The organism is Aeromicrobium sp. UBA7512 (assembly GCF_002476985.1).
GTDB lineage: Bacteria > Actinomycetota > Actinomycetes > Propionibacteriales > Nocardioidaceae > Aeromicrobium > Aeromicrobium phoceense.
Genome location: NZ_DLNK01000003.1, coordinates 62416 through 117680 on the forward strand (window position 1 = coordinate 62416; position 55265 = coordinate 117680).

The 55265-nt window shown below is 71.3% G+C and carries 58 protein-coding genes and 1 riboswitch (2 of these 59 only partly in view); of the genes, 35 read left to right on the forward strand and 23 right to left on the reverse strand.

The genetic code is table 11. The features are described 5' to 3' along the window. Positions 1-88, reverse strand: the beginning of a protein-coding gene (sucB, locus tag B2363_RS02150) for a 2-oxoglutarate dehydrogenase, E2 component, dihydrolipoamide succinyltransferase (RefSeq protein ID WP_286928128.1). The gene continues 1739 nt to the left of window position 1, outside the view; only the first 88 of its 1827 coding nucleotides appear in the window; it begins with the start codon at positions 86-88; its stop codon lies off the left edge, out of view. 19 nt (positions 89-107) lie between these two features. After that, a complete protein-coding gene (gene lpdA / locus B2363_RS02155; RefSeq protein ID WP_286928129.1) occupies positions 108-1484 on the reverse strand; it encodes a dihydrolipoyl dehydrogenase in 1377 nt (458 codons plus the stop codon). A gap of 144 nt (positions 1485-1628) precedes the next feature. Here lpdA and B2363_RS02160 point away from each other — a divergent pair, with 144 nt between their 5' ends. Next, positions 1629-2177: a hypothetical protein gene (locus B2363_RS02160; protein WP_286928130.1), complete on the forward strand. Its 549-nt coding sequence runs from the start codon at positions 1629-1631 to the stop codon at positions 2175-2177. A gap of 118 nt (positions 2178-2295) precedes the next feature. On the opposite strand, the gene B2363_RS02165 is transcribed toward B2363_RS02160, so the two are convergent. Both B2363_RS02165 and B2363_RS02170 read right to left on the reverse strand, forming a co-directional pair. Next, positions 2296-3606, reverse strand: a complete 1311-nt coding sequence (locus B2363_RS02165; RefSeq protein ID WP_286928131.1) for a serine hydrolase domain-containing protein — start codon at positions 3604-3606, stop codon at positions 2296-2298. Positions 3607-3611: 5 nt separating this feature from the next. Then, the gene (locus B2363_RS02170; protein ID WP_181756731.1) at positions 3612-5027 is read right to left on the reverse strand and encodes a leucyl aminopeptidase; all 1416 of its coding nucleotides are present in this window, start codon (positions 5025-5027) and stop codon (positions 3612-3614) included. 33 nt (positions 5028-5060) lie between these two features. Here B2363_RS02170 and gcvT point away from each other — a divergent pair, with 33 nt between their 5' ends. Together gcvT and B2363_RS02180 are read left to right on the forward strand one after the other, a co-directional pair. After that, a complete protein-coding gene (gene gcvT, locus B2363_RS02175) occupies positions 5061-6161 on the forward strand; it encodes a glycine cleavage system aminomethyltransferase GcvT (RefSeq protein ID WP_181756732.1) in 1101 nt (366 codons plus the stop codon). Between the two features lies 1 nt (position 6162). Continuing rightward, positions 6163-6357, forward strand: a complete 195-nt coding sequence (locus B2363_RS02180; protein WP_286928132.1) for a hypothetical protein — start codon at positions 6163-6165, stop codon at positions 6355-6357. A 16-nt stretch (positions 6358-6373) separates the two neighbouring features. On the opposite strand, the gene B2363_RS02185 is transcribed toward B2363_RS02180, so the two are convergent. Next, a complete protein-coding gene (locus tag B2363_RS02185) occupies positions 6374-6922 on the reverse strand; it encodes a DUF3043 domain-containing protein (protein ID WP_181756734.1) in 549 nt (182 codons plus the stop codon). A 56-nt stretch (positions 6923-6978) separates the two neighbouring features. Here B2363_RS02185 and B2363_RS02190 point away from each other — a divergent pair, with 56 nt between their 5' ends. From B2363_RS02190 to B2363_RS02205, 4 genes are read left to right on the forward strand one after another with little or no spacing between them, the layout of a single operon-like run. Then, on the forward strand, positions 6979-7704 hold the full coding sequence (locus B2363_RS02190) for a PspA/IM30 family protein (RefSeq protein WP_181756735.1): 726 nt from the start codon (positions 6979-6981) through the stop codon (positions 7702-7704). Then, a complete protein-coding gene (htpX, locus tag B2363_RS02195) occupies positions 7679-8572 on the forward strand; it encodes a zinc metalloprotease HtpX (RefSeq protein WP_181756736.1) in 894 nt (297 codons plus the stop codon). Before B2363_RS02190 ends, htpX begins: the two co-directional genes overlap by 26 nt. 2 nt (positions 8573-8574) lie before the next feature. Continuing rightward, complete coding sequence (gene pspAB, locus B2363_RS02200) at positions 8575-9144, forward strand: PspA-associated protein PspAB (protein WP_286928133.1); 570 nt, start codon at positions 8575-8577, stop codon at positions 9142-9144. Between the two features lie 25 nt (positions 9145-9169). Next, positions 9170-10471 carry a hypothetical protein gene (locus tag B2363_RS02205; RefSeq protein ID WP_286928134.1) on the forward strand — a complete coding sequence of 434 codons (1302 nt, stop codon included), beginning with the start codon at positions 9170-9172 and terminating at the stop codon, positions 10469-10471. On the opposite strand, the gene B2363_RS02210 is transcribed toward B2363_RS02205, so the two are convergent. From B2363_RS02210 to B2363_RS02220, 3 genes are read right to left on the reverse strand one after another with little or no spacing between them, the layout of a single operon-like run. Then, entirely contained in the window at positions 10435-11079 is a 645-nt protein-coding gene (locus B2363_RS02210; RefSeq protein WP_286928135.1) for a hypothetical protein, read from the reverse strand. The genes B2363_RS02205 and B2363_RS02210 overlap by 37 nt on opposite strands. Further along, on the reverse strand, positions 11076-11684 hold the full coding sequence (locus B2363_RS02215) for a hypothetical protein (protein ID WP_286928137.1): 609 nt from the start codon (positions 11682-11684) through the stop codon (positions 11076-11078). The genes B2363_RS02210 and B2363_RS02215 overlap by 4 nt, the downstream gene beginning before the upstream one ends. Further along, on the reverse strand, positions 11681-12325 hold the full coding sequence (locus tag B2363_RS02220) for a hypothetical protein (protein ID WP_286928138.1): 645 nt from the start codon (positions 12323-12325) through the stop codon (positions 11681-11683). Before B2363_RS02220 ends, B2363_RS02215 begins: the two co-directional genes overlap by 4 nt. 76 nt (positions 12326-12401) lie before the next feature. On the opposite strand from B2363_RS02220, the gene B2363_RS02225 reads away from it, so the two are divergent. The 8 genes from B2363_RS02225 to B2363_RS02260 all read left to right on the forward strand — a co-directional run bounded on the left by B2363_RS02225 (position 12402) and on the right by B2363_RS02260 (position 20730). Further along, positions 12402-13664 (forward strand): aminotransferase class I/II-fold pyridoxal phosphate-dependent enzyme, encoded by a 1263-nt coding sequence (locus B2363_RS02225; RefSeq protein WP_286928140.1) that lies wholly within the window; start codon positions 12402-12404, stop codon positions 13662-13664. A gap of 1 nt (position 13665) precedes the next feature. Then, the gene (locus tag B2363_RS02230; RefSeq protein ID WP_181756743.1) at positions 13666-14775 is read left to right on the forward strand and encodes a glycerate kinase; all 1110 of its coding nucleotides are present in this window, start codon (positions 13666-13668) and stop codon (positions 14773-14775) included. Between the two features lie 123 nt (positions 14776-14898). Next, the gene (locus tag B2363_RS02235) at positions 14899-15264 is read left to right on the forward strand and encodes a HesB/IscA family protein (RefSeq protein WP_181756744.1); all 366 of its coding nucleotides are present in this window, start codon (positions 14899-14901) and stop codon (positions 15262-15264) included. 92 nt (positions 15265-15356) lie between these two features. Then, a complete protein-coding gene (locus B2363_RS02240) occupies positions 15357-16361 on the forward strand; it encodes a carbohydrate kinase family protein (RefSeq protein ID WP_286928142.1) in 1005 nt (334 codons plus the stop codon). Positions 16362-16572: 211 nt separating this feature from the next. Beyond that, positions 16573-17301 (forward strand): cytochrome c oxidase subunit II, encoded by a 729-nt coding sequence (gene coxB / locus B2363_RS02245; protein WP_241733215.1) that lies wholly within the window; start codon positions 16573-16575, stop codon positions 17299-17301. Further along, complete coding sequence (gene ctaD / locus B2363_RS02250; protein WP_286928144.1) at positions 17301-19052, forward strand: cytochrome c oxidase subunit I; 1752 nt, start codon at positions 17301-17303, stop codon at positions 19050-19052. The genes coxB and ctaD overlap by 1 nt, the downstream gene beginning before the upstream one ends. A gap of 3 nt (positions 19053-19055) precedes the next feature. After that, positions 19056-19451, forward strand: coding sequence for a cytochrome c oxidase subunit 4 (locus B2363_RS02255; RefSeq protein ID WP_181756747.1), 396 nt, complete (start codon positions 19056-19058; stop codon positions 19449-19451). A gap of 91 nt (positions 19452-19542) precedes the next feature. Further along, positions 19543-20730: a L,D-transpeptidase gene (locus tag B2363_RS02260; protein ID WP_286928146.1), complete on the forward strand. Its 1188-nt coding sequence runs from the start codon at positions 19543-19545 to the stop codon at positions 20728-20730. A 4-nt stretch (positions 20731-20734) separates the two neighbouring features. On the opposite strand, the gene B2363_RS02265 is transcribed toward B2363_RS02260, so the two are convergent. Together B2363_RS02265 and B2363_RS02270 are read right to left on the reverse strand one after the other, a co-directional pair. After that, entirely contained in the window at positions 20735-21310 is a 576-nt protein-coding gene (locus B2363_RS02265) for an HhH-GPD-type base excision DNA repair protein (RefSeq protein ID WP_286928147.1), read from the reverse strand. After that, positions 21307-22632, reverse strand: a complete 1326-nt coding sequence (locus B2363_RS02270) for a condensation domain-containing protein (protein ID WP_286928148.1) — start codon at positions 22630-22632, stop codon at positions 21307-21309. The genes B2363_RS02265 and B2363_RS02270 overlap by 4 nt, the downstream gene beginning before the upstream one ends. A gap of 47 nt (positions 22633-22679) precedes the next feature. Here B2363_RS02270 and B2363_RS02275 point away from each other — a divergent pair, with 47 nt between their 5' ends. Next, entirely contained in the window at positions 22680-23462 is a 783-nt protein-coding gene (locus tag B2363_RS02275) for an alpha/beta fold hydrolase (protein WP_286928149.1), read from the forward strand. Positions 23463-23548: 86 nt separating this feature from the next. Here the strand turns inward: B2363_RS02275 and B2363_RS02280 are convergent, their stop codons facing one another. From B2363_RS02280 to B2363_RS02295, 4 genes are all read right to left on the reverse strand, one after another. After that, complete coding sequence (locus B2363_RS02280) at positions 23549-25255, reverse strand: cytochrome b N-terminal domain-containing protein (protein ID WP_286928150.1); 1707 nt, start codon at positions 25253-25255, stop codon at positions 23549-23551. Next, positions 25252-26343, reverse strand: a complete 1092-nt coding sequence (locus B2363_RS02285) for a ubiquinol-cytochrome c reductase iron-sulfur subunit (RefSeq protein WP_286928151.1) — start codon at positions 26341-26343, stop codon at positions 25252-25254. Before B2363_RS02285 ends, B2363_RS02280 begins: the two co-directional genes overlap by 4 nt. Then, on the reverse strand, positions 26340-27146 hold the full coding sequence (locus tag B2363_RS02290; RefSeq protein WP_286928153.1) for a c-type cytochrome: 807 nt from the start codon (positions 27144-27146) through the stop codon (positions 26340-26342). The genes B2363_RS02285 and B2363_RS02290 overlap by 4 nt, the downstream gene beginning before the upstream one ends. A gap of 184 nt (positions 27147-27330) precedes the next feature. Continuing rightward, complete coding sequence (locus tag B2363_RS02295) at positions 27331-27873, reverse strand: cytochrome c oxidase subunit 3 (protein WP_286929006.1); 543 nt, start codon at positions 27871-27873, stop codon at positions 27331-27333. 87 nt (positions 27874-27960) lie between these two features. On the opposite strand from B2363_RS02295, the gene B2363_RS02300 reads away from it, so the two are divergent. The 3 genes from B2363_RS02300 to B2363_RS02310 are packed head-to-tail and all read left to right on the forward strand — an operon-like array spanning position 27961 to position 30137. Beyond that, positions 27961-28374, forward strand: a complete 414-nt coding sequence (locus B2363_RS02300) for a hypothetical protein (RefSeq protein ID WP_286928155.1) — start codon at positions 27961-27963, stop codon at positions 28372-28374. Positions 28375-28385: 11 nt separating this feature from the next. Continuing rightward, on the forward strand, positions 28386-29423 hold the full coding sequence (trpD, locus tag B2363_RS02305) for an anthranilate phosphoribosyltransferase (protein WP_286928157.1): 1038 nt from the start codon (positions 28386-28388) through the stop codon (positions 29421-29423). A 45-nt stretch (positions 29424-29468) separates the two neighbouring features. Further along, positions 29469-30137, forward strand: a complete 669-nt coding sequence (locus B2363_RS02310) for a GOLPH3/VPS74 family protein (protein ID WP_286928159.1) — start codon at positions 29469-29471, stop codon at positions 30135-30137. Position 30138: 1 nt separating this feature from the next. Here B2363_RS02310 and B2363_RS02315 read toward each other — a convergent pair whose 3' ends face one another. Together B2363_RS02315 and B2363_RS02320 are read right to left on the reverse strand one after the other, a co-directional pair. After that, positions 30139-30417 carry an Lrp/AsnC family transcriptional regulator gene (locus B2363_RS02315; RefSeq protein WP_286928160.1) on the reverse strand — a complete coding sequence of 93 codons (279 nt, stop codon included), beginning with the start codon at positions 30415-30417 and terminating at the stop codon, positions 30139-30141. A 21-nt stretch (positions 30418-30438) separates the two neighbouring features. Next, positions 30439-32157 carry a DEDD exonuclease domain-containing protein gene (locus B2363_RS02320; protein WP_286928162.1) on the reverse strand — a complete coding sequence of 573 codons (1719 nt, stop codon included), beginning with the start codon at positions 32155-32157 and terminating at the stop codon, positions 30439-30441. An 88-nt stretch (positions 32158-32245) separates the two neighbouring features. Between B2363_RS02320 and B2363_RS02325 the strand changes: the two genes are divergently transcribed. Continuing rightward, on the forward strand, positions 32246-32482 hold the full coding sequence (locus B2363_RS02325) for a hypothetical protein (RefSeq protein WP_313600921.1): 237 nt from the start codon (positions 32246-32248) through the stop codon (positions 32480-32482). Positions 32483-32525: 43 nt separating this feature from the next. After that, positions 32526-32675: riboswitch (cyclic di-AMP (ydaO/yuaA leader) on the forward strand. Positions 32676-32684: 9 nt separating this feature from the next. Beyond that, on the forward strand, positions 32685-33641 hold the full coding sequence (locus B2363_RS02330) for an NlpC/P60 family protein (protein WP_286928163.1): 957 nt from the start codon (positions 32685-32687) through the stop codon (positions 33639-33641). 76 nt (positions 33642-33717) lie between these two features. On the opposite strand, the gene B2363_RS02335 is transcribed toward B2363_RS02330, so the two are convergent. Continuing rightward, positions 33718-35463, reverse strand: a complete 1746-nt coding sequence (locus B2363_RS02335; protein ID WP_286928165.1) for an AMP-dependent synthetase/ligase — start codon at positions 35461-35463, stop codon at positions 33718-33720. A 71-nt stretch (positions 35464-35534) separates the two neighbouring features. Between B2363_RS02335 and B2363_RS02340 the strand changes: the two genes are divergently transcribed. Together B2363_RS02340 and B2363_RS02345 are read left to right on the forward strand one after the other, a co-directional pair. Beyond that, positions 35535-35984, forward strand: a complete 450-nt coding sequence (locus tag B2363_RS02340) for an SRPBCC family protein (RefSeq protein WP_286928168.1) — start codon at positions 35535-35537, stop codon at positions 35982-35984. Next, complete coding sequence (locus B2363_RS02345) at positions 35977-37014, forward strand: ROK family glucokinase (protein ID WP_286928170.1); 1038 nt, start codon at positions 35977-35979, stop codon at positions 37012-37014. Before B2363_RS02340 ends, B2363_RS02345 begins: the two co-directional genes overlap by 8 nt. Here B2363_RS02345 and B2363_RS02350 read toward each other — a convergent pair. Both B2363_RS02350 and B2363_RS02355 read right to left on the reverse strand, forming a co-directional pair. Continuing rightward, positions 36917-37339: a hypothetical protein gene (locus B2363_RS02350; protein WP_181756764.1), complete on the reverse strand. Its 423-nt coding sequence runs from the start codon at positions 37337-37339 to the stop codon at positions 36917-36919. The two genes, B2363_RS02345 and B2363_RS02350, sit on opposite strands and share 98 nt — an antisense overlap. Positions 37340-37373: 34 nt before the next feature. Continuing rightward, positions 37374-38153, reverse strand: coding sequence for an alpha/beta hydrolase (locus B2363_RS02355; RefSeq protein ID WP_286928172.1), 780 nt, complete (start codon positions 38151-38153; stop codon positions 37374-37376). A 58-nt stretch (positions 38154-38211) separates the two neighbouring features. On the opposite strand from B2363_RS02355, the gene B2363_RS02360 reads away from it, so the two are divergent. Then, positions 38212-38961, forward strand: a complete 750-nt coding sequence (locus B2363_RS02360) for a lysophospholipid acyltransferase family protein (protein WP_078700716.1) — start codon at positions 38212-38214, stop codon at positions 38959-38961. Positions 38962-39021: 60 nt separating this feature from the next. Further along, positions 39022-40359 carry a class II 3-deoxy-7-phosphoheptulonate synthase gene (locus B2363_RS02365; protein ID WP_286928175.1) on the forward strand — a complete coding sequence of 446 codons (1338 nt, stop codon included), beginning with the start codon at positions 39022-39024 and terminating at the stop codon, positions 40357-40359. Positions 40360-40376: 17 nt separating this feature from the next. Here the strand turns inward: B2363_RS02365 and pknB are convergent, their stop codons facing one another. Continuing rightward, positions 40377-42350: a Stk1 family PASTA domain-containing Ser/Thr kinase gene (gene pknB / locus B2363_RS02370; protein WP_286928176.1), complete on the reverse strand. Its 1974-nt coding sequence runs from the start codon at positions 42348-42350 to the stop codon at positions 40377-40379. A 64-nt stretch (positions 42351-42414) separates the two neighbouring features. After that, positions 42415-43443, reverse strand: coding sequence for a polyprenyl synthetase family protein (locus tag B2363_RS02375; protein ID WP_286928177.1), 1029 nt, complete (start codon positions 43441-43443; stop codon positions 42415-42417). A gap of 24 nt (positions 43444-43467) precedes the next feature. Between B2363_RS02375 and metF the strand changes: the two genes are divergently transcribed. Then, positions 43468-44376 carry a methylenetetrahydrofolate reductase [NAD(P)H] gene (gene metF, locus B2363_RS02380; protein ID WP_181756769.1) on the forward strand — a complete coding sequence of 303 codons (909 nt, stop codon included), beginning with the start codon at positions 43468-43470 and terminating at the stop codon, positions 44374-44376. A gap of 12 nt (positions 44377-44388) precedes the next feature. On the opposite strand, the gene B2363_RS02385 is transcribed toward metF, so the two are convergent. Beyond that, positions 44389-45564: an FAD-dependent oxidoreductase gene (locus B2363_RS02385; protein WP_286928179.1), complete on the reverse strand. Its 1176-nt coding sequence runs from the start codon at positions 45562-45564 to the stop codon at positions 44389-44391. Between the two features lie 2 nt (positions 45565-45566). Further along, complete coding sequence (locus B2363_RS02390) at positions 45567-46142, reverse strand: DUF4126 domain-containing protein (protein WP_286928180.1); 576 nt, start codon at positions 46140-46142, stop codon at positions 45567-45569. A gap of 68 nt (positions 46143-46210) precedes the next feature. Between B2363_RS02390 and B2363_RS02395 the strand changes: the two genes are divergently transcribed. From B2363_RS02395 to mraY, 9 genes are all read left to right on the forward strand, one after another. Next, positions 46211-46960, forward strand: a complete 750-nt coding sequence (locus B2363_RS02395) for a class I SAM-dependent methyltransferase (protein WP_286928182.1) — start codon at positions 46211-46213, stop codon at positions 46958-46960. Positions 46961-46973: 13 nt separating this feature from the next. Next, complete coding sequence (locus tag B2363_RS02400; RefSeq protein WP_181756773.1) at positions 46974-47354, forward strand: DUF3040 domain-containing protein; 381 nt, start codon at positions 46974-46976, stop codon at positions 47352-47354. A 282-nt stretch (positions 47355-47636) separates the two neighbouring features. Continuing rightward, entirely contained in the window at positions 47637-48089 is a 453-nt protein-coding gene (gene mraZ / locus B2363_RS02405) for a division/cell wall cluster transcriptional repressor MraZ (RefSeq protein ID WP_286928183.1), read from the forward strand. Positions 48090-48210: 121 nt separating this feature from the next. Beyond that, a complete protein-coding gene (gene rsmH, locus B2363_RS02410) occupies positions 48211-49161 on the forward strand; it encodes a 16S rRNA (cytosine(1402)-N(4))-methyltransferase RsmH (protein WP_286928186.1) in 951 nt (316 codons plus the stop codon). 76 nt (positions 49162-49237) lie between these two features. Further along, on the forward strand, positions 49238-49699 hold the full coding sequence (locus B2363_RS02415) for a hypothetical protein (RefSeq protein WP_286928188.1): 462 nt from the start codon (positions 49238-49240) through the stop codon (positions 49697-49699). Next, positions 49699-51441, forward strand: a complete 1743-nt coding sequence (locus tag B2363_RS02420) for a peptidoglycan D,D-transpeptidase FtsI family protein (protein WP_181756777.1) — start codon at positions 49699-49701, stop codon at positions 51439-51441. Before B2363_RS02415 ends, B2363_RS02420 begins: the two co-directional genes overlap by 1 nt. A 38-nt stretch (positions 51442-51479) precedes the next feature. Next, positions 51480-52964: a UDP-N-acetylmuramoyl-L-alanyl-D-glutamate--2,6-diaminopimelate ligase gene (locus B2363_RS02425; RefSeq protein WP_286929008.1), complete on the forward strand. Its 1485-nt coding sequence runs from the start codon at positions 51480-51482 to the stop codon at positions 52962-52964. Then, complete coding sequence (locus B2363_RS02430) at positions 52961-54319, forward strand: UDP-N-acetylmuramoyl-tripeptide--D-alanyl-D-alanine ligase (RefSeq protein WP_286928190.1); 1359 nt, start codon at positions 52961-52963, stop codon at positions 54317-54319. The genes B2363_RS02425 and B2363_RS02430 overlap by 4 nt, the downstream gene beginning before the upstream one ends. A gap of 27 nt (positions 54320-54346) precedes the next feature. Then, positions 54347-55265 carry the 5' portion of a phospho-N-acetylmuramoyl-pentapeptide-transferase gene (gene mraY / locus B2363_RS02435; protein WP_286928192.1) on the forward strand. 149 nt of this gene lie beyond the right edge of the window, so only the first 919 of its 1068 coding nucleotides appear in the window; it begins with the start codon at positions 54347-54349; its stop codon lies off the right edge, out of view.

Sequence of the window (55265 nt, forward strand, 5' to 3'; positions counted from 1 at the left end):
TCGTGTCGCCGACGGCCTTCAGCCACTGCGTGACGGTGCCTTCGGTGACCGACTCGCCGAGCGCGGGAAGGGTGACTTCGGTTGCCATGTGGTGTCCTGTTCGGTTCTCAGGCGTGCGAGTGCAGCGGCTTGCCGGCCAGGGCGAGGGTGGCCTCGCCGAGGGACTCGTTCTGGGTGGGGTGGGCGTGGATGAACTCGGCGACGTCGTCGGGGTAGGCCTCCCAGCCCACCCAGAGGGTCGCCTCGCCGATCTGCTCGCCCATGCGCGCGCCGAGCATGTGGACGCCCACGATCGGGCCGTCCTTCTCGCGCACCACCTTGACGACACCGGCGGTCTGCAGGATCTGGCTCTTGCCGTTGCCGCCGAGGTTGTACTCGACGGTCTCGACCTCGCCGTGCTTGTCCTTGGCCTGGGCCTCGGTGAGGCCGACCGACGCGAGCTCGGGCTCGCAGTACGTGACGCGGGGGATGTTCACGTCGACGATCGGGCGCGGGTTCAGGCCCGCGATCTCCTCGGCGACGAAGATGCCGTGGGCGAAGCCGCGGTGCGCCAGCTGCAGGCCGGGCACGAGGTCGCCGACCGCGTAGACGCCGTCGACGTTGGTGCGCAGGCGCTCGTCGGTGGGCACCCAGCCGCGCTCGACGGTGACACCGGCCTCCTCGAAGCCCATGCCGGCCGAGCGGGGGCCGCGGCCGACGGCCACGAGGACCAGGTCGGTCTCGATCGTGTCGCCGTTCTCCAGCGTGACGACGGCGCCGCTGTCGTTCTGCTCGACGCCGGTGAACTTCACACCGGTCTTGAAGGCGATCTTGCGCTTGCGGAACGCGCGCTCCAGGCCCTTGCTGAGGATCGGGTCCTCCAGCGGGACGAGCGTGGGCAGCGCCTCCACGATGGTGACCTCGGCGCCGAAGTGGTTCCAGACGGAGGCGAACTCGACGCCGATGACGCTGCCGCCGATGATGACGGCGCGCTTCGGGACCTCCTCGAGCTTGAGGGCCTGGTCGCTGGTCATCACGCGGCCGCCGATCTCGATCCCGAGCGTGCGGGGCTCCGAGCCGGTCGCGAGGACGACGTTGGTGCCGGTGTAGCGCTGGCCGTCGACCTCGACGGTCTTGGCGTCGACGAGCTTGCCCTCGCCCTCGACGACGGTGATGCCGCCGGACTTCACCAGGCCGGTGAGGCCCTTGTAGAGGCGGTCGATGACGCCCTGCTTGTAGGCGTTGACCTTGGTCATGTCGACGCCGTCGAACGACGTGTGCACGCCGATCGAGTCACCTTCGCTGGCGACGTGCGCGACCTCGGCCGCGTGCAGGAGCGCCTTGGTGGGGATGCAGCCTTCGTGGAGGCACGTGCCACCCACCTTGGCCTTCTCGATCATGGCAACGGTCTTGCCGAGCTGGACGGCGCGCAGGGCACAGGCGTAGCCCCCGCTTCCGGCTCCGAGAATGACGATGTCGAACGAATGGGGTGCGTCGTCGGGCACGATGTCCTCCGGGTAGGTGGTCTGCTGTCATCTTGTCACCTGTCCGGTGAGGGCTGCCACCGGGGAGGGCTCGCGGGATGTGACTTCGGGGTAGGTTCCGCGCGCTTCCTGATGGGGGTGGGTGCGGTCGGGCAGAATTGCGCCGTGGGCCTGTTCAAACGCCGTCGACGCACCTCAGCCGGTGCCGTCGTGTCCGATCGCGACGCCAGCCGAGCCGATCTGGCCGCGCTGAAGGAGTTCGCGACCTCTCGCTCCGGGGTCGAGGCCTTCGTCGAGCCCAAGACCACGGTCACCCAGACCACGGTGGTGTTCGTCGCCGCCGACGGGGAGTGGACCCGTCGCCGGGTGCCGAACGAGAAGGCCGCCACCGACCTCGCCCGCAGCCTCAAGATCCCGCTCTACGACGCGAACCGCGTGGGCTACCCCCAGCGGATGCGCGACTACAACGCCCGCGCCAGCGCGAAGAAGACCAGCGTCGAGGTGGAGCGCGGCGACTACAGCCCCGCGCAGTTCGCCGCGATCATGACGCTCGAGACGATCGCCGGCACCGAGCCGCTGCCGCGCAACCCCTCGAAGTCCGACCTCGAGCGCGTCCTGCGCGCCGCGCGCGGCAAGGCCCACCCGGACCGCACCGGCGGCGACCGCGCCCGCTGGGACCAGGTGGAGCAGGCCGCCCGCAAGCTCGGCCTCTAGTCGCGCCCCCTCGGGATCTCGATACAACGTCTCGCTGCGCTCGCCGTCACTCGATCAGCGAGGCCGCTGGTCGAGTAGCAGGGCGAGGAATGAGCCCGCGTATCGAGACCCTGGGACCTCAGTGCCAGCCGCGGGGGTCGAGGCCGCCCGGATGGTCCACGGTCGGGTCGTACGGCTCGCGGCTGAGGACGAAGGTGGCCAGGTCGAGGGCGCCGTCGTCGCGCACGACCAGGCGTTCCCCGGCGAAGTACGTGTCGAGCCCCCGCCAGCCTTCGCCGTCGCGCACGAACCGCGAGCGCCGGTTGCCGTTGACGTCGGAGAGGTGGAACCCGTCGGTCGTCGGCTCGAGCCGGTAGGGGACCGGTCCCCAGTACCAGTCGCCCACGAGCGCGGCCACGTTCTCCGCTGCCTCGACGGGTGCGGTCTCGGTGGGTCGCTGGTCGAGCGCGGTCGCCGCGTCGAGCAGGCGGGTGGCGAGGTCGCCCAGGTGCAGCGTGTCGTTGGCCAGCACGACCACGCCCCAGCCGCTCGCGGGCTGGGCGATCGCGGTCGCGAGGAAGCCGGGCATCGATCCGCCGTGGCCGACGAGGCGGCCGGCGCCGTTGCCGGGCCAGATGCGCCAGCCGAGTCCCTGAGCCGTCGCCCAGGGCACGCCCGGCCGGTCGTCGACCGCCAGCGGCACGACCATCTCGGCCCAGCTCGACTCGGCCAGCACGCCACCGGTGTCGCCCGCGGCGAACGCCGCCCAGCGGGAGAGGTCCTCCGCGCTCGACCACAGCTGGCCGGCCGGGGCCATCGCGCCGGCGTCGTGGTGCGGCTCGACCATGAGCCGGCCGTCGGACGGATGGTGCGAGAGACCGGTGGCAGCCCCGTCGCCCGGCTCCTGGGTGATGCCGTGCAGACCGAGGGGCTCGAGGATCCCGGTGCGGATCGCCTCGAACCAGGTGGTGCTGCGCAGCACCTCCACCAGCCGGCCGAGCACGGCGAAGCCGACGTTCGAGTAGTGGAAGCGCGTTCCGGGCGTGTGCACGAGCGCGGGCCCGGACGCGATCAGCTGGTCCCAGTCGCCGCCGGGAGTGCGCTCCCACCAGGGGCCGTTGGTCTCGGCCTGCAGCCCCGACGTGTGGGTGAGCAGCTGCGCGATGGTCACGTGGCCGAACGGCACGTCCGGCAGGTGGCGATCGATGCGGTCGGCGAGGTCGAGCCGCCCCTCGTCGCGCAGGCGCATCACCTCGACGGCGACGAACGTCTTCGTGATCGAGCCGATGCGGTACGCGGTCGCGGGCGTGGCCGCGGGGCCGTCACGCCCGTCGAGCGTGCCGACCGCGCCGGACCAGTGCAGGTTGCCGTGCCGCACGACCGCCGCCGAGACCGAGGCCGAGCCCGATCCCTCGCGCTCGGCGTGCAGCAGGTCGTCGAACGCCGACACCGAGGTCAGCCCAGTTCGCGGGCGAGGTGGACGAGCGTGCGGACGCCCGCGCCGGTGCCGCCGACGGGCGTGTAGTCGAAGGCCGCGCCGTCGTTGAACGCCGGTCCGGCGATGTCGAGGTGCGCCCACGAGGCATCGGCGACGAACTCGCGCAGGAAGGCCGCGGCGTACATCGTGCCGCCGTAGGGCTTCGGGTTGTGCTGGCGCAGGTCGGCGATCGACGAGGTCTTGACGGCCGCACCGATCTCCTCGGTGATGGGCAGGCGCCACATCGACTCACCGGCCACCTCGGCGGCGCCGAGCACGCGGTCCTGCAGCGCCTCGTCGTTGCCGAGCACCGCGGTCGTCCGGGTGCCGAGGGCGACCATGGCCGCGCCGGTCAGGGTGGCGACGTCGATGACGTGGTCGGGCTTGGCCTCCACCGCGAGGGCGAGGCCGTCGGCCAGCACGAGGCGACCCTCGGCATCGGTGTTGTGGACCTCGACCGTGGCGCCCGAGCGCATGCGCAGCACGTCGCCGGGACGCGTGGCGGTGCCGCTGGGCAGGTTCTCGGCGATGCAGGCGAAGGCCGTGACGCGGATCGGCAGGCCGAGCCGCGCGATGGCGGTGGTGGCGGCGACGATCGCGGCCGCGCCGCCCATGTCGCACTTCATCGTCATCATCGAGGCACCCGGCTTGAGCGAGAGTCCGCCCGAGTCGAAGGTGATGCCCTTGCCCACCAGGGCGAGGTGGGTCTTGGCGCCCTCGGGGTTGTACGTGAGCTTCACCAGACGCGGCGGGGCGTCCGAGCCGGCGCCGACGCCGAGGATGCCGCCGCAGTTCTCCTTGGTGAGTCGCTTCTCGTCCCACACCTGCACGCGGACGCCGGCGGGCGCGGCGGCCTTGATGGCGTCGGCGAAGGCGGGCGGGCGCAGGTCGCCGGGAGGCGTGTTCACCCAGTCGCGCGCCACGCACGTGGCCTCCGCGATCACGACGGCGTCGTCGACGAGGCGCTTGGCCGCGGCCTTGCGGGCGTCGGGGCTCAGGATCGTGACGGTGTCGACGGAGGTGGTCTTGCGGCGGGCCTCGTCGCCCTTGTAGTCGAGGTAGGAGTAGGTCGTCAGGACGGCGGCCTCGGCGATGGCGGCGAGGTCGGCCTCGGCCACGCGGCTCGGATCGATGCCCACGCGGGTGGCCTTCGGCACGGAGCGCAGGCCCTTGGCGACGGCGCGGCGCTGCTGCTCGGCGGTGGGCTGCTCGGCGGTGGCCACCCAGGCCGTCAGCTGGGTGTCGCCGCTCGGCACGACGGCGACGTCGCCGGCCTCACCGGTGAACCCGAAGGCGCTCCAGGGGACACCATCCGGAAGGCCCGATCCCGAAGGGATGAGGGCGACGACGGCATCGACGGTGGGCAGGGTGGCACGCAACTGGACCGTGGACATGCCGTCACTCTAGTCAGCGGTAGTTTGGCTCGCATGGTCCTGCTCCTGTCGCCCCTGCACCAACGGCACGAGGCCCTCGGCGCCAAGTTCTCCGAGTTCGGCGGCTGGTCGATGCCCCTCGAGTACGCCGGCGGCGGAGTTCTCGCCGAGCACAAGGCGGTGCGCGAGGCGGTCGGCCTGTTCGACGTGAGCCACCTGGGCAAGGCGCTCGTGCGCGGCACGGGCGCGGTCGACTTCGTCAACAAGTGCCTGACCAACGACCTGAGCCGGATCGCCCCGGGCAAGGCCCAGTACACGCTGTGCTGCTCCGAGGACGGCGGCACCGTCGACGACCTCATCGCCTACCTGCGCAGCGAGTTCGAGGTCTTCCTGATCCCCAACGCCGCGAACACCGCCGAGGTGGTGCGCCGTCTCCGCGCGGCGGCTCCCGAGGGCATCGAGGTCGAGAACCAGCACCGCGACTTCGCGGTCCTGGCCATCCAGGGTCCGCTGAGCGACGAGCTGCTCGACGCCCTGGGACTTCCGTCGGACCACGACTACATGTCCTTCACGAAGGGCACGATCGACGACGTCGAGCTCACGGTGTGCCGCACCGGCTACACCGGCGAGCGCGGCTACGAGCTCGTCGTCGCCGCCGAGGAGGTCGTTCCCGTCTGGGACGCCGTCATGGCGGCGGGGGAGTCGCTCGGGATCCGCGCCTGCGGCCTCGGCGCCCGCGACACGCTGCGCACCGAGATGGGCTATCCGCTGCACGGCCACGAGCTGTCGGCCGAGGTCTCGCCGGTCATGGCGCGGGCCGGCTGGGCCGTCGGCTGGTCCAAGCCGACGTTCTGGGGCAAAGAGGCGCTCGAGCGCCAGCGCGAGGAGAAGTCCGTGCGCACCCTGCGCGGGCTGCTGGCCCAGGGGCGCGGCATCCCGCGACCCGGCATGGCGGTGCACGCCGCGGACGGCGGCGTCCTCGGCGAGGTCACGTCAGGGACGTTCTCGCCCACGCTGCGCCAGGGGATCGGCCTGGCCCTGCTCGACCGCACGGTCGCCGACGGCGACACGGTCACCGTCGACGTGCGCGGACGTCAGCAGGAGTTCACCGTGACCAAGCCCCCGTTCGTCGAACCGTCCACCAAGGAGGACTGACATGAGCTTCACGTGGCAGTACGAGAACAGCGCCGGCGAGACCGTCGGCACGTCGGAGGAGTTCGACCAGCGCGGCGAGGCCGAGTCGTGGATCGGCACGTCCTTCGAGGACCTGCTCGAGGACGGGGTGGAGCAGGTGCGCCTGCTGGACGACGGGACCGAGGTCTACGGGCCGATGTCCCTGCGACCGGAGTGATCCGGCCGCTCGCGACTCAGTAGTGCTCGCGCAGCGGCTGGCCGACCGCGATGGCCGGCTTCGGCAGGCGCATGCGGCGGATCTGCGTGCTGCGCAGGACGGCGTAGAGCACCGCGCCGCGGCGCTCCGCCGGGGTGAAGCGCTTCTTCAGCTCGCGCTTGAGCACGGCGATCAGCCAGATCTCGTCGATGAGGGTGGCGAAGATCGTGACGGTCCAGAGCGAGAAGACCACTTCGGCCATCGCCGGGAAGAAGCTCAGGACCAGGATGACGACGAGCAGCGGGAGCATGAACTCGGCCACCGTGCGGCGACGGTCGACGGCGTCGCGGGCGAGCGCCTTGGCCGGACCGCGGTCGCGGGCGGGCAGGTCGGCGGCCGAGCCGCCACCCAGGAGCGCCTCGCGCTGCTTGTCGCGGGCAGCGGAGCGGCGGCGACGCTCGCGCTCCGCCTGCTCGCGGCGCGTCAGCGGACGCTTCATCTGCTGCTTGCGGGCGGCCTCGGCCTCCCGGCGGCTACGGGTCGGTCCACCCTTGCGCTGGGGGGTCTCGTCGGCTGCGTCGTTCACGCGGACGACCCTACAAGGCCGGGGCGAGTGCTGGAGCGCACGGTTAGGGTGGGGCCATGGCTGAGGGCGGGTTCTGGACACGTGTCACGCGCATCTTCAAGTCGCGGTCCGCGAGCAACGACGGACCCGACATCGAGGAGGTCGGCGCGCGGCTCGACGAGGCCTACCGCACCCAGTCCAAGCTGCTGGCCCAGGTGCGCCGCGGCGTCGCCGACGTGGCCACCAGCCGCAAGCGCGTCGAGATCCAGCTCGCGTCGCTGCGTCGCGAGATCGCGGCCGCCGACAGTGAGGCCAAGGCCTCGGTCACGCGCGGGGACGACGCCGGCGCCCGCCTGGCGCTCGAGCGCCAGGTCGCGCTCGAGAAGGCCGCAGGCGAGCTCGACGACCGTCACGCCCAGCTACGCTCCGAGGAGGAGCAGCTGATCCGGTCGGCCGCCTCCATCGAGCGCCAGATCGAGGACTTCCGGGTCCGCAAGGACACCCTGGCTGCGCGCTACTCGGCGGCCCAGGCGCGCAACGAGATCCACGGCGCCACCGCCGGGATCGGCGCCACGGCCGGCGAGGTGGGCCGTGTCATGGCCGACGCCGAGCGGCACACCCGCGAGCTGGAGGCGACGGCCGACGCCGTCGACGAGCTCATGAACGAAGGCATCCTGGCCCGGCCGGGAGAGTCGCAGGACGAGGCGCTGCTGCGGCGCTTCGACGAGGCCCTCGGCTCGGTCGATGCCGAGCCGCGCGCCGTGGAGGGAGACGGACATGGCCCGCACCAGATTTCGCAGTGACAAGGGGCTGACCCTGCGCATGGGCGGGGTCGGCCTGGGACTGGTCCTGCTCTACGTGCTCTTCGGCGCGATGCTCATCACGGTCGCCGGCAACCTCTGGATCGCGCTGATCATCACGGTCGGCATGGCCTGGGGACAGTGGTTCTTCTCCGACTCGCTCGCGCTGAAGTCGATGGGCGCCCACGTCGTGACGCCCGACCAGGCGCCCGAGCTGCACGCGATGATCGACCGCCTCGTGGCGCTCGCCGACATGCCGAAGCCCCGCGTCGCCGTGGCGGTCACGGACATGCCGAACGCGTTCGCCACCGGCCGCTCGCCGAAGCACTCCGCGGTCTGCGTGACCACCGGCATCATGCAGCGCCTCGACGCCGACGAGCTCGAGGGCGTCCTGGCCCACGAGCTCGCGCACGTCGCCAACCGCGACGTCTCGGTGATGACGGTCGCGTCCTCGCTCGGTCTGCTGGCGGGCTTCCTCACCCGCTGGGGCATGTGGTTCGGCGGCGGCAGCCGCGACAAGAACAGCGGTCCGGCGATGATCGTCGTGATCCTGGTCAGCCTCGTCGTCACCGCCGTCAGCTTCCTGCTCACGCGGGCCCTCTCGCGCTACCGCGAGCTCAGCGCCGACCGCTCCGGCTCCTACCTCACGGGTCGCCCTTCGAAGCTGGCCTCGGCACTGGTGAAGATCTCCGGCGACATGGGGCGGATCCCCACCTCCGACCTGCGCGAGGCGCAGTCGATGAACGCCTTCTTCATCGCGCCGGCGCTCAAGGGCGACACGGCTCAGGCGCTCATGTCCACGCACCCGCCGCTGCAGGCCCGCCTCGACCAGCTCGCGCGCATCGGCGCCGAGCTCACCGAGAGGCACTGAGCGTGGGATTCCTCGACGGGCTGCTCGGTCGCAGCAAGCCGCCGAAGGCCAACCTCGACGTGCTGTTCTCCGTGCCGCAGGCGGCGCTGACGCTCCAGGCCGAGGGCTTCGCGTTCAGCGGGCACGGCGCGGTCTGCTTCCGCGACGCCGAGGGCCGCGCCGACGACGAGGTGATCGCCTCGGCGCAGGAGATGATTCGCACCGACCCCACCGCCACGGTGGAGATGCACCACGACGAGTTCGGGTTCACCTGGCTCGAGGTGGTGCGCCCCTCGGGTGACGTGTCGGGCCTGGTCACCGACCTCCACGCCGTGAACTCCACGATGGCCGCACAGGGCTTCGACGCGTCGATGCTGTGCTCCACCGTGGTCTTCGAGCACGAGGGGCAGCGGTCGGCGCTGGTGTACCTGTTCAAGCGGGGCACCTTCTACCCGTTCGTCCCCGATCCGACGGCGACTCGCCGCCGCGACAACCCCACCGAGCTGCGGATGCGGGCGGTGATCGAGCAGGACGTGCCGATCGAGCCGGACCTGGAGCGGTGGCTCGCCATCTGGGGTGCCCCCGGACTCTGACGATCCCGGTCTAGACTCGGCGCCCATGGGGGAGCTGAGGAGCGTGCTGCGCGACGCGATCGCCGTGGTGTGGCAGGGATTCCGGCTCGTCGGAGCGCACTGGCCGGTGCTCGTCACGATCTACCTGCTCGGCGCCGCCGGCCGCTACGGCTTCCTGTGGCTCGCCGTCGAGCTGAGCAAGGAGCACTCCACGCTCGCCGGTCTCGTCGTCCCGCTCGCGCCGCTGTCGAGCCTCGTGGCGATCATCGCGATGCTGCTCGTCGTCTCCACCTCCGTCACCGTGCTGGTCGCCGACACGTCCGATCCGGCCGCGGGCACGCGGGGCGGCGGCTGGCTGGGAGTGCTGGCGGGAGCGCTGCTGCCGTTCCTGACGGTGTACGCCGCGCAGGGCCTGCTCAAGGCCGACGTGCGCGCCTACGTCAACGAGGCCACCTACGACGAGCTCTACGGCAACGCCGGCACCTTCTACGGCGAGGCGGCCAACATCGACCGCACCGCGATCGCCACCGGCTGGATGCTCGCAGCGATCGTGGCCATCGCGCTGGTCCTGCGCTTCGCGTTCGACCGCTTCAACCTCCCGGCACGCAGCCGTCCGCTCGCTTTCGCCGCGGCCTACGTGGAGACGCTGTGGATCGTCACGCTGGGCGTCTCGTTCTCGACCTTCCAGGACGAGATCTGGCAGTGGGTCACCGAGCGGCGGTTCGTCCACTGGGTGCAGGACACCTGGGCCGACGTCATCGAGTTCCTCGGCCCGATCGGCGACCCCATCGCCACGGCCGTCGGATGGATCGGGACCTTCATCGACAACGCCGACGACGTGGTGCTGGTGCCGCTCGCGTGGCTCACCGTGGCCGCCGTGGTCTTCGGCCGCAGCATCGCCCCGCCGCCGCCCAAGCAGCGCACGTCCCGCTTCGGCCGGGTGCGCCCCATCGCCGCCGTGGGCTCGCGCACCCCGGCCGTGGTCAAGCGCTGGGCCGGCGAGGCGACGTCGGACTTCCGCGGCCGCTTCAGCGGCCTGCGCGACGGCTTCCGCGTGCTGGCGCTCGGCGGGCTCGTGCCGATGGTGATGTTCTGCCTCGTGTTCGTCATCGCCGACCAGGCGAACGCCCTCGTCAACGAGCTCTGGCGCCTCGTGCTCGGTCCGCGCGACCGCGACACGGCCCTGGCGTTCTCGCCGTGGCTCGACATCACCGCGTCGGCGATCGAGTACGTCATCCTGGCCGGCCTGCTGGCCGCCGCCATCGGCCGGATCCTGGGCAACCAGCGCCGCAGGGAGCAGGAGGCCGCGGGTCAGGCGGCCGAGCCGTCGACCGGCAGCTCGACGTAGCGGGGCAGGAAGTACCAGAGCCGCACCGCGGCGGGCTCCGCCTCCTCCGGCAGGACGAAGACGGTGTCGGTCGTGAACTGCTCGGGGCGGGGGTCGTCACCCTCGCGGAGGCTGGGCGGCTCGGTGCTGCCGTACGTCGCCTGCGGCCCGGGGGTGTCCCGCGGCACGCACGACGAGAACTGCGGACCGTCGACCACCAGCGCCGAGTCGGACTCGCCGTGGAGGTTCCCCTCGGTGTCGACGACCGCGACCGTGCAGCCGGCGAGCGAGACGTCCGGATCGGCGGTCACGTCGAGGCGCAGTCGCCACGCCCGCACGCCGTCGGGGAGCGGGTCGCCACCGAGGAGGGTGAGGTCGTCGGCCGGCTCGAAGGCGTCCACCGCGTAGCGGGCCTCGATCGGGTAGCGCAGGTGGCCGTCGTCGTACTCGTCGACGAGATGGGCCTGGCCCGAGCTGACCGGCACGGGGGAGTGGAAGCCGCGGGTCCACCAGTAGTCGTGCAGGCGCGAGCTGCCCGCCGCCAGGGCCAGGGCGAGCGCGACGGGCAGGGCCACGAGGCCCCACCGGTTGCGCTGCCACCACGTGCCGCGGTGCTCGATCGTGCTCACGGCGCCTCCGTCCACGTCATGACGCCGGGCTCGGGGAGCTCGAGGGGCTCGCTGCGCGCCTTCCACGTCGTCACGTCGGCCTCGTCGACGTCGAGGTCGACGAGGGCCATGGAGTCCCACCGCTCGTCACCACCGTTCGAGGCGAGGGCGACGAGCGCACCCGGGAGCGTCGCGGGATCGGTCTCCACCACCGCGAGGCACCGCGTGGGCCGGTCGACGAGACGCCCCGTGCAGCTGATCGAGCTGCGGCCGCTGGTCCCGTAGATCGGGAGCAGGCGACCGTCGTTGTCCCGCAGCGCGGCGTAGGTGAGGTCGGACGACTCGTCGCGCGGCGTGAACGTGAACTCGACCGCGACGAAGACGCCGGGGGAGACCAGCACCGACCCGCCCTGCGGCACCACCGAGGACGCGCCGTCGACCGACAGCACCTCGAGGTCGCCGCTGCGCAGCTCGGCGGTCTCGCCGACACGCGCCTCGACCTCGAACGGACGCGACGACATGGCGCGCTCGGGCAGCTGCTGGTGGAGCCACTGGCCCATGACCAGGGCGAGCACGACCAGGACGCCGGCGGTGGCGGGGGGCCGGCGCAGTCCGAGCCGGCTCACGACTCGCGCCCCTGCTCGACGTCGAACGTGCCCTCGTGCGTCGGTGTCCGGTCGAACCACATGAACTGGTCGTCGAGGGTGCTGCGGCGCCAGGTCCACTGCGAGACCTCCACGGTGGCCTCGGTGGGCAGCGGCTCGGACTCCTCCTGCTCCCACACGAACGCGACCTCGTACTCCAGACCCGGTGCGGCGGCGCTGAGCGGCGAGCCATCGGCCAGCACGAGCACCTGCGGCGTCGCGTCCTCGCTGCGCTCGGTCTCGTCACCGGTCAGCCCGGCGTAGAAGCCCTCGAGCCCGCGCAGGCGCATCGTGTCGCGGAGCGTGCCGGTGTACACGGGGTGGTCGGAGGTGTTCTCGAGTGTCGCGACGACCGCGATGTACCGCCCGCGGACCTCCTCGTCGAGGCCGAGGTCGGTGGACCAGCGCACGCGGTCGACCGTGAGGTCGAACGGCTCGGCGTGGATCTTCTCGCCGGACTCCAGCGCGGCCGGCCCGGTGGTCTCCGCCGTGGCCAGCCCGCCGAACAGGCCCGAGGCCAGCACCACCACGGCGGCCAGTGCCGCGAGCACCTGGCGCAGCGTCATCGTCCGCGACACCTGGCGCAGCCATCGGCGCAGGCGGCCGCCCTCGTCCCCCGTCATGGGCCCGATGGTAGGGCAGCGCGTCCTCCCGCGATGCCGGGACTGACCGACCGCCCGTGCGCGATACCTTGGGACCGTGACCCTCGACTCCCTCTCCCGTGACCAGCTCGACGCCTTCCTGGCGGAGCAGCAGCAGGCGTACGCCGACCTCCAGCAGGCCGGTCTCAAGCTCGACATCACGCGCGGAAAGCCCTCGTCGGACCAGCTGGACCTCTCCGAGGGACTGCTCACCACGCCGGTCGAGGATCACGTGTCCGGCGGCGTCGACGTGCGCAACTACGGGGGCGGCACCGGCCTGGCCGAGCTCCGCGCGATCTTCGCGGAGCTGCTGGGCGTGCCGGTCGACCAGCTCGTCGCCGGCAACAACGCGAGCCTGTCGATGATGCACGACTCGATCGTCTTCGCGATGCTGCACGGCACGCCGGGCGGATCGCCGTGGAAGGACGGGCCGGTCAAGTTCCTGTGCCCGTCGCCGGGCTACGACCGCCACTTCGCCATCTGCGAGCACCTCGGCATCGAGATGATCCCGGTCGCGATGCTGGAGGACGGGCCCGACATGGCCGCGGTCCGCGAGCACGTCGCCGACCCGGCGGTCAAGGGCATCTGGATCGTGCCCACCTACTCCAACCCCACCGGCGCCGTCGTCAGCGAGCAGGTCGCGGCCGAGCTCGCCTCGCTGGACACCGCCGCCGGCGACTTCCGGATCTTCTGGGACAACGCCTACGCGGTGCACGACCTGACCGACCAGCACGTGAAGTCCGCCGACATCGTCGGGCTGTGCTCGGCCGCCGGTCACCCCGACCGCCCGCTGATGTTCGCGTCCACGTCGAAGATCACCCTCGCCGGCTCGGGCGTCAGCTTCCTCGCGGGCTCGCCCGACAACATCGCCTGGTACCTCTCGCACACGGCCGTGCGCACGATCGGCCCCGACAAGGTCAACCAGCTGCGCCACGCCCGGTTCCTCGGCAGCCCGCAGGGCGTGCTCGACCTGATGGCGCGTCACCGCGAGATCCTGGCCCCCAAGTTCGAGGCCGTCCTGCGGATCCTGTCCGAGCGCCTCGGCCCGCACGAGGTGGCCACGTGGACCACCCCGAAGGGCGGCTACTTCGTCAGCCTCGACGTCGTCGACGGCACGGCCTCGCGCGTCGTGCAGCTGGCGAAGGAGGCCGGCATCTCGCTGACCCCGGCGGGCGCCTCGTTCCCCTACGGCAAGGACCCGCGCGACCGGAACATCCGCATCGCGCCGTCGTTCCCGCCCATGGCGGAGCTGACGCAGGCGATGGAGGGCCTGGCCACCTGCGTGCTGCTCGCGGCGGCCGAGAAGGCCGTCTCGGCCTGACGTGCGCATCGTCATCGCGCCGGACAAGTTCGCGGGCACCCTGACCGCTCCCGAGGCGGCGCACGCCATCGCCGAGGGCTGGCGGCGCACGGCCCCGGACGACGACCTCGTCGAGGCGCCGATGGCCGACGGGGGACCGGGCTTCGTCGACGCCCTGCAGGACGCGTTCGGCGAGGAGGGGCGCCTCGAGGTCGTCAGCGTCCCCGGACCCCTGGGCGAGCCCACGCCGGTCGGGCTGCTCGTGGTGGGGGACACGGTCTACCTCGAGTCCGCCCAGGCGTGCGGCCTGCACCTCGTGCCCGAGCCGCGGCCGATGGACGCCACGACCGTGGGAGTCGGCCGGGCGATCGACGCGGCCGTCGACGGGGGAGCGCGGCGCATCGTCGTGGGCCTGGGCGGCAGCGCCACCAGTGACGGGGGCGCCGGACTGCTCGCCGCCCTCGGGGCCACGGCCGACGTCCCCCTGGACGCCGGGCCCGCCGGACTCGACGGGGTCACTCGCGTGGACCTCGGTCCGGTCCGGGAGCGGCTGGCCGACGTGGAGCTAGTGGTCGCCGCCGACGTCGAGACCACGCTGCTGGGCATGTTCGGCGCCGCCCGCACCTTCGGCCCGCAGAAGGGCCTCACCGACGAGCAGGTCCTCACGGTGGACCACCGGCTCGACCGCTTCGTCGAGGCCGCGTGCGGCAGCACGCCGGCGGAACGTCGCGTCGCCGACCAGAAGGGCGCCGGCGCGGCGGGCGGGCTGGGCTTCGCACTGCTCGTGCTGGGCGCCGAGGTGACGTCCGGGATCGCGCTGGTCGCCCACGAGGCCGGACTGGCCGAGCTCGTGGCGGGGGCCGATCTCGTGATCTCGGGGGAGGGCGCGTTCGACTACTCCTCCCGCGCGGGCAAGGTCGTCCACGGCGTCGCCTCGCTCGCGATGGCCGGGGCCACGCCGTGCGTCGTGCTGGCCGGCCGGGTCGACGTCGGCAGCCGCGAGATGCGCGCGCTGGGGGTCGAATCGGCGTACGGGCTGGTCGACCGGGTGGGCGAGGAGGCCGCCCTGCGCGAGCCCGCACGGCACCTGGCCGATCTCGCCGCACGCGTCGCGCGGTCCTGGTCGGCCTGAGGCGACGCGCGATAGGCCCCGGCCGGCTCCACGGGTTCGATCGGCCGCGTACCATGGGAATCGAACCGGATCGCGCCGTGTTGCACCCGGTAGCACGATCCATCCGTAGACCGAGGAGCCTCGATGACCGCCACGGACCAGACCAGCACCGAAACCACGCCCGCCGACGGGATCACGCTCAGCGACGGCGCGGCCGGCAAGGTCAAGAGCCTGCTGGAGCAGGAAGGCCGCGACGACCTCGCGCTGCGCATCGCCGTGCAGCCCGGTGGTTGCTCGGGCTTGCGCTACCAGCTCTTCTTCGACGAGCGCACGCTCGACGGTGACGAGATCCGCGAGTTCGACGGCGTCAACGTCGTCGTCGACCGCATGAGCCTGCCGTACCTCCACGGCGCCACGATCGACTTCGTCGACACCATCGAGAAGCAGGGCTTCACCATCGACAACCCGATGGCGACCGGCTCGTGCGCCTGCGGCGACTCCTTCCACTGAGCCGAGCAGACTGAGCCGTTCGGGCACGTACGTCGATCGGGGCACGCCACCGGGTTTCCGGAGGCGTGCCCCGATCGCCTATCGTGGCGGCCGTGCACCTTGCCATCGCCGGATCGGTAGCCACCGACCACCTGCAGACCTTCGCCGGTAAGTTCTCCGACTCGCTCGTGCCCGACCAGCTGGACAAGCTGGCGGTCTCGTTCCTGGTCGAGGACCTCGACGTCCGCCGCGGCGGATGCGCCGCCAACATCGCCTTCGGCCTGGGCAGCCTGGGCCTGCACCCCACCCTCGTGGCGGCCGTCGGGCGCGACTTCGACCTCGGCTACCGCGAGTGGCTGCAGGAGGCCGGCGTCGACACCTCGACCGTCCTGGTCCACCCCACGCTGCACACCGCCCTGTGCACCATCACGACCGACGAGGCACACGCCCAGATCGTGACGTTCTACCCCGGCGCGATGGCGCAGGCCCGCGAGATCGACATCGCCGCCCTGCACGCCCATCAGCCGATCGACCTGCTCCTGATCGGCCCCGACGATCCCGACGGCATGCTGCGCCACACGCGCACGGCCCGCGAGCTGGGCATCCCGTTCGCCGCCGACCCGTCGCAGCAGCTGGCCTGGGCCGGTGGCGAGCTGATCCGCGACCTCATCGACGGCGCGGCCTACCTCTTCAGCAACGACTACGAGGCGGCGCTGATCGCCAAGAAGACCGGCTGGAGCGACGCCGACATCGCCGAGCGGGTGGGTGTGCGCGTCGTGACGCACGGCAAGGACGGCTGCGTCGTCATCGAGTCCGACGGCACGCGCCACGAGATCGGCGCCATCGGCGGCGTCACCGCGGTGGACCCGACGGGCGTCGGCGACAGCTTCCGTGCGGGCTTCATGGCCGGCATCGCGGCCGGCCTGTCGCTCGACCGTGCGGCCCAGGTCGGCTGCACGATCGCAGCCAGTGTCGTCGAGACGATCGGCACCCAGGAGTACGCGCTGGAACGCTCGGCGTTCCTCGATCGGGTCCGCTCCACGTACGGCGTCGAGGCCTGCGACGAGATCGGCGAGGCCCTCTCGATCAGCCACGACGCGGTAGTCAAGTCAGGCTGACCTAACCCGCTGGGCGACCGGTCGTCTGCGTTACTGTTCTTCAAAACCCTGTGTGGTCAAGATCTTCTGAGAAAGGCGCCCCGTGGGTCGGATGAAACTGGCGGTGTTGACCGCCCTGGCCGCTGTCATGCTTGGCGGCTGCTCGCCCCTGGACGAGTCGGATCTGAACCGACTCGCCCTCCCTGTGGCCGGATCGGACCGATCCATCTACATGTGGAACCTGTGGTTGGGCACCTGGATCGCGGTCCTCGTGGTCTTCCTGCTCGTGTTCGGCATGATCGTCTACGCGCCGGTCCGCTACCGCCGCAAGAAGAGTGACGAACCGGCCCCCGTGCAGGTGCGCTACAACCTGCCGCTGGAGGCGCTCTACACGATCGCCCCGGTGATCATCGTCGCCGTGTTCTTCTTCCACACCGTGGAGTCGCAGAACGCCCAGCTCGAAGAGGTCGAGAACCCCGACCACACGATCGAGGTCGTCGGCAGCAAGTGGCAGTGGACCTTCAACTACCTCGAGGGCGCCCCCGGCGGTGAGCCGGTCTTCGACCAGGGCGACACCGCGAACCTGCCCGAGCTGTGGCTGCCCGTGAACGAGTCGGTGAAGTTCGAGTTGATCTCGCCGGACGTCATCCACTCCTTCTGGGTCCCCGAGTTCTACTTCAAGATGGACGTCGTCCCGGGCAACATCCCCGGCAAGGACGGCAACAACTCATTCACCATGACGCCGAACCGCGAGGGCACCTTCACCGGTCGCTGCGCTGAGCTGTGCGGCGTCTACCACACCCGCATGCTGTTCAAGGTCAAGGTCGTGTCCGCCGAGGAGTACGAGGCGCACCTGGCCGACCTCGAGGCGGCCGGACAGATTGGCACGCCGAAGGGTTCCACGACAGCTGACACCGTCGCCGGCATCACTGCCAGCGGCGAGAGCGAACCGGAGGACTGATGGCCACCGCAACCTTCGACGCGCCCGAGGCACGCAGCAGCACCGGCGTCCGGGAGCGCTCCTTCGGGACGAAGGCCTTCACGCTGCTGACGACCACCGACCACAAGGTCATCGGTCAGATGTACGCCGTGACGACGTTCTTCTTCTTCATCTTCGGCGGCATCCTGGCGCTCATCATCCGCGCCGAGCTGGCCCGCCCGGGTGGACAGTTCGTCGGCGACGAGACGTACAACCAGCTGTTCACGATGCACGGCACGATCATGCTGCTGATGTTCGCGACGCCGTTGTTCTTCGCGTTCGGCAACATGATCATGCCGCTGCAGATCGGCGCCCCCGACGTGGCGTTCCCGCGCCTGAACATGTTCAGCTACTGGCTGTACCTGTTCGGCTCGCTGATCGCCGTCTCGGGCTTCGTCGTCCCCGGTGGCGCCGCCAGCTTCGGCTGGTTCGCCTACATGCCGCTGTCGGACTCGATCAACAGCCCTGGTGTCGGTGGCGACCTGTGGGTCATGGGCCTCTACATGTCCGGCCTGGGCACGATCCTGGGCGCGGTCAACTTCATCACCACGATCTTCTGCATGCGCGCACCCGGCATGACGATGTTCCGGATGCCGATCTTCGTGTGGAACACGCTGGTCACCAGCATCCTGATCATCATCGTCTTCCCGGTGTTCGCCGCTGCGCTGCTCGCGCTGGGGGCCGACCGCATGCTCGGGGCGCACGTGTTCGACCCATCCACGGGCGGGCCGATCATGTACCAGCACCTGTTCTGGTTCTTCGGTCACCCCGAGGTCTACATCATCGCCCTGCCGTTCTTCGGCATCATCACCGAAGTCCTGCCGGTCTTCAGTCGCAAGCCGGTGTTCGGCTACGTCGGCCTGGTCGGCGCGACGCTGGCGATCGCCGTCCTCTCGGCGGCGGTGTGGGCGCACCACATGTTCGTCACCGGCGCGGTGAATCTGGCGTTCTTCAGCTTCATGACGTTGTTGATCGGCGTGCCGACCGGCGTGAAGTTCTTCAACTGGATCGGCACGATGTGGGGAGGCTCCGTCTCCTTCGACACACCGCTGCTGTTCGCGCTGGGCTTCCTGACGACCTTCCTCTTCGGTGGCCTGACCGGCATCGTCCTGGCCTCGCCTGCCCTGGACTTCCACCTGTCCGACACCTACTTCGTGGTGGCGCACTTCCACTACGTCGTGTTCGGCACGGTCGTGTTCGCGATGTTCGCCGGCTACTACTACTGGTGGCCGAAGATCACGGGCCGGATGCTCGACGAGAAGCTGGGCAAGATCCACTTCTGGCTGCTGTTCGTCGGCTTCCACCTGACCTTCCTGGTGCAGCACTGGCTGGGCGTCGAGGGCTTCCCGCGTCGCTACGCCGACTACCTGCCCGGCGACGGCTTCACCCGCCTGAACGAGATCTCCACGATCGGTGCGTTCCTGCTGGGCGCCTCCACGCTGCCATTCATCTACAACGTGTGGAAGTCTCGCAAGGCGCCCCTGGTCCGCCAGGACGACCCGTGGGGCTGGGGCCGCACGCTCGAGTGGGCCACTTCGAGCCCGCCGCCGCGTCACAACTTCGTGTCGCTGCCGCGGATCCGCTCGGAGAGCCCCGCGTTCGACCTGCACCACCCGGACGTGGTCGAGCTCGAGCTGGCGCAGAACCCCGACGAGGACAAGCCGCTGGCCGACGCCCCCGATGTCGAGGGTCGTCGCGAGGCGCTCGGCTACGACCCGAAGGCTGGTGAGTGAGCGATGCGCAAGGAATTCTGGCTGTTCTTCAGCTGCGCCATCTTCTTCGTCATCGTGACGCCGGTCTACTGGGCGGTCGCCCACGAGGTCACCGGCACGGTCGCGCTCGTCATGGCGATGCTGCTGTTCTTCATGATCAGCTTCTACCTGTGGTTCGTCGCCAAGGCGATCCCCGAGCGTCCCGAGGACCGTCAGGACGGCGAGATCGTGGAGGGTGCCGGCGAGCTCGGCTTCTTCCCGCCCTACAGCTGGTGGCCGCTGTTCGCGGCGATGGCGTTCGGCATGCTGGTGCTGGGCGTCGTCTTCGGCTGGTGGCTGTTCATCATGGCCCTGCCGTTCGGCGCGATCTGCGTAGTCGGCTGGCTGTTCGAGTACTACCGGGGCGCGCACGCTCACTGAGCCACGCCTCGCACGACGATGCCCTCGGAGTTTCGGCTCCGGGGGCGTTTCGTCGTCCGGGCGGTGGGTCGGCCTGCCTAGACTTTCAGGCGTGAGTACGTGGGGAACGCGGGCCGTGGGCCTGCTGACGGTGATGGTCCTGGCTGCGTCGTGCACCGGCGGCGGAGCGGCGAGCCCGAAGGACGAGGTCGAGGCGAAGGCGCCGCTGACCATCTCGGCGAGCGTCGACGACGGTGCCGCGGACGTCGCCGTCGACACCGTCGTCACCGTCGACGGCTTCGAGGGTCAGCTGGCGGAGGTCTCCCTGGCGTCCGATGACGGGAAGTCGACCGTGCCGGGCGAGATCCACGGCGTGCGGTGGACGGCGTCCGGGCTCCTCGAGCCGGCCACCTCCTACGTGCTGAAGGCCTCGGGCACCGGCGACGACGGCAAGCCCGTCACCCGGATCTCGCGGTTCACCACCCGTGCACTGACCCTCGACGAGCAGACGTACCCCGCGGTCGCGCCGCTCGAGGGGGAGACCGTCGGGATCGGGATGCCCGTGATCGTGAGCTTCGACGTCCCGGTCACCGACCGCGCCGCCTTCGAGAAGCGGATGAAGGTCACGGCGCAGCCGGCCACCGCCGGTGGCTGGTACTGGCTCAGCAACAACACCGCGCACTGGCGGCCGAAGCAGTACTGGAAGCCGGGGACCGAGGTGTCCGTCGACCTCGGGCTCAACAGCGTGCACGCGGGCAACGGGATCTACGGCCAGCAGGACCAGCACGTGAAGTTCCGCGTCGGCCGCTCCGTGATGACCGTCGTGGACACCCGGCGTCACCGAGCGACGGTGAAGATCAACGGCAAGAACGTCCGCACGATCCCTGTCTCCACGGGTGACGCCGACCACCGCAGCCGCAACGGCATCAAGGTCGTGATGGAGAAGCACCGGTCGATCGACATGGACGCCGCCACGACGGGCGTCGACTCCGACGACCCGGGCTACTACAACCTCAAGGGCGTGAAGTACGCGATGCGCGTGACGAACTCGGGGGAGTTCCTGCACGCGGCACCATGGTCGGCCTCGGCCCAGGGCAACGCCAACGTGAGCCACGGCTGCGTCGGAATGAGCACCAAGGACGCGGCCTGGGTGTTTGCGCAGAGCAAGCGCGGCGACGTGGTCAGCTACGTGGGCAGTCCGCGCCGGCTCGAGCCGGGCAACGGCTGGACCGACTGGAACCGCTCGTGGGACGAGTGGCTCGAGGGGTCCGCCGTCGGGCAGGACGCCGAGGGCGCCTGAGCCCTCAGCCGCCCTTGGCGGCCTTCGCGGCGGCCTTCTGCTCGCGTTTGAACTCGCGCACCTTCACCAGCGACTCGGGGCTCGTGATGTCGGCGACGCTCCGGTGGCCCGGCTGTCCGTAGTCGCCGGCAGCCTCACGCCAGCCGGCGCCGTCGTAGCCGTACTGCTTGCCCAGCAGGGCGAGGAAGATCTTGGCCTTCTGCTCGCCGAAGCCGGGCAGCGCCTTGAGCCGCTTGAGGACCTCGGGACCGTCGGGGGAGCCCTGGGTCCAGATCGCGGCGGCGTCGCCGCCCCACTCGTCGCGCACGGCGGCCGCGAGGGCCTGCACCCGTCCGGCCATGGAGCCGGGGTAGCGGTGCACGGCCGGGGTCTGGCGGAAGACCGCCTCGAACGCCTCGGGCTCCTGTCCGGCGATGTCCGCGGGGTCGAGCGTGCCCACGCGGTCGAGGATCTTCGCGGGCCCGGAGAACGCGGCCTCCATCGCGATCTGCTGGTCCAGGAGCATGCCCACGAGCAGCGCGAAGGGGTCGTCGGTCAGCAGCTGGTCGGCGGTGTCGTCGCCGGTGATCGAGAGGCTCATGGCACCATCCTCGCTCCTGCGGCGGGCGAGCTGCCACCCGCGGCCAGCTCGCGCATCCGCGCCACGAGGGTGTCGAGCCAGGCGCCGACGTTCCGCCGCGCCTCGTGGGTGTCGGGATAGCGGCAGCGCAGGTGCACGCCCGAGTCGTCGATGATGAACCACAGCATCACGCCGTGCGTGCGGATGGCCGCGCCCACGTACTGCGCGTCGAGTCCGGCCGTGTCGATCCGCACGGGGAGGCGGCGCAGGTCGAGCCACGAGACCGCGAACATGCCCGGCTGCTCGGGCATCCCGCCCCACGGCTTCATCAGGTCGGCCAGCGGCCAGGAGCCGAGCCGGATCGCCTCCTTCACCGCGGCGGAGCACGCCCGCGGGTCCTCGTCGGCGGACTCGAGCACGGAGTTCGTGATGAACCAGCCGACGGAGTCGTGCCAGCGGTCCTCGTGGCGACTGTGCACGGGGAAGACCGTCCGCAGCGGTGTGCCCGCGAGCTCGAGCGTCGTGGCCGTCATGGCCGAGACCGCGAGGGCGAGCGTGGAGACGCGCTGGCCGGCGGCGCGCGCGGAGAACGCGGCCAGCTCCCCTAGGTCGAGCACGTCGCGGATCACGACGCGCTCGGGCTGGGGCGTGGGGTCGCCGAGGGGGAGGGGGAATCGCGGCATCGCGCCGCCGCCCGCCTCGATCACCTCGTCCCAGCGCTGGCGGATCTCCTCCGGCGCGGGCGTGAGCCGCGCCAGCTCGATCGTGTGCTCGGCGAACGGGGGCACCGCGGGCAGCTCCGGCCTCCGGCCCTCACGGATCCGGCCGAGCGCCGACAGCAGGTCGCGCGCCATGACGAGCAGCGACCACATGTCCACGTGCGAGTGGTCGGCCGCGATGACGAGGCTCGGGCCGTCCGCCGTCTCGATGACGCAGAACCGGTGCGACGGGCGCTGGTAGGGGCGGCAGCTCTCGTCCAGCACGTCGCGCAGCGCGTCGTTCATGGACTGCCCCGGCAATACCTCGTGCTCGGTCCAGCGTCCGGCCTCCACCGTCACCTCGTGCAGGGCGGCGGAGCCGTCGGGCCCCGGCACGAACACCGAGCGCAGGGTCCCGTGCGCCTGCACCACGGCTCGCCACGCGGCCGCCAGGTCGTCGCGGGGCACGGGAGCGCCCAGCCGCATGGCCAGCGCCATCCACGAGCCCGTGCGGTCGCCCATGCCGACGTGACGCGCCTGGTCGAACGAGACGGGCAGCTCCGGACCGGGCTCGGACACCACGAGGTCGTGGCTGAGCAGCGGACCGAAGGGAAGGCGCAGGTGCGCGACGTGCGTGAGACGCATGCCAGTAACCTATTGCCCCGGTCACCCCCATCAGATCAGGAGCCGTCGTGCACAGGTTCTCCGTGCCGGATGCCGAGCTCGCCTGGGCGTTCAGTGACGAGTCCGGCCATGCCGTCGTCCAGCTCCACGGCCTGACGTCGAGCCGGTCCCGCGACCGCGTGCTCGACCTCGACCTCGGACGTGGTCTGTCCGACACGCGCCTGCTGCGCTACGACGCCCGCGGGCACGGGCACTCGTCCGGCAGGGGAGTGCCCGAGGACTACCGGTGGTCGACGCTCGCCGACGACCTGCTGCGGCTGCTGGACTTCTGGTTCCCCGACGAGCCGGTGCACGGCGTCGGGCCCTCCATGGGAGCCGGCACGCTGCTGCACGCGGCCGTGCGCGATCCCGGCCGCTTCGACGGCCTCACGCTGCTGCTGCCGCCGACGGCCTGGGAGACCAGGGCGGCGCGAGCCGACGACTACCGTGCCATGGCCGACGTCATCGAGGCGCAGGGCGTCGAGCCGTTCCTCGAGCTCGACGGCGGGGCGCCGAAGCCTCCGGCGACGGTCGGGCACCTGGACACCGTGCCCCACGTCCGTCCCGAGCTGTTGCCGTCGGTGCTGCGCGGCGCCGCGCTGAGCGACCTCCCGTCCCCGGAGGAGATCTCCCGCATCGACGTCACCACCACCGTGCTGGCGTGGGTGGAGGACCCCGCGCACCCGCTGTCCACCGCCGAGGCGCTCGTGGACCTCATGCCGCAGGCTCGGCTCCAGGTGGCGCACACGCCTGACGACGTGCAGCGCTGGCCCGGCGTCCTCGCCGACGACATCGCCCACCGCGCCCGCTGAGCGGACCGAGCGGCGCTTCCCCGAAAGTCCACCGACAACGAACGAGGGCCCCGACCGGAACGGTCGGGGCCCTCGTTCGAGGTGACTCAGTGGACGCGCGGGACGCCGGTCTCGGAGACGCCCTGGAAGTCGTCGCCGAGCTCCACCGGGTGCTCGCCGCCGCCGGCCAGGTGCTCGGCCGCGTGCTCCATGTCGTGGCGGGTCGGCTTGTCGACCGAACCGTCGTAGTAGAAGTTGCGCAGCTTCGCGCGCATCGACTGCTTGCGGTACTTCGGGTTGCGCACGCCGTAGGCGTCCTGCTTGTGCACTTCCTCCAGCTCGGGCAGCCGCTCGCGCGACGACGTGAGCGCGTACGCGGCGCTGTCGGGCAGCGGCGCGTGACGCTCGGCGTACCCACCGTCGGGGGAGCGGTCGATGACGCCCGTCTCCCAACCGTGGGTCAGCGTCTCGTTGTCCTTGCGCTGCAGCGAGATGCAGATGCGCTTGGTCACGATGAACGCGATGACCGGGAAGACGAAGATGCCGATACGCAGCACCCACGTGATCGCGAAGATGTCCAGGCCGAACTTCAGCGCGATGATGTCGTTGCCGCCGGCGATCCAGCCGCAGCCGTAGGCGGTCATCGCAGCGACACCGAGCGCGGTGCGGACCGGCGCGTTGCGCGGACGCTCGAGCAGGTGGTGCTCGCGCTGGTCACCGGTGATCCACCGCTCGATGAACGGCCACACGGCGAGGGACGTGAACAGGATCCCCAAGCCGCCGACCCCGGGCAGGAAGACGCTCCAGGTCCACGTGCGGTTGAACCACGTGGTCTCCAAGGGCGGCATGAGGCGCACGAGACCCTCGGACAGGCCCATGTACCAGTCGGGCTGCGAGCCGGCCGTGACCTCGGACGGGTTGTACGGACCGTAGGCCCACACCGGGTTGATCTGGATCAGGGCACCCATCAGCGCGGTGAAGCCGAAGACGACGAAGAAGAAGCCGCCGGCCTTGGCCATGTACACCGGGAGCATCGGGTAGCCCACGACGTTGTCGTTGGTGCGTCCGGCGCCGGGCCACTGCGTGTGCTTGTGGTAGACGAGCAGCAGCATGTGGGCACCGATCAGGCCGAGCAGCAGCGCCGGGATCAGCAGGATGTGCGCCATGTAGAGGCGGGGGATGATGATCTCGCCGGGGAACTCGCCGCCGAAGATGAAGAACTCCAGGTAGGAGCCGACCAGCGGGATCGAGCGGATCAGGCCGTCGACGAAGCGCAGGCCCGTGCCGGACAGCAGGTCGTCGGGCAGCGAGTAGCCCGCGAAGCCCTCGACCATGCCGAGGCTGAGCAGGCCGACGCCGATGAGCCAGTTGATCTCACGCGGCTTGCGGTACGCGCCCGTGAAGAACACGCGCAGCATGTGGGCCATCATCGACGCGATGAACAGGTTCGCCGACCAATGGTGGACCTGGCGCATGAGCAGGCCGCCACGGATGTCGAACGAGATGTCGAGGGTCGAAGCGTAGGCCTGCGACATCTCGATGCCGTACAGCGGCGCGTAGGAGCCGGTGTACTCGACCTCGCCCATGCTGGGGACGAACCACAAGGTCAGGAAGACGCCCGTCAGCAGCAGGACGACGAAGCTCCACAGGGCGATCTCGCCGAGCATGAAGGACCAGTGCTCGGGGAAGACCTTGCGCAGGTTCTTCTTGCCTGCCGCGGCCAGGCCGAGGCGGTCGTCGAACCAGCCGACCGGTCCTGACAGCTTCTTGCCGGACGGGGAATCCTCGATCCGGGTGAACGTGCTCTGGCTCATGCCTCACCACCGAACTTCTCGTTGAGCTGCTTCTGGTCGCGAGCGAGCTCGGGGTAGCTGGGCGCCACGATCTCGGGGAAGTCGCTGACGGCGACCAGGTAGCCCTCACCATCGACCGCGAGCGGCAGCTGCGGCAGCGGACGGTAGGCGGGACCGAAGATCACCTTGCCGTTGTCGGCCAGGTCGAACGTCGACTGGTGGCACGGGCAGAGCAGGTGGTGGGTCTGCTGTTCCCACAGGCTGATCGGGCAGCCGACATGGGTGCAGATCTTGGAGTAGCACAGAATGCCATCGACGCCCCAGTTCTCACGGCCCTTCTTCGGCGTGATGTCCTCGGGTCGCATGCGCACCACGATGACGGCGGCCTTGGCCTTGGCGGCCAGCAGATCGTGACCGTGGATGACGGCGTCACCCTCCTCGTCGGTCTCGAAGAAGATCGCGGGCTCGGCGTTGACGAGCTGCCCGACCTCGAGGTCGGCCGGCTTGATCGGCTCGCCCGAGACGTCGTTGACGACGCGCATGCCCTTCTTCCAGACCGTCTCGTCCTGGCTGTGGGGGAGCGGTCCGAGGTCGCGGAGCATCACGATGGCCGGCAGGCCCATGGCGCCGACGGCGCCGAGCAGGCTGTTGCGGATCAGGGGACGGCGGCCGATGCCGCTCTCCTGGGCGCCGGCGTTGATGTCGGCCATGACCGCGGCGCGGTCCTCGTCGCTCGAGCGGGCGGGGTGGCGCATCTCGACCATCTCGTGGTCGCCCATGAGCTTCTTGGCCCACTGGATGATGCCGACGCCGATCAGCAGCAGGGCGCCGCCCAGCGTGGTGCCGAAGGCGAAGTTCTGCGCCGACCAGCCACCGAAGGCGTTGCCGCTGTTCGGGTCGCCGAAGGCGAAGATGCGCACGTCGGAGTCGATCGTGAAGTAGGCGACGCAGAAGCCCAGGAGCAGCAGCGTGGCTACGCCGAACATGCCGGCGATCTGGCGCTCGGTGCGACGCTCCTGGCTGCCGTCGACGTCCTGCGGACGGTACTGGTGGGGCGCGAGCCCCGGGTCGGCGATCGGGTCGCCGGTGCGTTCGATTTCCGTCGTCATCGCTTCTTCGACCTCGTTCCGTGCATGCCGATCCACACCGCGAAGGCCGTCAGGCTGCCGATGCCGACGATCCACGCGAACATGCCGTCGACCACCGGGCCGAGTCCGCCGCCGCCGATGCCGCCAGCGTTGCCCTGCTGCTGGATGGTCTTCACGTAGGCGATGATGTTGCGCTTGTCCTCGGGGGTGAGCACGTCCTCGGAGAAGACGGGCATCTGCTGCGGGCCGGTCAGCATGGCCTCGTAGATGTGGACCGCGTCGACGCCCTGGAGCGTCGGGGCGTAGCGGCCGCTCGGCAGGGCGCCACCGGCGCCGACCGAGTTGTGGCACGCCGTGCAGTTGGTGCGGAAGAACTCGCCTCCCTCGGCGATGCCCTCCTTGTCGACGCTCTGCCAGTCGAGGTCCTCCTCGGAGGGACGTGCCGGCCCGGGGGCCAGCGACGCGACGTAGGCCGCGATCTGGTTGATCTCGTCCTGCGTGTACTCGATGTGCTTGCGCGGGGCCTGGGGCGCGGTCTGCGCCATCGGCATGCGCCCGGTCTCCATCTGGAAGCCGACGGCGGCGGCGCCGACGCCGATCAGCGAGGGGCCGTAGTTGCCCTTGGCGTCATCGGTGCCGGCGGTCGTGATGCCCTCGGCGTTGAGGCCGTGGCAGCTGGCGCAGCCCACGACGAAGAGCTGCCGGCCGGCCTCGACCTGCGAGACCGACGAGGCGGACTCGGCCGTGGCCGATTCCGGTGCGACCGTCGCGTACGCCGCGCCGGTCAGCAAGAGCGCCAGGGCCAGCAGCGCGAGTAGCGCCATGGGATGCCGGCGGCGTGTCGACAGTTTCCGCACCGAGAACCTCGTTCCTGAAGATCTGAAAATCGGACCAGAAGTGAGGACGGCGTTCCGCTTCGTCCCCATCCCTGTGGGCCCATGCGTTCGCCTCAGCGTAGCGAGGGCCGAGGTCAGACTGTGTAGTTAGGTCCGCCTATCCCCGAGGGGGTCAGCGGATGATGTAGATGGCCGCGAACAGGGCCACCCAGACGACGTCGACGAAGTGCCAGTAGTACGACACGACGATGGCCGAGACGGCCTGCTCGTGGGTGAACTTGCGGGCGGCGTAGGTGCGGCCGATCACCAGCAGGAAGGCCAGCAGGCCGCCGATGACGTGGAGGCCGTGGAAGCCGGTGGCGAGGTAGAAGAGGGAGCCGTAGGCGGAGCTCTGGATCGTCAGGCCCTCCTGGACCAGCTCGGCGTACTCGGTGGCCTGGCCGCCGATGAAGACCGCTCCCATGATGAAGCTGATGATGAACCACTTGCGCATGCCGGCCGCGTTGCCCTTGGCCGCGGCGTAGACGCCGAGCTGGCAGGTGACGGACGAGAGCACCAGGATCGTGGTGTTGACCGTGGCGAACGGGATGTTCAGCATCGCGGTCTCCTGTGCCCACAACTCGGGCGCGACGCTGCGCACCGTGAAGTAGGCCGCGAACAGCGTCGCGAAGAACATCAGCTCGCTCGACAGCCACACGATGGTGCCGACCGTCACGTAGGACGGGCGGCCCTCGACGCCATGGAGCCGGGACGCGGGGATCGCAGAAGTAGTTGCCACGTGTTCATTATGTACGATGCCATCGTGAGCGAGCACCAGCCCCTTCGAGTCCTGCTCTTCAGCGACGATCAGGAGGTCCGAACCGCCGTCGTCGCAGCGCTGGGCACCCGGCCGCACCCCGATCTGCCGCCCCTGGAGTTCGTCGAGTGCGCCACCGAGCCAGTGGTGTGGGAGCAGCTCGACGCCGGCGGGATCGCCCTGGCGATCCTCGACGGCGAGGCCGTCCCGGCCGGCGGCATGGGCATCGCCCGGCAGATGAAGGACGAGCTCTACCAGGCCCCGCCGAGCCTCGTCCTGACCGGTCGCCCGCAGGACGCGTGGCTCGCCACGTGGTCGCGCGCCGACGCGGTCGTGCCGCAGCCGCTCGACCCGTTCCGGCTCGCCGAGTCGGTCATCGCGCTGCTGCGCGGCGTCGCCGTGTCCGGCGCGCGTCCTTGAGCGGCCGCCCCGTGGCCCTCACCTGGCCCCATGTCCTGACCGAGCTGATCGCCGCGCGCGACCTCGACACGGCCACCACCGAGTGGGCGATGGGCGAGATCCTCTCCGGTGACGCCACCGGTGCCCAGATCGCGGGGTTCGCGGTCGCGCTGCGCGCCAAGGGCGAGACGGCGGCCGAGCTGCAGGGTCTCGTCGACGCGATGTACGCCAAGGCCACCACGCTCGACCTCGCCGACCGCGTGGTCGACATCGTCGGCACCGGCGGCGACATGGCCAAGACGGTCAACATCTCCTCCATGGCGGCCGTCACCACCGCGGGTGCGGGCATCGGCGTGGTCAAGCACGGCAACCGCGCGGCCTCCAGCCAGTCGGGGACGGCCGACGTCTTCGAGAAGCTCGGCGTACGCCTCGACGTCCCCGCCGAGCACGTCCTCGACGTCTACCGCGAGGCTGGCATCACCTTCTGCTTCGCGCCCGTCTTCCACGCCTCGATGCGCTTCGCCGGGCCCACGCGACGCGAGCTCGGCGTCCCCACGTTCTTCAACTTCCTCGGCCCGCTGACCAACCCGGCGCGCCCGGCGGCGTCGGCGATCGGCTGTGCCGATCCGCGGATGGCGCCGCTCATGGCCGACGTGCTGGCCCGTCGCGGCAGCAGCGCGATGGTGTTCCGCGGTGACGACGGCCTCGACGAGATCACGGTCACCACCACGACCCGGTTCTGGCTGCCGGGACCCGACGGCATCGAGGAGCAGGTGCTCGATCCCGCCGACCTCGGCTTCGACCACGCGCCCGCCGATGCGCTGCGCGGCGGCGAGCCGTCGTACAACGCCGACGTCTTCCGCCGCGTGCTCGACGGCGAGCCCGGCCCTGTGCGCGACGCCGTGGTGCTCAACGCCGGTGCGGCCATCGCCGCGCACGAGAACGCCGAGGGCACCCTGGTCGAGCGGCTGGGGGCGGGCGTCGTCCGCGCCACGGAGTCCATCGACTCCGGATCGGCCCGCGCGGCTCTCGGTCGCTGGGTCGAGGCGACCTCGCGCCACGTGGCCTGATCCTGCGGACTGGCCCGGCGCCGGGGCGCGCCCTAGCGTGACGGCATGACCATCGCCGGGGACCTGACGCTGATCGCGACCGACCCCGCGACCGGGAAGTTCCGGCTCAGTGCCGCGAACCCCGGCGCGGTGTACGGCGGTGCGCACCTCATCGACCTGCTCGAGGCCGGACGGCTCTCGACCCGGGGCGAGGGCCGGAGGCTGAGGGTGGTGGTCGACGACCGGAACCCGACGGGACGCCCGGACCTCGACCACGCGCTCTCGCGCCTGACCAAGGACAGGCCGCTCACGGTGTCCTCGGTCATCTCCCGGCTCGGCCACCAGGGGCGCCAGCGCGCCTACGCGGCGCTCGAGCAGGAGCACCGCGTGCGCTCGCGCACCGAGAAGGTGCTGCTGTTCGACGTCACCCGGTACGACGTGCTCGACACCGACGGCCGCGACGAGCTGGTCCGGGCGGTGCGAGCGGTCCTGCTGGAGGATGCGACACCCGACGGACGGACCGGGCCGGTGGTGTCGCTGCTGGCGGCCGTGAGCCAGCTCGGGCTGGTCGTCGACCGGCCCGACCGCAGGAGGGCGAAGGCACGCGCGAAGACGGTGTCCGCCGATGACTGGGCGAGCGAGGCGGTGCGTCGCGCCGTGGGGGGTGCGGAAGCGGCGGTGATGGCCGCGATCATGAGCGCGGCGGTCGCCGGGGCGGCCGGCGGGAGCAGCTGAGTCAGTCCAGCCCGATGCTGAACGCGTCCTCGAGGTCGTGACGGCTGAAGGTGCGGAAGGCGATCTGCGTCTGCGTGGACAGCACGCCGGGGACCTTGTTGAGCCGGTCGGCCACGACCGACGCGATCTCCTCGTGGCTGCGCACGCGCACCATGGCGATGAGGTCGTGGTCCCCGGTCACGGAGTAGACCTCGCTGATCCCGGGGATGTCGGCGATCGCTGCGCCGGTCTCGGGGATGGAGGAGACCTCGGCCTGGACGAAGACGATGGCGGTGATCACCGGGCCAGCCTAGCCGCGTCGTCAGGCCAGGCGCGCGACCTGGAGGTCGACGTCGAACCGGTCGAGGTGCCGTGCCGCGGCGGGCCACGGCGAGCGCCACGCGCCCCGGACCATGCGGACGCCCGGGGACTCCAGCCAGCGCAGCAGAGCCTCGGTCTCCTCGATGAGGGCCGCCGGCATCGGCCGGACCGCCGGCTCGACGGACTCGGCGGTGGTCAGCAGGGTGTCGACCCAGCCGGCCGTGGCGCCTCGGGTGGTGGCGACCTGGCGCGGCAGGATCGCCGCGGCCGCGAGACGGCCGTGGCGGATCACGTGCACCTGCCACCCGTCGGCGTGGGGTGCGGCGGCGATCACCTCGGGCTCGGCGGCGAGGGAGTCGAGCCGCTGCGTGCGGCGTACGGCGCGGATCAGGCTGGCGGCGCGGTCGCGCAGGACGGCGGCGTCCTCGAAGCGCTGGCTCTCGGCGAGGTGGGCCATGCGCTGCTCGAGGTGGGTGACGACCTCGACCGGGTCGGCGGTCATCGCCGTGCGCACCCGCGAGACCTCGAGGAGGTAGTCGACCGTCGTGACCGCGCCGTCGCAGGGGGAGAGGCACTGGCCGAGCTCGGCCAGCACGCACGCGGCGCGACTGGGCTTGATCGGCAGCCGCCCGGAGCACTGCCGGATCCGGAAGGCGTCGTGGAGGGTGGCCAGCGCCGCCTCGGCCTGGCGGCGGCTGCCGAAGGGACCGATGTGGGTGGCCGCGCCCTCGGTGACCGATCGGACGAGGGAGACGCGCGGCCACGGCTCGTCGGTGAGGCGCAGCCACGAGACCCGCTCGGGGAACTTGGAGCGGCGGTTGTAGGGCGGTCGGTGCCGGTCGATGAGCCGCAGCTCACGCACCCGCGCCTCGGTGTCGGTGGAGCACACCACGGTGTCGACCCGCTCGGCCAGCGCGATCATCTCGCCCATGCGCGAGCGGGTCTCGGCCTTGGTGAAGTACGACCGCACGCGGGTGCGCAGCGAGCGCGACGTGCCGACGTAGAGGACCTCGTCGCGCGCGTCGCGGAAGAGGTAGACGCCGGGTGCGTCGGGGACGCCGTCGGCGAGGTGGCGCTTGCGGCGCTGCTGGGGCGTGACCTTGGAGGGGAAGCTGGCGACGTCCTCCACGGTGGCCACGTTCCAGGTGCCGAGCCGCTCGAACAGGGCGTGCAGCACGTCGACCGTGGCGCGGGCGTCGGTAAGGGCCCGGTGGTCGGGCTGGACGGGGGAGAAGCGCGCCGCGAGCGTGGCGAGCTTGACGTTGGGGACCTCGTCGCGCAGCAGCACCCGGCGGGCCAGGGGGACGGTGTCGATGACGTCGAAGCCCGGCCAGGTGATGCCCAGCTCCTTCGACGCGTGCTTGAGGAAGCCGACGTCGAAGGGCGCGTTGTGGGCGACCAGGACGCTGCCGTGGGCGAACTCCAGGAAGCTCGGCAGCGCCTCGGCGATGCGGGGCGCCTCGATGAGCATCTGGTCGGTGATCCCGGTGAGCACGGTGATGAACGCGGGGATCAGCTGGTCGGGGTTCACCAGGGTCTGGAACTCGCCCAGGATCTCTCCGCCCCGCACCTTGACCGCACCGATCTCGGTGATCCGCGACCCCTTCGCGGGCGAGCCGCCCGTGGTCTCCAGGTCGACCACGCAGAACGTGGTGTCGTGGAGGGGGCGGCCACCCCAGTCGATGTCGGGGTCGTCGAAGGCGGGTTGGTGCGATGCCATGGGGTGACCGTAGGTCGCGGGTCCGACGAATCCGGTCAGGCGGCGCCGCGGAGGGAAACTGTCGGACGTCACACCTAGCGTCGCGGCCATGAACGAGATGGAACCCACGGCACCGGTCGTCGTCGATTGCGACAGCTGCCTCGTCCGCTGCCCGGCCGTGTGCGGCGACTGCGTCGTCTCGGTCCTGCTCGGACCGCCCAGCGACGTGGCCTTCGACGCCGACGAGCGCGCCGCCCTCGATGCCCTCGCCGCCACCGGCCTGGTCCCTCCGCTGCGCCTCGTCGTGGGCGTGTCCGACCCGCAGCGACACGTCGATGCGAGTTGATCGGGGTTGACCCGGCAACTACAGTTGCCTCTTGTGTCGCCGAACGGCGGCGCCGCCGAATCGTCGGACCGGAAACGGCCGGCGAGCCGGGGAACCAAAGGTACGTGGGGTGAATCGACCGGCTCGCCGGTCGTAGGGCAAGACCGAGGCCCGAATCCGTCAGCTCACCTGGTAGGCGTCGAGGTTTTCAGGAGTTCATTTCGTGCGCTTTCGCACCGCCGCGGCCACTGTGGCCGCCTCCGCCTTCGTGGCGGGATCATTCATCGTCGTCTCCCCGGCCAACGCCGAGCCCGAGGTGACCGAGGCCGACGTCGAGAAGGCCTTCGACCGGGCTGAGGCCGCCAACGAGACCCTCAACCAGTTGAACGAGGACGCCGACGACCTCGACGCGCGCATCGACGAGGTCGGTGCCGAGATCCGCAAGATCCGCAAGGTCTTCACGGTCCAGCGCGACGAGCTGGGCGCCGACATCGTCCAGCAGCAGCTGGAGCAGCCGCTCGGCCCCACGGTCGGCCTGCTCGGCAGCCAGGACCCCGACCTGTTCATCGAGGGCCTCAGCGCCATCGACGCGCTGAACACCACGCGCGCCGACGCGCTCGAGTCGTTCACCCGCACGCGGGTCGAGCTCGAGAAGCGCCAGGCCCAGCTCGCCGAGCACGAGCAGGAGCTCGACGCGAAGCTGACCAAGGCCGAGAAGACGAAGAAGAAGCTCGTCGACTCCTACCAGAAGGCCAAGTCCGACTTCGCCCTCCTGTCGGCCGCCCAGCAGTCGGAGATGAACGCCGGCGACGTCGACGCCGTGCAGAACGCGGGCGCGGGCGCCGCCAAGAAGGCCATCGCGTTCGCGATGAGCCAGCTCGGCGAGCCCTACGTCTACGGCGGCACGGGCCCCGACAGCTGGGACTGCTCCGGCCTGGTGATGAAGGCCTACGCCGCGGCGGGGGTCTCGCTGCCGCGCGTGGTGGGACCCCAGATCGCGGCGGGCCGCTCCGTCTCGGCCGGCGATTTGGCGCCCGGCGACCTCGTGGCCTACCCGAGCATGTCGCACAACGGCATCTACCTGGGCGGCGGCAAGGTCATCCACGCGCCGCGCCCCGGCAAGAGCGTCGAGATCACCAGCCTGTCCTCGGGCTTCGGCGTCTACGCGCGCGTCTCCTGACCGCGACGGCCTGACCCGGCCACGACGAGAACGGCCCCCGGCGATCGCCGGGGGCCGTTCTCGTGCGTCGGGGTGCTCAGCGCACGTACAGCGCCTCGATGGTGTCGTGCAGGTCGCGCACGACCATGTGGCGCTTCACCTTGAACGAGGGAGTCAGGTAGCCGTTCTCCTCGGTCCAGTCCTCCTCGACGATCGAGAACTTGCGGATCGCCTCGGCGCGCGAGACCTGGGAGTTGGCGTCGTCGACGGCCTTCTGGACCTCGGCGAGCAGCTCGGGGTCGTCCAGCTCGCCCTCCCACGCCTCGACGTCGATCGTGACGAGCGCCGCGACGAAGGGCTTGCCCTCGCCGACGACGAGGCACTGGCTGACCAGCGGGTGGGCACGCACGCGGTCCTCGAGGATCGCGGGGGAGACGTTCTTGCCGCCCGCGGTGACGATGAGCTCCTTCTTGCGGCCCGTGATCTTCACGAAGCCGTCCTCGGTGACCTCGCCGAGGTCGCCGGTGGAGAACCAGCCGTCCTCGCTGAGCACGTCGCGCGTGGCGGCCTCGGCGTTCCAGTAGGCCGTGAAGACCTGCGGCCCGCGGAACTGCAGCTCGCCGTCGTCGCCGATGCGGACCTCGACGCCGGGCAGCGGGGGACCGACCGTGCCGATGCGCTGCGCGCCCGGGTGGTTCACCGTGAGGGCGGCCGTGGTCTCGGTGAGGCCGTAGCCCTCGAAGACGTTCAGGCCGACGCCGCGGTAGAAGTGACCGAGACGGTCGCCCAGCGGGGCGCCGCCGGAGATGGCGTACTTCGCGCGACCGCCCAGGGCGGCACGGAGCTTGCCGTAGACGAGCTTGTCGTAGACGCCGTGCTTCGCCCGCAGCGGCAGCGAGGGCTTGCCCGACTCGGTGGCGCGGCTGTAGGCGATCGCGGTGCGCACGGCGGCGTCGAAGATCTTGCCCTTGCCCTCGGAGTACGCCTTGGTGCTGGCGCTGTTGAAGACCTTCTCGAAGACGCGCGGCACGGCCAGCACGAACGTGGGCTGGAACTCGCCCAGGTGGTCGACGAGGTTGGCGATGTCGGCGGTGTGGCCGAGCACGGAACCGAAGCGGATCGCGCCCACCTGCACGATGCGGGCGAACACGTGCGCGAGCGGCAGGAACAGCAGGGTGGCGGCGTCGTCGGGCGCGAACATCACCTCGAGACGCTCGTTGGCGCCCCACAGCTCGGCGCGGAAGTTCGCGTGCGTCAGCTCGCAGCCCTTGGGGCGGCCGGTGGTGCCCGACGTGTAGATCAAGGTGGCGATGTCGTCCTCGACGACGGCCGCACGACGCGCCTCCAGGGTCTCGTCGTCGATCGCGGCGCCCTCGGCGGCCAGGGAGGTGAGGACGTCCTCGATCGGACGGCTGGACGCCAGCTCGGGGGTCTCGGGGCGGGCCTCGTCGATGCGGGCCCGGTGCTCGTCGTTCTCGTAGAACACGTGCGTGGCGCCCGAGTCGGCCAGGATCCAGGCGATCTGCGGCGCCGACGAGGTCTCGTAGATCGGGACGGTCACGGCGCCGATCCACCAATTGGCGTAGTCCAGGACGGTCCACTCGTAGCGGGTCTTGGCCAGCAGGGCGACGCGGTCGCCGTGGGCGACTCCGCCGGCCAGCAGGCCCTTCGCGGCGGCCGTCACCTCGTCGTGGAACTGCCCGAGCGTGACGTCGATCCACTCGCCGCCGACGACGCGGCGCAGCGCGACACGGTCGCGATGGGCGTCGAGCCGGTCGAGGACGTCAAGGCTCAGGGTTCCCCACGCGCGCGGGGGGACGGCGTTCGAATTCTGCGAAGTCACAGACAGCACCGTACCGTCCCCGCCGTCACCGCCGGCGCGCCGATAGGCTGTCCGCAGTCGAGGAGGTGGACATGGCGCGCACGGTCAGCGACATCGTGATCGAGGCTCCGGCGGGAGCCGTGATGTCGGTCATCGCCGCGTTCGCCGACTACCCCGACTGGGCCACCGGGATGCGCCAGGTCACCGTCCTGGCCACCGATGCGCAGGGCCGCCCGCTCGACGTCCGCTTCGTCGTCGACTCCGCCCCGATCCGCGACACGTTCACGCTGCGCTACGACTGGCGCGACGAGCTGCTCGTCACGTGGAGCCTCGTGCCCGAGGACGCGACGATGCTCTCGGCGATGGACGGCTCCTACTCGCTGGACGCGGTGGACGCCGGACGCACCCGCGTGACGTACCAGCTGTCGGTCGAGCTGAAGCTCCCGTTGCTGGGGATGCTGAAGCGCAAGGCCGAGAAGGTCATCGTCGACACCGCGCTCAAGGGACTCAAGCGCCGGGTCGAGAGCCAGGTCGGTGCCTGAGCGGCTCGCCGTCGGGATCGACGTCGGCGGCACCAAGATCGCCGGGGGAGTCGTCGACGAGGACGGCCGGATCCTGGCCCGGACCCGGCGCGCCACGCCCAGCACGGATCCCGCGGCGGTGCTCGACGCGATCACCGGGATCGTCGAGGAGTTCCGCGACCGCTACCCCGTGCGTGCGGTCGGTGTCGGCGCGGCCGGCTACGTCGACGTCACCGGGTCCTCCGTGGTGTTCTCGCCCCACCTGGCGTGGCGGAACGAGCCGTTGCGCGACGCGGTCGTGCGGCGCACGCGGCTGCCCGTGCTCGTGGACAACGACGCGAACGCGGCCGGCTGGGCGGAGTGGCGCTTCGGCGCGGCCCAGAACCTTCCCGACGTCGTCCTGGTGAACCTCGGCACCGGCATCGGCGGCGCCATGGTCCTCGACGGGAAGCTGTACCGCGGCCACTCGGGCATGGCGGGCGAGTTCGGCCACCAGCGCGTGGTCGACGACGGACTGCCGTGCGAGTGCGGCAACCGGGGCTGCTGGGAGCAGTACGCGAGCGGGCGCGTCCTCGAGCGCCGCGCCCGGGCCGCCGTGGCGGAGGGCTCCGAGATCGGGCGGGCCCTCGTGCAGCTGGCGGGTGCTGCCGACCTCGTTGACGGCGCCACCGTGGGACTCCTCTCGGCCGAGGGCCACGAGGAGGCCCAGGCCTGGGTCGGCGACGTCGGCCGCTGGCTGGGCATCGGCCTGGCGAACCTCGCAGCGTCGCTGGACCCCGCGATCTTCGTCATCGGCGGGGGAGTGAGCCGCACGGGGGAGTTCCTGCTGCGACCCGCGCGCGCGGCGTTCGCCGAGCACCTCACCGGCCGCGGCTACCGCTCGGAGGCACGGATCGTGGCGGCGCACCTGGGCAACGACGCCGGCCTCGTGGGGGCTGCCGACCTCGCCCGGCTCAGAGCGCGGCGCCGTCGTCCGGCCAGTCCGGGTTACTCGGTCCGCGGTCCGGCAGTCGCGCGATCAGGTAGACGACGGCGACGACGACCGCGATGACGACGCACGCGACGACGAACGTCGGCGGCCGGATCGAGGCGAAGCGCGCCAGCAGCAGCAGGGCTGGCGCGCCGACCACGACGAACCAGGCGAGCTTCGTGCGGCGGTCCGACGGCAGGTCGGCCGGCCCGACCTCGCGGTAGAACTGGTCGTCGGCCTCGACGGGCTCGGCCGCGCGACGCTGCTCCTCCTCGAGCTCGGCCCGCTCCCGCTCGGCGGCGGCCTGCGCCGCGGACCGGTCGAAGTCCTCCAGTCCCGAGAGGTCCAGGTCGAGTCCCTCGACGATGCGGTCGAAGTCGTCACGGGGCGATGCGGGGTCGGTCATGGAGACCTCCTGGTGACGTCGGCGACGAAGCGGCTCACGCGACGGGCGCGTGGTCGGCGAGGAACTGTGCCGACCTCTCCATGATGAACTCCGCATCGTGATCCAGCGTGGCGACGTGGTAGCTGTCGTTGAGCTCGACCAGCTCGCGGACGGGGGAGGAGACCCCCTTCATCACCAGGCCGGCCGTGGTGGCGTCGACGACGTGGTCCTCGGTCGAGCGGAACATCAGCAGGGGAGCGGTGACGCTGTCGAGGTTCTCGCGGACGTCGCGCCACAGCTGGAGCTGCGACGCCATCGCCTTGAGCGGCACGCGGTCGTAGGCGACCTCGTCCTGCCCGGCGAGCTTGATGTCGTTGCCGACGCCCGGCATGGACGGCAGCACGCGGCTGAGCAACGGCACGAGCGTGAGGTCGCGGCGCTTGAGCGCGATCGCCGGGTTGACCAGCACGAGCGCGTCGACGTCGTCGGGGCGCTGCTCGGCCAGTCGCAGCGCGAGCGCCCCGCCCATCGACAGCCCGCACACGGCGACGAAGTCGCACTGCGAGCGCAGGTCGGTGAGGGCGGTGTCCAGCTCGCCGTACCAGTCACGCCACGTGGTGGTGTTCATCTCCTGCCACGTGGTGCCGTGACCGGGGAGGCGGGGGACGGAGACGGTGTGACCGGTCTCGGCCAGTCGGCGACCCCAGGGAGCCATCGAGGCGGGGGACCCGGTGAAGCCGTGGCTCAGCAGGACGCCGACGCGGCCGCCGGGGGCGAAGAACGGTTCGGCGCCCGGTCGGACGGGGGAGGCGCCGCGCGCGCTGGAGTCGGACATGACGCCATGGTGCCCCATGTCACGTCGACTGGTGCACGGGCGCGGTAATGTCTCGTGCGTGTTCTATTGGTTCCTGAAGTTCCTGGCGCTGGGTCCGGTGCTCAAGCTGATCTTCAGGCCATGGGCCGAGGGCACCGAGAACGTCCCCCGTGAGGGCGCCGTGATCCTGGCCAGCAACCATCTCTCCTACAGCGACTGGCTGTTCATGCCGCTCGTCATCCCGCGGCGCGTCACGTTCGTCGCCAAGGCCGAGTACTTCGAGGGGACGGGGCTGAAGGGCTTCCTGCAGCGCCAGTTCTTCTCGGGGTCGGGGCAGGTACCGATCGACCGCTCCAGCGGCAGTGCTGCCGCAGGCGCGATCCGCACGCAGCTGCGCCTCCTGGCCGACGGCGAGGTGTGCGGCATCTACCCCGAGGGCACCCGCTCGCACGACGGCAAGCTGTACCGCGGACGCACGGGCGTGGCTCGCCTCGCCCTGGAGGCGAAGGTGCCGGTGATCCCCGTCGCGGTGATCAACACCGACGTCGTCGCCCCTCCCGGCCGCATCTTCGGCCGGTACGCCCGCCCCGGCGTGCGGTTCGGCAAGCCGCTGGACTTCTCGCGCTACGAGGGCATGCAGGACGACCGCTACATCCTGCGCGCGATCACCGACGAGATCCTCTACGAGATCATGAACCTCTCCGGCCAGGAGTACGTCGACCTCTACGCCCCCGACGCCAAGAAGCGCGACAAGGAGCTGGAACGCCAGGCCGCCAAGGAGCGCGACAAGGCCGAGGCCGACGAGGTCTGGGAAGAGATCACCGAGTAAACGGCGCCACCGTTCTGGACGGCGTTCAGAGGCGTCGCGGGGGTCGCGTATTCTTGGCAGGTGAGCATTCCCAGCCTGGAAGAACTGCGTGCGATCGGCGCTGCCCAGCAGCCGACGTACCCCGACCTCGACGCGCGTGATCGTGCGGTCGAGAAGCTGGGCAAGATGCCGCCGCTGGTCTTCGCGGGTGAGTGCGACTCCCTGCGCGACAAGATGGCGGCCGTGGCCCGGGGCGAGGCGTTCCTCCTCCAGGGCGGCGACTGCGCCGAGACCTTCGAGGGCGTCACCGCCGAGAACGTCCGCAACAAGCTGCGGGTGCTGCTCTCGATGGCCGTCGTCCTCACGTACGCCGCGAGCGTTCCGGTGGTCAAGGTCGGCCGCCTCGCCGGTCAGTACGCCAAGCCGCGCTCCAGCGACACCGAGACCCGCGACGGCGTCACGCTGCCGGCGTACCGCGGCGACGCGGTCAACGGCTTCGACTTCACGCCCGAGGCGCGTCACCCCGACCCGCAGCGGCTGCTCGACGTCTACCACGCGTCCAGCGCCACGCTGAACCTCGCGCGCGCCTTCACCACCGGCGGCTACGCCGACCTGCGCCAGATGCACGCGTGGAACACCGACTTCGTGCGCAACAGCCCCGTGGGCGAGCGCTACGAGCGCATCGGCGACGAGATCGATCGCGCCCTCGCGTTCATGGACGCGATCGGCTCCGACCCCGACGAGCTGCACACGGTCGACTTCTACTCCTCGCACGAGGCCCTCGTGCTCGAGTACGAGCACGCCCTCACGCGCATCGACTCGCGCACGAACCTGCCGTACGACGTCTCGGGCCACTTCGTGTGGATCGGCGAGCGCACCCGCCAGCTGGACGGCGCCCACGTCGAGCTGCTGAGCCGCATCGCCAACCCGATCGGCGTGAAGCTCGGCCCCACGAGCACCGCCGACGACGCGCTCGCGCTCTACGAGAAGCTCAACCCCGAGCACGTGCCGGGCAAGGTCACCTTCATCACCCGCTTCGGCGCCGAGAAGATCCGCGACCTGCTGCCCACGCTCGTGGAGAAGGTCACGGCCGCGGGCGCCGCGGTGGCGTGGGTCACTGATCCGATGCACGGCAACACGTTCTCCACGGACAACGGCTACAAGACGCGCGAGTTCGACGCGGTCATCGACGAGGTCCGCGGCTTCTTCGAGGTCCACCGGGCTCTCGGCACGTGGCCGGGCGGCCTGCACGTCGAGCTCACCGGCGACGACGTCACTGAGTGCCTCGGCGGCGGGATGAAGCTGTCCGCGCAGGACCTCGAGCACCGCTACGAGACGCTGTGCGACCCGCGCCTCAACCGCGCGCAGTCGCTGGAGCTGGCGTTCCTCGTCGCCGAGATGCTCGCCGGCCGGTCCTGATCACGCCCTGACGCGGGTCAGGACAGGAAGACCGTCACGGTCGACCCCGGCTTGACCTTCTTGCCGGCGTCGGTCATCTGGTACTGGACGCGCGCGTCGTCCCCGGAGAACGGGTTCTTCGCTGCGTTCAGCTTCAGGCCCACCGCCGAGGTGGCGGCGCGCGCCTCTGCCTCGGTCATGCCGCGGAGGTCGGGCACGGCGACCGACTCGGGTCCCTTGGAGACGGTGAGCGCGATCGTGTCGCCCCGCACGCCGGTGCCGGCGGACGGGGTCTGCGAGATCACGACGCCCTTCTTGACGGTGCTGCTGAACTGCTCGACCGTGCGGACGACGAAGCCCTGGTCCTCCAGCTCGGCGGTGGCCTCGTCGGCCGGGTCGCCGGTGTGGTCCACGATCTCGATGGGCTTCGGGCCCTTGCTCACGACGAGGTCGACGGCGGTGTCGCGCTTGACCCGGTCGCCGACCTTGTGGCTGGTGGACTTCACGATGCCGTCGGTCGGGATCTTGTCGCTGAACTGCTGGGTGACCTCGCCGACCCGCAGGTTCAAGGAGCCCAGGATCGTCTCGGCCTCCGACAGGGTGCGGCCCTGGATGTTCGGGATCTCGTACCGCTCCTTGCCCTTGGAGACCACCAGGGTGATCGCCTCGTCCGGCAGGAGTCGTGAGCCGGCGTCGGGGTCGGTCGACACGACCGCGCCCTTCTCGACGACCTCGGAGTACGCGGGGGTGCCCAGGTCGACGGTGAATCCGGCGGCCTCGGCGGTCTTGACGGCCTCGGCCTGGTCGAGGGACACGAGATTGGGCACCGTCTCGTAGCGGCCGATCGCCAGGTACCAGCCGAGGACGGCCGTGGCGGCGAGCGCGGCCAGCGCCACGAGCAGCAGGACCGGGCCACGGCGCCGTCGGCCGGAGGGCGCCTCCTCGACGGCCGATGCGGCCGGGCGGGTGGCGACGACGGGACCGCCGAACGTGGTGGTGGGCTCGTGGACCGTGGTGGTCGGCTGCTCGCGACCGATGTCGTAGAGGGAGGTGACCGGTGTCGTCATCTCGACGTCGGCCGGCGCGCCGTCGAGCGACGGGAACTCGGCGGGCGTGGGCCCGGACCCGGGCAGCAGGTCCTGGGTGAGCTCGGGGTCGTCCGCGAGACCCGCGGCCAGCGCGCGCTGCACCTGGCGGAGTTGGTGCAGCAGCACCCGGGCGTCGGGGGAGCGACGACCGCGATCGCGGGTCATGGCCCGCCGGACGAGTGCGTCGAGGTAGGGCGGGATGCCCGGCTGCAGGGTGGACGGCGCGGCGACGTCCTCGTTGACGTGGAGGTGCGCCACGGCCAGGGGCGAGTCGCCGGTGTGCGGCTTGGAGCCGGTGAGCATCTCGAAGAGCATCGCGCCGCAGGCGTAGACGTCGGTGCGCGGATCGGCGCCCTGGTGGGTGATCACCTCGGGCGCGAGGTAGGACACCGTGCCCACGAGGACGCCGTCGAAGGTGGACTCGTTGCTGATGGCGCGGGCCAGGCCGAAGTCGGCCAGCTTCACCTCGCCCGTGGTGGAGATGAGGACGTTCTCGGGCTTGATGTCGCGGTGGATCAGGCCCGCGTCATGCGCGGCCGAGAGGGCCATGAGGACCGGCTCGAGGTAGGACAGCGCCCGCCGCGGAGGCATGGGCGCCTCCTCGCGCAGGACGTCGCGCAGGGTGCGGCCCGGGACGTACTCCATGACGAGGTAGATCGTCTCGCCGTCGACCCCCTGGTCGTAGACCGAGACGATGCCGCGGTGGTTCAGCTTCGCGGCCGACTGCGCCTCGCGGACGAAGCGCTCGGGATTGTCCTCGAGGTCGCTGTCGGGGTGCATGATCTTCACCGCGACGATCCGGTCCAGACGCAGGTCGGTGGCACGGAACACGCTGGCCATCCCGCCGCGGGCGATGCGTTCGTGGATCACGTAACGCTGGTCGAGCGTGCGCCCGACCAGTGCGTCGTCATCCGTGAGCGTCATGCCCGCCTCCCTTGGAACACCTTGATTCTAAGGGCTCGAACCCCATGCACCGTGCTCCGCCGGATCAGCGGACGCGTCGGACGGCCGCGTCGACGAGCGGCTCGAGCACCGCGGGGGCCGACGCGCCGATCGCGTCGATCGCTCGCAGGGACTGCTCGACCAGGCGGTCGATGTCCGATTCGACCTGGGCGAGCGCGCCGCTGGAGGCGATGAGGTCGTGCAGCTCGTCCACGCCGTCCTCGGTGCCCAGCAGGGCCAGGACGCGGTCGTCGCCGCAGACCTGGGCGGTGCGGGCGACCAGCACGGTGCGCTTGCCCTCGCGCAGGTCGTCGCCGGTGGGCTTGCCCGTGTCGGCCGGATCGCCGAACACCCCGAGCACGTCGTCGCGCAGCTGGAACGCCTCGCCCAGGGGGAGCGCCACCTCGGTGAGCTGGGCGAGCAGCTCGTCGTCCCCGCCGGCGAGTGCGGCGCCCACGTGCAGGGGACGCTCGATCGTGTACTTGGCGGACTTGAAGCGGATGACGTGCATCGCGCTCGCGACGTCGAGCCGGTCGCGCGTCTGGGCCAGCACGTCGAGGAACTGACCCGACACGACCTCGGACTTGCAGGCGTCCCACAGCCGGGCGGTGCGGGCGTCGGGCTCGGCGCGCCGGAGGTGCTCGTCGGCCCAGGAGAGCATGAGGTCGCCGACGAGTATCGCGACGCGGGCACCGAACTGGTCGGCGGCGCCGTGGCCGTGCGCCGCGGCGTGGCGTGCCTCGAAGTCGCGGTGGACGCTTGGGCGGCCCCGTCGGGTGTCCGATCCGTCCATCAGGTCGTCGTGCACGAGGGCGCTCCCCTGGAGCCACTCGAACGCGGCCCCGGCGGCGGCGATCCGCTCGTCGGCCGCAGTGCCCCCGGCGAGCAGCCAGCCGGCGTGGCAGAAGGTGGGCCGGAAGAGCTTGCCGCCGGCGGTGAAGTCGACGGCCGCGTCGACGAGGTCGCCGACGGCGGGGTCCAGATCGGTCAGCAGCTCGCGTTGGTCCTGGACGAAGGAGTCCAGCTGCCGGGCGACGGCTGTCCGAAAGGTGGGATCGGCTGCCGGGCTGTTCACGTCGGTGACGATACCGTTGGGGGCATGCCCGACTCCCTCGACGCCGCGCTCGACGACCCGATCCTGCAGGCCCTGGCCGCCGATCGGCCTGCGGTGTCGTTCGAGTTCTTCCCGCCGAAGGACGACGAGGGCGAGGCCCAGCTCTGGCGCACGATCGCCGACCTCTCGCCGTTGGAGCCGACGTTCGTCTCGGTCACCTACGGCGCGGGTGGCACGAGCCAGGACCGCACCGTGCGCATCACCGAGCGCATCGCCCGCGAGGCGCCGATGCCCCCCGTCGGGCACCTGACCCTCGTCGGCCAGACCCGCGGCGAGATCGAGACGGTGCTCAAGCAGTACGTCGCGTCGGGCGTGCAGCACGTCCTCGCCCTGCGTGGCGACCCGGTCGGCGGCCCGCGGGCTCCGTGGGAGCCGCACCCCGACGGCATGGACCACGCCATCGACCTCGTCGCCCTCGTCCACGAGGTCGGCGGCCTGTCGGTGGGAGTGGCCGCGTTCCCCGAGGGCCACCCCGACTGCAGCGGCCTCGACGCCGACGCCGACGTGCTCGTCGCCAAGGCGCGCGCCGGCGCGTCCTTCGCGATCTCCCAGCTGTTCTTCCGCGCCGACGACTACTTCGGGCTCGTGCGGCGCGTCCGCGACCGCGGCTGCGACCTGCCGATCGTCCCGGGCATCATGCCGATCCTGAACTTCGGCCAGGTCGCCCGCATGGCCGAGCTGTCCGGTGCCGAGATGCCGCGCGAGGTGCTCGACCAGATCGAGCCCATCGCCGACGACCGCGCGGCCGTCCGTGCCAAGGGCATCGAGCTCGCCACGCAGCTGTGCCGCGACCTCCTCGACGGCGGCGCCCCCGGCCTGCACTTCATGACCCTCAACCGCTCGCCCGCCACGCGCGAGATCTTCGACCAGCTCCGCGCCGACGGCCTCGTCTGACCCAGCCGCCCCCTACCGCGGGGCGGCACCCAGGTGGGCCGCCAGCGCGGCGGTGCCCATGCCGGTGACCTCCAGGCCGGCCCCGGGTGCGGCGGCGGAGCCGACGAGCCACAGGCCGTCGCGCGGACTGCGGGCCGCGAGCGGCAGCTCGGTGAGCGCCGGGGGAGCGGGGACCGACTCACGCCATGTGACGTGGGGTCGCAGGTCGAGCCCGGCCCGGGCCAGCTCCTCCAGCGGGTCGACGCCCGTCGGCGCCTCGAGGACACAGCCGTCAGCGCCCGACCTCCACCCGCGCACGATGTCGCGCCCGTGCACCACGAGGTCGTCGGGGGCGGCGGCGCCCGAGAGCCGGACGAAGGTCAGGGTGCGGGACGTGCTCGGAGTCGATCCCACGGCCCACACGACCACGTCGGCCGGGCGGTGGGAGCCGTCGGCGAGCACCGCGCCGTCGAGGACCCCGGACGAGAGGGCGGGCTCCACCACCTCGACGCCGGTCTCGACCGTGACCTTCCGTTCCCGCAGCCGGGTCAGCAGGGCGGCCGCCAGCCCGGCGCTGCCGCCGTCGAACCGCCACCGGCCGAAGTTCCGCTCCACGTAGTGCCACACGGCCAGGACGGACGGGCCCGACGCATCCACGCCGGGCAGCTCCGCGCCGATCCGGCGCAGCCGAGGATCACCGGCGCCGCGGGCCACCTCGCGCAGGGACCGGTCGGCGAGGGGAGCCCGGGCGACCGGGACGCCCGCCGGGTGGACCGCCTCGAACACGGTCCGGCGCACCGTGTCCCACGGATCGGCGAGCTCGTCGACCCACGGCGACCACGGGTCCGACCCGAGGACGGTGGTGACGGCGTCGTGCTGGGCGCCGCGCGTGCCGAACGGCAGGTCGAGCTCGGTGGCGCGGCGTGGCCAGCGTGCCGCGACGACGTGCCGGCGCGGGCCCGCGGGCGAGATGGCGATGAGGGCGTCCATGGGGCGGCCGGACTTGCGGAAGAGGTCGCGGAACACGCCGGGGAGGGTGACGCTGTCGGGGCCGGCGGCCCATCGGCGGTCGCCGATCGTGCGGCCCAGCAGCAGGCCGCCGGGCTCGGGCTCGCGCTCGAGGACGGTGACGTCGTGACGCAGCTTCGCCAGCCGGGCGGCGGCGGACAGCCCGGCGAAGCCGCTGCCGACGACGAGGATCCGGGCCACCGTCACTCCCTCCGCTCGCGGCGCCGCGAGCGCGCCCGGCGGATGGCGCGCCACAGCCAGAGGAAGAGCGAGACGCCGAGCACCAGGGCGACCGCGGTGACGGCCAGTGCGACCCACGGGTGTGCCAGCCCCAGCAGCACGACGGCCACGACGCTCACGTCCTCGCCGACGCTGAGGGCAGCGTTGGAGAAGGGCTCGGGCGAGGTGTTGACCGCGGCCCGCACGCCGGACTTCACGCCGTGCGAGGCCAGTGCGGTCCCTCCGCCGAGGAAGGCGAGGAGGGCCGGGTCGAGCTCGCCACCGTACTCGGCCAGCTTCCACGCCACGACCGCACCGACCACGGGACGCACGACCGTGGAGATGCCGTCCCACGCCGAGTCCAGCCACGGCACCTTGTCGACGACGAACTCGATCGTGAACATGCCCAGGCTCAGGCCGATCACCCACCAGTCACCGAAGCCGGCGGGGACCCACTCCGAGCCGCCGGCGCGCGCCACGATTCCGAGGACGCCCACGGTGGCCCAGGCGTTCACGCCGCTGGCCCAGCCGGTGGCGAAGACGAGGGCGGCAAGGTCCATGCCGTGACCGTATCGCGCGGGGGACCGGCCATCGATCGCGCTCCGGGGGACTGTGGGAGGGTGGCGTCATGGGTCCGATCCGTGGCGTGCTGGCGTGGCAGTCCGTGCTCGACGCGCTCGTGCAGGCCGGCGCCGCTGCTGACGGCTCGGGCTCCCTGCGTGTGCTCGACCTCGGTGGGGGAACGGGGTCCGACGCGGTCCGCGTCGCCGCGCTGGGCCATCGGGTCGTCGTGGTCGACCCCAGTCCCGACGCCCTCGCGGCCTCCGCCCGGCGTGCCGCCGAGGCGGGCGTCGAGGTCGAGGGACGGCTCGGCGACTCCACCGACCTGGCCGAGCACGTGCCGCCCGCCAGTGTCGACCTCGTGATCTGTCACGGCGTGCTGGAGTACGTCGTCGACCCGGCCCAGGCGGTGGGAGCGGCGCGCGAGGTGCTGCGGCCCGGCGGCTGGCTCAGCGTCGTGGTCGCCGGACGGGTCGCCACCATCACCGCACGCGCCGCCGCGGGCGACTTCGCCGCCGCCCGTGCCCTCGTCGAAGCCGTGCCCGATGACACGTGGGACCTCGACGCCCTCGGGCCGCGACGGTGGTACGTCGAGGAGCTCGAGCAGCTGCTCTCCGGCCAGGGCCTGACCCCCGTCGTGAGCCAGGGAGTGCGTGTCCTGAGCGACGAGGTTCCGGGCGTCGTGGTCGACGGATCGGCCGGTGCGCGCGAGGAGCTCTTCGCACTCGAGCAGGCGATTCGCCGGATTCCGCAGTTCGCAGGTCGTTCGGCTGGTTTGCAGTCCATGGCCCGCCTAGAATCGATCTCACACCCCTGACCAAGGAGTCACCGTGCCACTGTCGGACGAAGAGGCCCGGCTGCTCGCCCAGTTGGAGCAGTCGCTGGCCGCAGAGGATCCCGAGTTCGCGTCCACGCTGCGCGGCTCCAAGCTCATCGCGCACAACCGCCGTGTCGCGGCCATCTGCGTCGTGGGCTTCCTGGCCGGTGTGGCCATGCTGCTGGGCGGAGCCGTGTCCAAGATGACCTGGATCGGTGCTCTCGGCTTCGTGGCGATGGTGGCCGCCGCCTACTTCTTCGTCCGGGCCTGGCGCCGCGGCATCAGCGGAGCGCAGGACGCCGGCGGACCGGCCCCGTCCTCGCCGAAGGGCTCCGGCTCCTTCGTCGAACGCATGGAGGAGCGCTGGCAGCGACGCCAGGACGACGGGATGTGACCCGCCGCCACGACACGCACGCCCCACGAGGCCCCGCCGATCGGCGGGGTCTTCGTCATTCCTGCCTCGGGACGGTCCCGATCGCCTGACATCCCCCACTTCGCTCCACCGGCCCGCCATCGCTGAGATGGCGGGTCTTTTTCGTTCCCGTCCCACGCGACACGCCCCTCCCTTGACGAAAAGCGGGTGGATGGTGGAGCGTTGTGGGTTAAGGTGGGGCGTAGTGGTGGAAACACCGGACTTCGACCTCAGAGGAGAGCGACGTGGAGCAGGGAGGACGCGATGACCGCACCGGCATCGACGCACTTCTTCGGCACGTTCACGCCGCGCCTCGACGAGAAGGGTCGGCTCTTCCTGCCGGCGAAGTTCCGTCCGCTGCTCTCGGACGGTGTGGTGCTGACCCGCGGTCAGGAGCACTGCATCTACGGCTGGACGCCCGAGGCGTTCGACGACTTCTCCGGACGCGCCCGGCAGGCCTCGTTCACGAACCGGCAGGCGCGGAACTTCGTCCGCATGCTCTTCGGTGGAGCGGCGCACGAGACGCCGGACAAGCAGGGACGCGTGCCGGTGTCGCAGCTGCTGCGCGACTGGGCCGGCCTGGACCGCGACTGCACGGTCGTGGGCACGGGCGAGCGGTTCGAGATCTGGGACTCGGCTCGCTGGAACGACTTCTCCGACGAGCACGAGGAGGGCTTCGCCGACCTGTCGGAGGAGATCTTCCCCGGGATCTTCTGAGCACCTCCGCGGTGGGGCGCGATGCCCGCCTGAGGGGTTCTGACGTCACTTCCCCGGCGTCAGAACTCTGCAGGCGGGGATCGGGCCCCATCGCCCTGCCGGTCTGCCCGGGCGAGGCGGCATGAGCGCCCGGCACGTCCCGGTGATGCTGGACCGCGTCGTGTCGGAGTTCGCCCCGGTGGTGGAGCGTCACGAGCATCCGGTGATCATCGACGCGACGCTCGGCCTGGGCGGACACGCCGAGGCGATGCTCACGCGCTACCCGTCCCTGCACGTCATCGGCGTCGATCGCGACCCCGAGGCGCTGCGCCGGGCGGGGGAGCGGCTGGCTCCCTTCGGTGATCGCTTCGAGGCCGCCCACGCGGTCTACGACGAGATTCCCGAGGTCGTCGCGGAGAGCGGTCGCACCACGGTCGACGGGGTCCTGTTCGACCTGGGCGTCTCCTCGATGCAGCTCGACCTGGCCGACCGCGGCTTCGCCTACGCGCAGGACGCGCCGCTGGACATGCGGATGAACTCCGAGGACGAGCTCACCGCGGCCGGCGTCCTCAACACGTACGACGAGAAGGACCTCGCCCGGATCCTGCGCGAGTACGGCGAGGAGAAGTTCGCCCGCCGGATCGCCAAGGAGATCGTCACCGAGCGCGAGACCCGGCCCTTCGACCGCAGCGAGCAGCTCGTCGACCTCATCCGTCGCTGCATCCCGGCGCCGGCGCGGCGCACGGGCGGCAACCCCGCCAAGCGCACGTTCCAGGCGCTGCGCATCGAGGTGAACGACGAGCTCGGCGTCTACCGCCGCGCCCTGCCGGCCGCGCTCGACCTGCTGTCGGTGGGCGGACGCGTCGTCGTGCTGTCGTACCACTCGCTGGAGGACCGGATCACCAAGCGCGTGTTCACGTCCGTCACCACGTCCACGGCGCCGCGGGACCTCCCCGTGGTGCCCGAGTCCATGCTGGCCCGCTTCCGCTCCCTCACGCGGGGTGCCGAGCTGGCCGCCGAGGACGAGATCGCCGACAACCCCCGCGCGCGTTCGGTCCGGATGCGCGCTGTCGAACGGATCGCTGCCGCATGAGCGAGCGCCAGCGAGAGAACCGAGGAGACCTCATGACGGCGTCGCCGTACTGTGTCCTTTCCACGGCGGTGACGTCATGAGCGCTGCTACCTCCCCCCGTGCCCTGAGCCGCTCGGCGGCCGCCCGCTCCTCCGCGCTCGCGTCCGGCCTGGCCGCGCGGGGGCGTGACGCCCGCGACGTCGGCCTCAAGCTGGTCGGCCCGGTGCGGGTCCGTGCGCGTCGCGCCCCGTTCGTCGTCGTCGTGCTCTCGATCCTGGCCGCCGGACTCGTCGGCCTCATCCTGCTGAGCACCGCGATGCAGGCGCAGGCCTTCAAGATCGACGACCTGCAGCAGCGCTCCACGCTCCTGCAGGCCCAGCGCGAGCAGCTCGCCACCGAGGTCGACCGGATGCAGAGCCCCTCGGGGCTGGCCAACCGCGCCCTGAGCGAGGGCATGGTGCCCAACGCCAACCCCGTCTTCCTGCGACTCGCCGACGGCAAGGTCATCGGCGAGCCCGTTCCCGCCGAGCCCGACACCAACGTCAGGAGGGCCGGCTGATGCCGCTCGCCATCACCCGCAGCCGCCTGCGCGTCCTGGTCATCTGCGTCCTTGCCCTGTTCGTCGTCTTCGGCGCCCGGCTGTTCCAGATCCAGGCCGTCGACACGAAGGCCTACGCCGCGATGGCGGTGGAGGCCGGCACCCGCAAGGCCGTGATCCCGGCGCCGCGCGGTGACATCGTCGACCGCAACGGCGAGGAGCTGGTGACCAGCACCGACGGCCTGACGATCACGGCCGACCCGTCGATGACGGCCGAGAACGCCCCGGAGATCGCGCGGATCCTGCACGAGAAGCTCGGCGACGAGATCGACTACTTCGACACGATCCAGAAGCTGCGCACCCCCGACTCGAAGTTCGTCTTCCTGGCCAAGGACCTGCCGGCCTTCGAGGCGCGCAAGGCCGTGAAGGCCGTAGCTGAGGCCAACTACACGGGCGTCTTCACCGAGACCGAGAGCCTGCGCAGCTACCCGGGCGGCTCGCTCGCGGCGAACGTGCTGGGCATCACCGAGGAGAACGGCAAGGGCATCGCCGGCCTCGAGATGCAGTACGACGCCGGGCTGACCGGCACGGACGGGTCCTCCACCTACGAGGTCTCCTCGACCGGCCAGCGCATCCCGATGGCCGACTCCACGGTCAAGGAGATGGTGCCGGGTGCCAACGTCAACACCACGATCGACCGGGACCTGCAGTGGTACTCCGACCAGCGGCTGCGTGACGTCGTCAGCTCGGCCGGCGCCGACTACGGCCTGGCCGTCACGATGGACGTCCGCACCTGTCAGATCGTGCAGCTCTCGCAGGCCCCGACGTTCAACCCGGACAGCCGCGACGGCGTCAGCGACGACACGCTGGTGAACCGTGCGGTCTCCAACGTCTTCGAGCCCGGCTCGGTCATGAAGACGATCACGATGGCGGCCCTGGCCGACCAGGGCAAGGTCTCGGCCGACACGAAGATCAAGGTGCCCTCGGGCATGGTCATCGACGGCTTCCCGATCGGCGACTACTGGCAGCACGGCGCGCTGAAGCTCACGGCCGCCGGCGTGATCGCCAAGTCCTCCAACCTGGGCACGATCGTCGCGGCCGAGCAGATGTCGGACTCGACCTTCTACTCCTACCTGCGCAAGTTCGGCTTCGGCACGCGCAGCGGCATCGACCTGCCGGAGGAGTCGGTGGGCATCGTGTCCCCGGTGCGCGACTGGACGAAGGCGAAGCACGCCACGACCTCCTTCGGCCAGGGCGTCTCGGTCAACGCGATCCAGATGGTCCGCGCCGTCGGCGCGATCGCCAACGGCGGTGTCATGTGCACGCCGCGGGTGGTCGACTCGCTGACGAAGGCCGACGGCTCGGTCGAGAAGACCCCGGCGGGCGAGTCCCGACGCGTCGTCTCCCGCGAGGCCGCCGCCGAGGTCACCCGGATGATGGAGGCCGTCACGGCCGACGACGGCACGGCACCGGCCGCCCAGATCGAGGGCTACCGCGTGGCCGGCAAGACGGGCACCGCCTGGCGGGTCAACCCGACCACGGGACGCTACGTCCGCGGCCAGAACACGATCTCCTTCATGGGCTTCGCGCCGGCCGACAACCCGCGCTTCATCACGTACGTCGTGATCGACAAGCCGCCGCGCAACGCCGGCGGTGGCTCGATGGCCGGCCCGGTCTTCCACGACATCATGTCGATGGCGCTGGAGCGGTTCGGCGTGACGCCCACGGGCGCCAAGCCGCCGAAGATCAAGCAGGACTGGTAGCCGTCGTGCCGCCCGGTAGGTTGGGGCGGGTGGACGAGATGAGGGTCAGGCCGCACGACAGGCCCACGTGGCCCCTCTCCAGGGTGGCCGCCGAGCTGCCTGCGGCCACGGTGTCGGGCGAGGCCACCGTCACCGGCATCAGCCTCTCCACCCGCGACGTCGTCGCCGGCGACCTGTTCGCCGCGCTGCCCGGCGCGACCACGCACGGCTCCCGGTTCGCGCCCCAGGCGCTGGAGGCCGGTGCGGTCGCGATCCTGACCGACGCCGAGGGGGCGGCGACGCTCCCGGTGGGTGTCCCCACGGTCGTGGTCGAGCACCCGCGCGCGCATCTGGCCGAGTTCGCGGCGCGGTTCTACGACCGCCCCAGCAGCCGCTTCACCACCGTCGGGGTCACCGGCACGCAGGGCAAGACCACCACCACCTACCTCGCCGAGGCCGCGCTGGGAGAGTCGCGCTCGGCCGTCATCGGCACGATCGGCACGCGGGTCGCCGGGCGCCCCGCGGCCAGCAGCCTCACCACACCCGAGGCGCCCGCGCTGCAGGCGCTCTTCGCGGTCATGGCCGAGGAGCAGGTGGCCGCGTGCGCGATGGAGGTCTCCAGCCACGCGATCGTCCAGGGGCGCGTGGACGGGTTCGTGCTGGACTCGGCCGTGTTCCTCAACCTGGGCCGCGACCACCTGGACTTCCACCACGACGTGGAGTCCTACTTCGCCGCGAAGGCCGAGCTGTTCACGCCGGAGCACGCCCGGCGGGCCGTGATCAACCTCGACGACGCCCACGGCCGGCGGCTCACCGAGCTGACCTCGCTGCCCGTCACCACGTTCTCCACCGAGGGCGCGGCGGCCGACTGGCGCGCCGTCAACGTGCGGGCCCACCGGCTCGGCAGCGACGTCACGCTCATCGCGCCCGACGGCACCGAGACCGAGCTCTCGGTCCCGCTGGCCGGCGCGTTCAACGTCTCCAACGCGGTGGCGGCGATCGTCGCGCTCGCGGGGGAGGGCCACGACCTCGACGACCTCGTCCGCGGTGTCGCCGCTGCCCGAGGCGTCCCCGGGCGGATGGAGCGGATCGACGCCGGCCAGCCCTTCACCGCGGTCGTCGACTACGCGCACAAGCCCGAGGCGGTCGAGGCGGTCCTCGGTGCCCTGAGGCCGGTCACGGCCGGGCGGCTCATCGTCGTGATCGGCGCCGGCGGCGACCGCGACCGGGGCAAGCGACCCCTCATGGGCGAGGTGGCCGCCCGGCTCGCCGACGTCGTCATCGTCACCGACGACAACCCCCGCAGCGAGGACCCGGCCCGCATCCGCGCCGAGGTCCTGGCGGGCGCGGAGCGCGGCGCGGCCCAGGTGGTCGAGGTCGGCGACCGCCACGACGCGATCGCCACCGCGGTCCGGCAGGCCCGCACCGGCGACACCGTCGTGGTCGCCGGGAAGGGTCACGAGCGCGGCCAGCAGGTCGGCGACGTCGTCCACCCCTTCGACGACCGCGAGGTGCTCGTCTCCCTGATCGGCGGCGCGTCGTGATCCGCACGACCCTCGCCCAGGTGGCCGACGCGACGCACGGGCGGGTGGAGGGCGACGACGCCCTCGCCGTCGAGGGCCCGGTCGTCATCGACTCGCGCCGCGTCGCCCCGGGGTCGCTCTTCGTGGCGATCCCCGGCGAGCGCGTGGACGGCCACGACTTCGTCCAGACCGCGCTCGACGCCGGAGCCGTGGCCACGATCGCCACGCGTGCCGTGGCCGGACCTCACGTGATCGTCCAGGACCCCGTCGAGGCGATGGGGCGGCTCGCGGCCGACCGGCTGGCGGCTCTGAGGGCGGAGAGCAGCATCGACGTCGTGGCCGTCACCGGCTCGCAGGGCAAGACCTCGGTCAAGGACCTGATGGCCCACATCCTGGCCGCGCACGGCGCCACGGTGGCCCCCGAGGGCTCGTTCAACAACGAGCTCGGGGTGCCGCTGACCGTCCTGCGCGCCGATGCCGGAACGCGTCACCTAGTGCTCGAGATGGGTGCGCGGGGGATCGGCCACATCGCCTCGCTGTGCGCCATCGCGCCGCCCGACGTCGCCGTGGTGCTCAACGTCGGTACGGCCCACGCCGGCGAGTTCGGCGGACTCGAGCGCACGGCCCAGGCCAAGGGCGAGCTCGTCGAGGCTCTCGGCCCCGAGGGCACCGCCGTCCTGAACGCCGACGACCCGCGGGTCGCGGCGATGGCCTCGCGCACGCAGGGCACCGTGCTCACGTTCGGCCGTGCCGGCCAGGTGCGGCTCGACGGCGACGTCGTCCTCGACGAGTCCGGCCACCCGCACTTCCGGATCGAGGTCGACGGCACCGTCCTCGACGCCACCGTCCCGCAGCTGGGCGAGCACCACGCGATCAACGCCGTCGCGGCGGTCGCGGCCACCTCCGCGCTCGGGATCCCGGCCGCCGCCGCCGTGGAGGCGCTCGCCACCGCGAGGGCCGGCTCGCCCATGCGCATGGAGCGCCACGAGACCCGTGGGGGAGTCGTCGTCGTCAACGACGCGTACAACGCCAATCCCGAGTCGATGGCCGCAGCGCTGCGAGCCCTCGCCGGACTGGCCCCGGGACGTGGCACCGCCGTCCTCGGTGAGATGCTGGAGCTGGGCGACGAGTCGTCCGAGCAGCACCACCGGATCGGCCGTCTGGCCGCCGACCTGGGCATCGCCCGGGTCATCGCCGTGGGTGCCGGAGCCGCCGAGATCGCTCGCGGTGCCGGCCCTGTCGGCGTGCTGGTGGACGATGTCGAGTCGGCGGTGGCGGAGCTCTCAGCGAGCCTCAGCGCGGGTGACGTGGTGCTTGTGAAAGCATCGAGGGGCGCCCGTCTCGAGCGGATCGCCGAAGCGCTGCTGCGCGACTGAAACGCACGGAAGGAAACAACGGAAGCGATGCTGGCCGTATTGATCGCGGGAGTCGTGGGGCTCGTCGGCACTCTCGTCGGCACCCGTTTCGCGATCGCCGTCCTCGTGAAGAAGGGCTACGGACAGCTCATCCGTGACGACGGTCCCACGTCGCACCACGTGAAGCGCGGGACGCCCACGATGGGCGGCCTGGTCATCATCATCTCCACCGTGCTCGGCTACGCGATCGCGAAGCTGTGGACCGGCTACGAGCCGAGCGCCTCCGCCGTCCTGCTGCTGTTCCTGTTCGTCGGCCTCGGCGTCATCGGCTTCCTCGACGACTGGATCAAGGTCGCCAAGCAGCGCAGCCTGGGCCTGCGCAGCAAGGCCAAGATGGTCGGCCAGATCCTGGTCGGACTGGTCTTCGCGGTGCTCGCGATCGGCTGGGAGAACGACAACGGCCAGACCCCGATCACCCACGCGATCTCCTTCACGCGCGACCTGTCGTGGGAGCTGCCGACCGTCCTGCTGATCGTGTGGGTCCTGCTGATGATCGCCGGCGCCAGCAACGGCGTGAACCTCACCGACGGGCTCGACGGCCTCGCCACGGGCGCCGCCGTCATGGTCTTCGGCGCGTTCGTCCTGATCAACGTGTGGCAGTCCAACCAGAGCTGCTTCCTGCTCGACCCCGGCCCCAAGTGCTACGAGGTTCGAGATCCGCTCGACCTCGCGGTGGTCGCCTCCGCCGTCACCGGCGCGTGCTTCGGCTTCCTGTGGTGGAATGCCTCGCCCGCCAAGATCTTCATGGGCGACACCGGCTCGCTGTCGCTCGGTGGTCTGATGGCCGGCTTCGCGCTGATGACCCGCACCGAGCTGCTGCTGATCGTGCTGGGCGGACTGTTCGTCATCATCACCTTCTCGGTGATCCTGCAGGTGGGCTACTTCAAGATCAGCGGCGGCAAGCGGA

Excerpts from the sequence above, each read along its gene's own strand:
- B2363_RS02170 (WP_181756731.1), bottom strand. The coding sequence starts at position 5,027 with ATGTCCACGGTCCAGTTGCGTGCCACCCTGCCCACCGTCGATGCCGTC.
- gcvT (WP_181756732.1), top strand. The coding sequence starts at position 5,061 with ATGGTCCTGCTCCTGTCGCCCCTGCACCAACGGCACGAGGCCCTCGGC.
- B2363_RS02180 (WP_286928132.1), top strand. The coding sequence starts at position 6,163 with ATGAGCTTCACGTGGCAGTACGAGAACAGCGCCGGCGAGACCGTCGGC.
- B2363_RS02190 (WP_181756735.1), top strand. The coding sequence starts at position 6,979 with ATGGCTGAGGGCGGGTTCTGGACACGTGTCACGCGCATCTTCAAGTCG.
- htpX (WP_181756736.1), top strand. The coding sequence starts at position 7,679 with ATGGCCCGCACCAGATTTCGCAGTGACAAGGGGCTGACCCTGCGCATG.
- B2363_RS02205 (WP_286928134.1), top strand. The coding sequence starts at position 9,170 with ATGGGGGAGCTGAGGAGCGTGCTGCGCGACGCGATCGCCGTGGTGTGG.
- B2363_RS02220 (WP_286928138.1), bottom strand. The coding sequence starts at position 12,325 with ATGACGGGGGACGAGGGCGGCCGCCTGCGCCGATGGCTGCGCCAGGTG.
- B2363_RS02235 (WP_181756744.1), top strand. The coding sequence starts at position 14,899 with ATGACCGCCACGGACCAGACCAGCACCGAAACCACGCCCGCCGACGGG.
- coxB (WP_241733215.1), top strand. The coding sequence starts at position 16,573 with ATGTGGAACCTGTGGTTGGGCACCTGGATCGCGGTCCTCGTGGTCTTC.
- ctaD (WP_286928144.1), top strand. The coding sequence starts at position 17,301 with ATGGCCACCGCAACCTTCGACGCGCCCGAGGCACGCAGCAGCACCGGC.
- B2363_RS02255 (WP_181756747.1), top strand. The coding sequence starts at position 19,056 with ATGCGCAAGGAATTCTGGCTGTTCTTCAGCTGCGCCATCTTCTTCGTC.
- B2363_RS02265 (WP_286928147.1), bottom strand. The coding sequence starts at position 21,310 with ATGAGCCTCTCGATCACCGGCGACGACACCGCCGACCAGCTGCTGACC.
- B2363_RS02270 (WP_286928148.1), bottom strand. The coding sequence starts at position 22,632 with ATGCGTCTCACGCACGTCGCGCACCTGCGCCTTCCCTTCGGTCCGCTG.
- B2363_RS02280 (WP_286928150.1), bottom strand. The coding sequence starts at position 25,255 with ATGAGCCAGAGCACGTTCACCCGGATCGAGGATTCCCCGTCCGGCAAG.
- B2363_RS02285 (WP_286928151.1), bottom strand. The coding sequence starts at position 26,343 with ATGACGACGGAAATCGAACGCACCGGCGACCCGATCGCCGACCCGGGG.
- B2363_RS02290 (WP_286928153.1), bottom strand. The coding sequence starts at position 27,146 with ATGGCGCTACTCGCGCTGCTGGCCCTGGCGCTCTTGCTGACCGGCGCG.
- B2363_RS02310 (WP_286928159.1), top strand. The coding sequence starts at position 29,469 with ATGACCATCGCCGGGGACCTGACGCTGATCGCGACCGACCCCGCGACC.
- B2363_RS02320 (WP_286928162.1), bottom strand. The coding sequence starts at position 32,157 with ATGGCATCGCACCAACCCGCCTTCGACGACCCCGACATCGACTGGGGT.
- B2363_RS02325 (WP_313600921.1), top strand. The coding sequence starts at position 32,246 with ATGAACGAGATGGAACCCACGGCACCGGTCGTCGTCGATTGCGACAGC.
- B2363_RS02340 (WP_286928168.1), top strand. The coding sequence starts at position 35,535 with ATGGCGCGCACGGTCAGCGACATCGTGATCGAGGCTCCGGCGGGAGCC.
- B2363_RS02350 (WP_181756764.1), bottom strand. The coding sequence starts at position 37,339 with ATGACCGACCCCGCATCGCCCCGTGACGACTTCGACCGCATCGTCGAG.
- B2363_RS02355 (WP_286928172.1), bottom strand. The coding sequence starts at position 38,153 with ATGTCCGACTCCAGCGCGCGCGGCGCCTCCCCCGTCCGACCGGGCGCC.
- pknB (WP_286928176.1), bottom strand. The coding sequence starts at position 42,350 with ATGACGCTCACGGATGACGACGCACTGGTCGGGCGCACGCTCGACCAG.
- metF (WP_181756769.1), top strand. The coding sequence starts at position 43,468 with ATGCCCGACTCCCTCGACGCCGCGCTCGACGACCCGATCCTGCAGGCC.
- B2363_RS02390 (WP_286928180.1), bottom strand. The coding sequence starts at position 46,142 with ATGGACCTTGCCGCCCTCGTCTTCGCCACCGGCTGGGCCAGCGGCGTG.
- B2363_RS02395 (WP_286928182.1), top strand. The coding sequence starts at position 46,211 with ATGGGTCCGATCCGTGGCGTGCTGGCGTGGCAGTCCGTGCTCGACGCG.
- mraZ (WP_286928183.1), top strand. The coding sequence starts at position 47,637 with ATGACCGCACCGGCATCGACGCACTTCTTCGGCACGTTCACGCCGCGC.
- rsmH (WP_286928186.1), top strand. The coding sequence starts at position 48,211 with ATGAGCGCCCGGCACGTCCCGGTGATGCTGGACCGCGTCGTGTCGGAG.
- B2363_RS02415 (WP_286928188.1), top strand. The coding sequence starts at position 49,238 with ATGAGCGCTGCTACCTCCCCCCGTGCCCTGAGCCGCTCGGCGGCCGCC.
- B2363_RS02420 (WP_181756777.1), top strand. The coding sequence starts at position 49,699 with ATGCCGCTCGCCATCACCCGCAGCCGCCTGCGCGTCCTGGTCATCTGC.
- B2363_RS02425 (WP_286929008.1), top strand. The coding sequence starts at position 51,480 with ATGAGGGTCAGGCCGCACGACAGGCCCACGTGGCCCCTCTCCAGGGTG.